Annotated in this window: 55 protein-coding genes (2 of these 55 cut by a window edge); 19 read left to right on the top strand and 36 right to left on the bottom strand. The window is 75.0% G+C overall.

Features of this window, described 5'->3' with window-relative positions:
• The 3 genes in view from cydC to BM158_RS12915 are tightly spaced (at most 11 nt apart) and all read right to left on the bottom strand, a layout consistent with a single transcriptional unit that may run on beyond the window.
• Nucleotides 1–1195 carry the start of a thiol reductant ABC exporter subunit CydC gene (gene cydC / locus BM158_RS12905; protein ID WP_091559400.1) on the bottom strand. The gene continues 2120 nt to the left of window position 1, outside the view, so 1195 of the gene's 3315 nt are visible here — the first part of the coding sequence; the start codon lies at nt 1193–1195; the stop codon falls past the left edge of the window.
• Between the two features lie 8 nt (nt 1196–1203).
• Nucleotides 1204–2220, bottom strand: coding sequence for a cytochrome d ubiquinol oxidase subunit II (gene cydB, locus BM158_RS12910; RefSeq protein WP_091559404.1), 1017 nt, complete (start codon nt 2218–2220; stop codon nt 1204–1206).
• A gap of 11 nt (nt 2221–2231) precedes the next feature.
• Complete coding sequence (locus BM158_RS12915) at nt 2232–3788, bottom strand: cytochrome ubiquinol oxidase subunit I (RefSeq protein ID WP_091559408.1); 1557 nt, start codon at nt 3786–3788, stop codon at nt 2232–2234.
• Between the two features lie 113 nt (nt 3789–3901).
• On the opposite strand from BM158_RS12915, the gene BM158_RS12920 reads away from it, so the two are divergent.
• Nucleotides 3902–4249 carry a BlaI/MecI/CopY family transcriptional regulator gene (locus BM158_RS12920; protein WP_091062682.1) on the top strand — a complete coding sequence of 116 codons (348 nt, stop codon included), beginning with the start codon at nt 3902–3904 and terminating at the stop codon, nt 4247–4249.
• 4 nt (nt 4250–4253) lie between these two features.
• Nucleotides 4254–5186, top strand: a complete 933-nt coding sequence (locus tag BM158_RS12925) for a M56 family metallopeptidase (protein ID WP_091559411.1) — start codon at nt 4254–4256, stop codon at nt 5184–5186.
• 92 nt (nt 5187–5278) lie between these two features.
• Here BM158_RS12925 and BM158_RS12930 read toward each other — a convergent pair whose 3' ends face one another.
• From BM158_RS12930 to BM158_RS13000, 15 genes are all read right to left on the bottom strand, one after another.
• Nucleotides 5279–6157 carry a hypothetical protein gene (locus tag BM158_RS12930; RefSeq protein ID WP_091559417.1) on the bottom strand — a complete coding sequence of 293 codons (879 nt, stop codon included), beginning with the start codon at nt 6155–6157 and terminating at the stop codon, nt 5279–5281.
• Nucleotides 6158–6382: 225 nt separating this feature from the next.
• Entirely contained in the window at nt 6383–7189 is an 807-nt protein-coding gene (locus BM158_RS12935) for a carbohydrate ABC transporter permease (protein WP_207506554.1), read from the bottom strand.
• Entirely contained in the window at nt 7186–8064 is an 879-nt protein-coding gene (locus tag BM158_RS12940; protein WP_091561128.1) for a carbohydrate ABC transporter permease, read from the bottom strand. The genes BM158_RS12935 and BM158_RS12940 overlap by 4 nt, the downstream gene beginning before the upstream one ends.
• 1 nt (nt 8065) lies before the next feature.
• Nucleotides 8066–9373 (bottom strand): ABC transporter substrate-binding protein, encoded by a 1308-nt coding sequence (locus BM158_RS12945; protein WP_091559421.1) that lies wholly within the window; start codon nt 9371–9373, stop codon nt 8066–8068.
• A gap of 100 nt (nt 9374–9473) precedes the next feature.
• On the bottom strand, nt 9474–9806 hold the full coding sequence (locus BM158_RS12950) for a helix-turn-helix domain-containing protein (protein WP_091559426.1): 333 nt from the start codon (nt 9804–9806) through the stop codon (nt 9474–9476).
• Between the two features lie 2 nt (nt 9807–9808).
• Nucleotides 9809–10288, bottom strand: a complete 480-nt coding sequence (locus BM158_RS12955; protein ID WP_091559429.1) for an Hsp20/alpha crystallin family protein — start codon at nt 10286–10288, stop codon at nt 9809–9811.
• Nucleotides 10289–10406: 118 nt separating this feature from the next.
• Entirely contained in the window at nt 10407–11819 is a 1413-nt protein-coding gene (locus BM158_RS12960; RefSeq protein ID WP_191328529.1) for a glutamine synthetase family protein, read from the bottom strand.
• A gap of 16 nt (nt 11820–11835) precedes the next feature.
• Nucleotides 11836–12522 carry an IclR family transcriptional regulator gene (locus BM158_RS12965; protein WP_091559432.1) on the bottom strand — a complete coding sequence of 229 codons (687 nt, stop codon included), beginning with the start codon at nt 12520–12522 and terminating at the stop codon, nt 11836–11838.
• Nucleotides 12522–13841 (bottom strand): MFS transporter, encoded by a 1320-nt coding sequence (locus BM158_RS12970; RefSeq protein WP_091559435.1) that lies wholly within the window; start codon nt 13839–13841, stop codon nt 12522–12524. Before BM158_RS12970 ends, BM158_RS12965 begins: the two co-directional genes overlap by 1 nt.
• Nucleotides 13842–13861: 20 nt before the next feature.
• A complete protein-coding gene (locus BM158_RS12975; protein WP_091559437.1) occupies nt 13862–14452 on the bottom strand; it encodes an MBL fold metallo-hydrolase in 591 nt (196 codons plus the stop codon).
• The gene (fahA, locus tag BM158_RS12980) at nt 14449–15582 is read right to left on the bottom strand and encodes a fumarylacetoacetase (protein WP_229827431.1); all 1134 of its coding nucleotides are present in this window, start codon (nt 15580–15582) and stop codon (nt 14449–14451) included. Before fahA ends, BM158_RS12975 begins: the two co-directional genes overlap by 4 nt.
• The gene (locus BM158_RS12985; protein WP_091559444.1) at nt 15579–16769 is read right to left on the bottom strand and encodes a homogentisate 1,2-dioxygenase; all 1191 of its coding nucleotides are present in this window, start codon (nt 16767–16769) and stop codon (nt 15579–15581) included. The genes fahA and BM158_RS12985 overlap by 4 nt, the downstream gene beginning before the upstream one ends.
• A gap of 1 nt (nt 16770) precedes the next feature.
• Nucleotides 16771–18336: an FAD-dependent monooxygenase gene (locus tag BM158_RS12990; RefSeq protein ID WP_091559447.1), complete on the bottom strand. Its 1566-nt coding sequence runs from the start codon at nt 18334–18336 to the stop codon at nt 16771–16773.
• Nucleotides 18333–19292 carry an MBL fold metallo-hydrolase gene (locus BM158_RS12995; RefSeq protein ID WP_091559449.1) on the bottom strand — a complete coding sequence of 320 codons (960 nt, stop codon included), beginning with the start codon at nt 19290–19292 and terminating at the stop codon, nt 18333–18335. The genes BM158_RS12990 and BM158_RS12995 overlap by 4 nt, the downstream gene beginning before the upstream one ends.
• A gap of 82 nt (nt 19293–19374) precedes the next feature.
• The gene (locus tag BM158_RS13000) at nt 19375–19845 is read right to left on the bottom strand and encodes an Lrp/AsnC family transcriptional regulator (RefSeq protein WP_091559453.1); all 471 of its coding nucleotides are present in this window, start codon (nt 19843–19845) and stop codon (nt 19375–19377) included.
• Nucleotides 19846–19947: 102 nt separating this feature from the next.
• Between BM158_RS13000 and BM158_RS13005 the strand changes: the two genes are divergently transcribed.
• The 3 genes from BM158_RS13005 to BM158_RS13015 all read left to right on the top strand — a co-directional run bounded on the left by BM158_RS13005 (nt 19948) and on the right by BM158_RS13015 (nt 24379).
• A complete protein-coding gene (locus BM158_RS13005) occupies nt 19948–21657 on the top strand; it encodes a thiamine pyrophosphate-binding protein (protein ID WP_131802041.1) in 1710 nt (569 codons plus the stop codon).
• Between the two features lie 95 nt (nt 21658–21752).
• Nucleotides 21753–23282 (top strand): APC family permease, encoded by a 1530-nt coding sequence (locus tag BM158_RS13010; protein ID WP_229827430.1) that lies wholly within the window; start codon nt 21753–21755, stop codon nt 23280–23282.
• The gene (locus BM158_RS13015) at nt 23279–24379 is read left to right on the top strand and encodes an epoxide hydrolase family protein (RefSeq protein ID WP_091559465.1); all 1101 of its coding nucleotides are present in this window, start codon (nt 23279–23281) and stop codon (nt 24377–24379) included. The genes BM158_RS13010 and BM158_RS13015 overlap by 4 nt, the downstream gene beginning before the upstream one ends.
• Before the next feature lie 112 nt (nt 24380–24491).
• On the opposite strand, the gene BM158_RS13020 is transcribed toward BM158_RS13015, so the two are convergent.
• The 3 genes from BM158_RS13020 to BM158_RS13030 form a co-directional block, all read right to left on the bottom strand.
• Nucleotides 24492–24872, bottom strand: a complete 381-nt coding sequence (locus BM158_RS13020) for a hypothetical protein (RefSeq protein WP_091559469.1) — start codon at nt 24870–24872, stop codon at nt 24492–24494.
• A gap of 181 nt (nt 24873–25053) precedes the next feature.
• Nucleotides 25054–25296, bottom strand: coding sequence for a hypothetical protein (locus BM158_RS13025; RefSeq protein WP_131802042.1), 243 nt, complete (start codon nt 25294–25296; stop codon nt 25054–25056).
• Between the two features lie 5 nt (nt 25297–25301).
• Nucleotides 25302–25868, bottom strand: coding sequence for a TetR/AcrR family transcriptional regulator (locus tag BM158_RS13030; RefSeq protein ID WP_229827429.1), 567 nt, complete (start codon nt 25866–25868; stop codon nt 25302–25304).
• 76 nt (nt 25869–25944) lie between these two features.
• On the opposite strand from BM158_RS13030, the gene BM158_RS13035 reads away from it, so the two are divergent.
• The 6 genes from BM158_RS13035 to BM158_RS13060 all read left to right on the top strand — a co-directional run bounded on the left by BM158_RS13035 (nt 25945) and on the right by BM158_RS13060 (nt 31828).
• Nucleotides 25945–27213, top strand: a complete 1269-nt coding sequence (locus tag BM158_RS13035) for an FAD-dependent oxidoreductase (RefSeq protein ID WP_207506556.1) — start codon at nt 25945–25947, stop codon at nt 27211–27213.
• A gap of 85 nt (nt 27214–27298) precedes the next feature.
• Nucleotides 27299–28399, top strand: coding sequence for an amidohydrolase family protein (locus tag BM158_RS13040; protein WP_229827428.1), 1101 nt, complete (start codon nt 27299–27301; stop codon nt 28397–28399).
• Nucleotides 28396–29583, top strand: coding sequence for a M20 metallopeptidase family protein (locus BM158_RS13045; RefSeq protein WP_091559479.1), 1188 nt, complete (start codon nt 28396–28398; stop codon nt 29581–29583). The genes BM158_RS13040 and BM158_RS13045 overlap by 4 nt, the downstream gene beginning before the upstream one ends.
• Nucleotides 29584–29592: 9 nt before the next feature.
• On the top strand, nt 29593–30846 hold the full coding sequence (locus BM158_RS13050; RefSeq protein ID WP_229827427.1) for a YibE/F family protein: 1254 nt from the start codon (nt 29593–29595) through the stop codon (nt 30844–30846).
• Complete coding sequence (locus tag BM158_RS13055) at nt 30843–31463, top strand: class I SAM-dependent methyltransferase (protein WP_229827426.1); 621 nt, start codon at nt 30843–30845, stop codon at nt 31461–31463. The genes BM158_RS13050 and BM158_RS13055 overlap by 4 nt, the downstream gene beginning before the upstream one ends.
• Nucleotides 31464–31495: 32 nt before the next feature.
• Nucleotides 31496–31828 carry a TraR/DksA family transcriptional regulator gene (locus BM158_RS13060; RefSeq protein ID WP_091559482.1) on the top strand — a complete coding sequence of 111 codons (333 nt, stop codon included), beginning with the start codon at nt 31496–31498 and terminating at the stop codon, nt 31826–31828.
• 3 nt (nt 31829–31831) lie between these two features.
• Here BM158_RS13060 and BM158_RS13065 read toward each other — a convergent pair whose 3' ends face one another.
• Genes BM158_RS13065 through BM158_RS13080 form a run of 4 tightly spaced genes read right to left on the bottom strand, consistent with a single transcriptional unit; the run spans nt 31832 to nt 35086 of the window.
• Nucleotides 31832–32113, bottom strand: coding sequence for a hypothetical protein (locus tag BM158_RS13065; RefSeq protein ID WP_091559486.1), 282 nt, complete (start codon nt 32111–32113; stop codon nt 31832–31834).
• A complete protein-coding gene (locus tag BM158_RS13070) occupies nt 32110–33138 on the bottom strand; it encodes a prenyltransferase (protein WP_229827425.1) in 1029 nt (342 codons plus the stop codon). The genes BM158_RS13065 and BM158_RS13070 overlap by 4 nt, the downstream gene beginning before the upstream one ends.
• The gene (locus BM158_RS13075) at nt 33135–33845 is read right to left on the bottom strand and encodes a class I SAM-dependent methyltransferase (RefSeq protein WP_091559489.1); all 711 of its coding nucleotides are present in this window, start codon (nt 33843–33845) and stop codon (nt 33135–33137) included. Before BM158_RS13075 ends, BM158_RS13070 begins: the two co-directional genes overlap by 4 nt.
• The gene (locus BM158_RS13080) at nt 33839–35086 is read right to left on the bottom strand and encodes a glycosyltransferase family 4 protein (protein WP_091559493.1); all 1248 of its coding nucleotides are present in this window, start codon (nt 35084–35086) and stop codon (nt 33839–33841) included. Before BM158_RS13080 ends, BM158_RS13075 begins: the two co-directional genes overlap by 7 nt.
• A gap of 57 nt (nt 35087–35143) precedes the next feature.
• Here BM158_RS13080 and BM158_RS13085 point away from each other — a divergent pair, with 57 nt between their 5' ends.
• The 3 genes from BM158_RS13085 to BM158_RS13095 all read left to right on the top strand — a co-directional run bounded on the left by BM158_RS13085 (nt 35144) and on the right by BM158_RS13095 (nt 37915).
• Nucleotides 35144–35878: a hypothetical protein gene (locus BM158_RS13085; protein ID WP_131802043.1), complete on the top strand. Its 735-nt coding sequence runs from the start codon at nt 35144–35146 to the stop codon at nt 35876–35878.
• A 34-nt stretch (nt 35879–35912) separates the two neighbouring features.
• A complete protein-coding gene (locus BM158_RS13090; protein ID WP_091559500.1) occupies nt 35913–36659 on the top strand; it encodes a hypothetical protein in 747 nt (248 codons plus the stop codon).
• Between the two features lie 113 nt (nt 36660–36772).
• Nucleotides 36773–37915, top strand: a complete 1143-nt coding sequence (locus BM158_RS13095) for a DUF4192 domain-containing protein (protein ID WP_091559503.1) — start codon at nt 36773–36775, stop codon at nt 37913–37915.
• Here the strand turns inward: BM158_RS13095 and BM158_RS13100 are convergent.
• Nucleotides 37895–39982, bottom strand: a complete 2088-nt coding sequence (locus BM158_RS13100) for a S9 family peptidase (protein ID WP_229827424.1) — start codon at nt 39980–39982, stop codon at nt 37895–37897. The two genes, BM158_RS13095 and BM158_RS13100, sit on opposite strands and share 21 nt — an antisense overlap.
• A 47-nt stretch (nt 39983–40029) precedes the next feature.
• Entirely contained in the window at nt 40030–40719 is a 690-nt protein-coding gene (locus BM158_RS13105) for an iron-dependent transcriptional repressor DtxR (RefSeq protein WP_091559509.1), read from the bottom strand.
• 136 nt (nt 40720–40855) lie between these two features.
• Between BM158_RS13105 and BM158_RS13110 the strand changes: the two genes are divergently transcribed.
• Nucleotides 40856–42040 (top strand): acetoin utilization protein AcuC, encoded by a 1185-nt coding sequence (locus BM158_RS13110; RefSeq protein WP_091559515.1) that lies wholly within the window; start codon nt 40856–40858, stop codon nt 42038–42040.
• Nucleotides 42033–44720, top strand: a complete 2688-nt coding sequence (locus tag BM158_RS13115) for a bifunctional acetate--CoA ligase family protein/GNAT family N-acetyltransferase (protein WP_091559518.1) — start codon at nt 42033–42035, stop codon at nt 44718–44720. Before BM158_RS13110 ends, BM158_RS13115 begins: the two co-directional genes overlap by 8 nt.
• Nucleotides 44721–44770: 50 nt before the next feature.
• On the opposite strand, the gene sigB is transcribed toward BM158_RS13115, so the two are convergent.
• From sigB to BM158_RS13140, 5 genes are all read right to left on the bottom strand, one after another.
• On the bottom strand, nt 44771–45754 hold the full coding sequence (sigB, locus tag BM158_RS13120) for an RNA polymerase sigma factor SigB (RefSeq protein ID WP_091559521.1): 984 nt from the start codon (nt 45752–45754) through the stop codon (nt 44771–44773).
• A gap of 250 nt (nt 45755–46004) precedes the next feature.
• On the bottom strand, nt 46005–46436 hold the full coding sequence (gene dtd / locus BM158_RS13125) for a D-aminoacyl-tRNA deacylase (RefSeq protein ID WP_091559523.1): 432 nt from the start codon (nt 46434–46436) through the stop codon (nt 46005–46007).
• A complete protein-coding gene (locus tag BM158_RS22725; protein WP_091559525.1) occupies nt 46421–49246 on the bottom strand; it encodes a putative bifunctional diguanylate cyclase/phosphodiesterase in 2826 nt (941 codons plus the stop codon). The genes dtd and BM158_RS22725 overlap by 16 nt, the downstream gene beginning before the upstream one ends.
• Nucleotides 49247–49366: 120 nt before the next feature.
• Nucleotides 49367–50023, bottom strand: a complete 657-nt coding sequence (locus BM158_RS13135; protein WP_091559530.1) for a class I SAM-dependent methyltransferase — start codon at nt 50021–50023, stop codon at nt 49367–49369.
• A 43-nt stretch (nt 50024–50066) separates the two neighbouring features.
• Nucleotides 50067–50741 carry a DUF899 family protein gene (locus BM158_RS13140; protein ID WP_091559536.1) on the bottom strand — a complete coding sequence of 225 codons (675 nt, stop codon included), beginning with the start codon at nt 50739–50741 and terminating at the stop codon, nt 50067–50069.
• 212 nt (nt 50742–50953) lie between these two features.
• On the opposite strand from BM158_RS13140, the gene BM158_RS13145 reads away from it, so the two are divergent.
• From BM158_RS13145 to BM158_RS13155, 3 genes are read left to right on the top strand one after another with little or no spacing between them, the layout of a single operon-like run.
• Entirely contained in the window at nt 50954–51538 is a 585-nt protein-coding gene (locus BM158_RS13145) for an HhH-GPD-type base excision DNA repair protein (RefSeq protein ID WP_091559540.1), read from the top strand.
• A gap of 58 nt (nt 51539–51596) precedes the next feature.
• The gene (locus BM158_RS13150; RefSeq protein WP_229827422.1) at nt 51597–51932 is read left to right on the top strand and encodes a DUF3099 domain-containing protein; all 336 of its coding nucleotides are present in this window, start codon (nt 51597–51599) and stop codon (nt 51930–51932) included.
• Nucleotides 51929–52153 (top strand): DUF3039 domain-containing protein, encoded by a 225-nt coding sequence (locus BM158_RS13155; RefSeq protein ID WP_091559550.1) that lies wholly within the window; start codon nt 51929–51931, stop codon nt 52151–52153. Before BM158_RS13150 ends, BM158_RS13155 begins: the two co-directional genes overlap by 4 nt.
• 1 nt (nt 52154) lies before the next feature.
• Here the strand turns inward: BM158_RS13155 and BM158_RS13160 are convergent, their stop codons facing one another.
• From BM158_RS13160 to BM158_RS13175, 4 genes are all read right to left on the bottom strand, one after another.
• Nucleotides 52155–53210, bottom strand: a complete 1056-nt coding sequence (locus tag BM158_RS13160) for a YihY/virulence factor BrkB family protein (RefSeq protein WP_091559553.1) — start codon at nt 53208–53210, stop codon at nt 52155–52157.
• A 56-nt stretch (nt 53211–53266) separates the two neighbouring features.
• Nucleotides 53267–55465: a VanW family protein gene (locus BM158_RS13165; RefSeq protein WP_229827421.1), complete on the bottom strand. Its 2199-nt coding sequence runs from the start codon at nt 55463–55465 to the stop codon at nt 53267–53269.
• A 353-nt stretch (nt 55466–55818) separates the two neighbouring features.
• Nucleotides 55819–56034, bottom strand: coding sequence for a DUF7455 domain-containing protein (locus tag BM158_RS13170; protein WP_091559561.1), 216 nt, complete (start codon nt 56032–56034; stop codon nt 55819–55821).
• Between the two features lie 320 nt (nt 56035–56354).
• Nucleotides 56355–57171: the 3' portion of an RNA polymerase sigma factor gene (locus tag BM158_RS13175; protein WP_091559565.1), read on the bottom strand. The gene runs 446 nt beyond the window's last position; the window shows 817 of its 1263 coding nt (coding positions 447–1263); its start codon lies off the right edge, out of view; the stop codon is at nt 56355–56357.

The following is a 57171-nucleotide window of genomic DNA, read 5'->3' on the forward strand; positions in this document are numbered from 1 at the left end:
CGGTGACCGGCCCGGTGACCTGCGCGGTGGTGGGCAGCGTGCCGGCCAGCGCCGCGAGCAGGGTGGACTTGCCCGACCCCGAGGGGCCGGTCAGCGCGACGACCTCGCCGGGCCGGACGTCGAGCGCGGCGGGCGCGAGCGCGGGCACGGCCCGGCCCGGGTGCTGCACCGACAGGTCCGACACCACGACGGCGGCGCCGCGGGGGTCGTCGGCCGGGGCGCCCGGCGCGGGGACGTGGTCGGGGGCGGCGAGCACCGCGCGGGCCTCGGCCGCGGCCTGCCCCGCGTCGGCGTTGGCGTGGTAGGCCGACCCCAGCGCGCGCAGCGGCGCGAACGCCTCGGGCGCCAGCAGCAGCGCGGTCAGCCCGGTGGCCAGGCCGAGGTGCCCCTCGACCAGCCGCAACCCGACGGTCACCGCGACCAGCGCCACGGACAGCGTCGCGATCAGCTCGAGGACCAGGGCCGACAGGAACGCCAGCCGGAGCGTCGCCGTCGTCGTCCGGCGGTGGCGGTCGCCGAGCGCGGCCAGCGCCGCGGCCTGCTCGGCCGCCCGGCCCAGCCCGGTGAGCACCGGCAGCCCGCGGACCAGCTCGGCCACGTGGGCGGCGATGCGGTCCAGCGCCCGCGCGGCGTCGGCGGTGCGGTCGGCGGTGTACTTGCCGACCAGCACCATGAACACCGGCACCAGCGGCAGGGTCAGCGCGACCAGGACGGCCGACAGCAGGTCGGTGCCGGCCAGCACGAGCAGCAGCACGGGCGGGACGACGAGGGTCTGCGCGAACGCGGGCAGGTAACCGGCCAGCGCGGGGGCCAGGTCGTGCAGCCGCGTGGTGACCAGCACCGCGGCCGGCCCGGTGCCGCCCGCGGCGTCCACGGCGGCGGGCCCGCGGGTCAGCCGGTCCAGCAGCTGCCCGCGCAGGGCGTCCTCGCTGCGCCGGGCGTCCCGGTTGGCCCACCGGGCACCGACCGCGCCGCCGCCGGCCCGGACCAGCGCGCCGGCACCGGCCAGCGCGAGGGCGGGCAGCGGCGACCGGCCGTCGACCGCGGCGGCCAGGCCGTGCGCCAGGCCCAGGGCGAGCCCGACCACGCCGAGGGTCTGCACTAGGGCGACCACCCCGGCCCGGACGACGGCCCCGGTGACGCCGGGGACGCCGTCCAGCGGGGCGAGCGGGCCCCGGTTCGGGCGTGGGCTCATGCGTGGGCTCATGCGTGCGCGTGCTCGGGCTCGGCGGTCAGCCGCTTCCGGAACACCCAGTAGGTCCACGCCTGGTAGCCCAGCACGACCGGCAGGCCGACGCCGGCGACCCAGGTCATCACGGTGAGCGTGTAGTCGCTGACCGACGCGGTGCCGATGACCACGTCGAACGCCGGGTCGACGGTGGAGGCGACGACGGTGGGGTAGCCGGCGCCGAACACCGCGGCGGCCGAGGCCAGCAGCACCAGCGCCCAGCCGAGGAAGGCCTGGCCCTCGCGGTCGACCTTCAGCCGGGTCCACGTGCCGACGACGGCGAGCGCGGCGACCAGCCACAGCACGGTGGAGACGACCCCGCCGGAGCGGAGCACCACCAGCCCGGCCCAGGCCAGCAGGGGCAGCGCGGCCAGCGGCGACCAGCGCAGCGCGAACGCCCGCGCGCGCTCGCGGACCGGGCCCTCGGTCTTGAGCGCGAGGAACACCGCGCCGTGCACGAGCGAGTAGGCGAGCACCGCGACCGCGCCGAGGGCGACCGGCCAGCCCACCCAGGAGAAGGCGCCACCCACCCGGGTGCCGTCCGCGCCGACCGGCAGGCCCAGCGTGGTCGCGCCGAGCGCCCCGCCGACGGCGAGCGCGGCGACCACCGAGCCGCCGGTGATGACCCGGGTCCAGGTGGCGTCCCACTCGGCGTCGTGCCGCTGGTGCCGCCACTCGAAGGCGACCGCCCGCACGATGAGCGCGAGCAGCAGCAGCACGAAGGGCAGGTACATCGCCGGCAGCCAGGTGGCGTACCAGCCGGGGAAGGCGGCGAACACCGCGCCGACCGCGGTTACCAGCCAGACCTCGTTGCCGTCCCAGACCGGGCCGATGGTGCGCAGCATCAGGTTCTTGTCCGCCCGCCGCTGCGCGGGGTCGCCCTTCGACAGCACCGGCAGCAGCGCGGCGACGCCGAAGTCGAAGCCCTCCAGCAGCAGGAAGCCGGTCCACAGCACCGTGACGGCGGCGAACCACAGGGTCTGCAGGTCCATGGCGGGGCTCCTCAGTACGCGAACTGCAGGACGTCGTCGCTGGCGTCGTCGTCCGGTCGGGTGGGTGCGTCGTCGTCCGTGCCCGGGCCGCCGCCGATGCCCGGTGTCGGGGTGGTGTCGCCCTCGGTGATCCCGGCCCGGACGAACCGGACGATCAACCCGAACTCGACCACCGCCAGCACGGCGTAGAGCACGCCCAGGCTGATCAGCGACGTCCAGACCTCGGCGGCGGTGACGCCGGGGGAGACGGCCTGGGCGGTGAAGAAGTAGACCTGCTCGGCCCGTGGTACGTCCGGGTTGGGGACGACGACGAAGGGCTGGCGGCCCATCTCGGTGAAGACCCACCCGGCGGCGTTGCCGACGAACGGCGCGCCGACCGCGAGCAGGGAGCCGTAGACACCGATCCGGGACGTCGGCACCCGCCCCTTCCTGGTCGACCAGAGGGCGTAGGCGGCGACCGCGGCCGACACCATGCCCATGCCGATCATCAGCCGGAAGCCCCAGTAGGTGACCGCCAGGACCGGCGTGTAGTCGATCGGCTCGCCGGCCTTGTCGCCGAAGCTCGGGTCGTCGGGGTAAGTGGCGCCGTAGGCGTCGGCGTACTGCTCCTGCAGCTGGTTCACCCCGGGGACGGGGGAGGAGAAGTCGCTGTGGGCCAGGAAGCTGAGGATGTAGGGGATGGTGATCGAGTGCACGTCGTCGCACTCGTTGCTGCCGAGCTTGGAGAAGGCGAACAGCGAGAAGGACGCCGGTGCCTCGGTGTCGCACAGCGCCTCGGCCGAGCTCATCTTCAGCGGCTGCTGCTGGTACATGAGCTTGCCCTGCCAGTCGCCGGTCAGCGCCACCAGCACGAACGCGGCCAGCGAGACGTAGCCGCCGAGCCGGACCGAGCGGCGCCACACCGCGTGGTCGACGTCCTCGGTGCTCCGCCCGGCCAGCTTCCGCTTGCGCAGGTGCCACAGCCCGATGCCCACGAGCAGGCCGCCGGCGACCATGAGCGAGGCCACGATCGCGTGGCTGAAGGCGGCCAGCGCGGTGTTGTTCGTCAGGACGGCGAGGAAGTCGACCTGCCGCGGCCGGCCGGTGGCCTCGTCCACGACGACGCCGACCGGGTGCTGCATCCAGGAGTTGGCCGCGATGATGAAGTACGCGCTGATCGTGGAGCCGACGACCGCCGCCCAGATCGTCGCCAGGTGCAGCTTCTTGGGGATCCGGCCCCAGCCGAAGATCCACAGGCCCAGGAACGTGGACTCCAGGAAGAAGGCCAGCAGGGCCTCCAGCGCCAGGATCGAGCCGAACACGTCGCCGACGAAGCGGGAGTACTCGCTCCAGGCCAGGCCGAACTGGAACTCCTGCACCAGCCCGGTGGCCACGCCGAGGACGAAGTTGATGAGGAAGATGCGGCCCCAGAACCGGGTCATCCGCAGCCACTCGGCCCGGCCGGTGCGCACCCAGAGGGTGTGCATGACGGCGACCAGCAGCCCCAGGCCGATGGTCAGCGGGACCATCAGGAAGTGGTAGACGGTCGTGATGCCGAACTGCCAACGAGCGATGTCGAGCACGTCCACCGCGGCCGCCTCCAGCCTGGTCTACGATCGGTCGACTTCTTTCTACGCCACGTAGAAGTCGATTTCTACAACCGGTAGAAGAAGCGCCGGTGATGTTCGAGACAGGAGGACCCGTGGAGTCGCTGGGGGAGCTGGAGCGCTCGGTGATGGACCAGCTGTGGTCCCGCGCCGTCCCGCTGTCGGCGGCGGAGCTGCGGGACGCGCTGGCCGACCGGGGCCTGGCGCTGACCACCGTGCACACGGTGCTCACCCGCCTGGAGGGCAAGGGCTTCGTGCGGCACGACGACGCCCGCCCGCGCCGGTTCGCCGCGGTCGCCAGCCGCGAGGACCACGCCGCCGAGCTGATGCACGAGGTGCTCGGCCAGGCCGCCGACCGGCAGGCCGTGCTAGCCCGCTTCATCGGGTCGGCGACGCCGGGCGAGACCGAGATGCTGCGCGCCCTGCTGGCCGACACGCCCTGACCCCGTGCTGCCGCTGAGCGCGCTGCTGCTCGGCCTGCTGGCGCTCGCGCTGGCCTGGCCGGTGCCCGCCGTGCTCTCGCGGGCGCGGTGGCCCCGGCGCGACCCGGTCGCGGCGCTGGTCTGCTGGCAGGCGATCGGGCTGGCCGGTGGCCTGTCGATCATCGGCGCGCTGCTGGTGCACGGGCTCTCGCCGTGGGGCGGGTCGCTGCCCGAGGCGTGGTGGGCGTGGGCGCAGCACTGGTTCACCGGGGAGCTGCCGGCGCAGCCGGTGCGCGGGGACCACTGGGTGGCCCAGACGCTGGCCGCCGTCCTGGCGCTGGAGCTGCTCGGCGTGCTGGCGTTGGCGCTGGTGCGCACCGCCCGCACCCGGGCCCGGCACCGCGCGCTGCTCGAGCTGCTGGTGCACCCGGTGCCCGGCGTCGAGGCCCGGGTGCTGGACTCCCCGGTGCCCGCGGCGTTCTGCATCCCGGGCGCCCGCCCGCTGCTCGTGCTCTCGTCGGGGATGGTCGAGGAGTTCGCCCCCGACGAGCTGGCCGCCGTCGTCGCGCACGAGCGGGCGCACCTCGGCGAGCGGCACCACCTGCTGCTGCTGCCCTTCGTCGCGTGGCGGGAGGCACTGCCCGTGCTGCCGGCCGCCGACCGCGCCCACGACGCCGTCCGGGACCTGGTGGAGATGCGGGCCGACGACGTCGCGCTGCGCTCGCTGCCCAGGTCCGCGGCGCGCCGCACGCTGGCCCGGGCGATCGTGGCCGCCGCGGAGGGCGGTGCGCCGACGGGTGCGCTGGCGGCGGGCGGGGGAGTGCTGACCGCGCGGGTGACCAGGCTGCTCGACCCGCCCGAGCCCCTGCCGAGGTGGGGCCGGCCGCTGGCGGTGGGTGCCGCGGTGACCCTCGTCCTGGCCCCCACCCTCCTCCTGCTCGCCCCCGCCCTCGTCTGAGCCCCCTCCCGCGCCCGCCTCCCGCCGTGATCATGGGGTTGTGGCCAGGCGACGTGCCGTGGACGGCGGGTCCGGTAGCGACAACCGCATGATCAACGAGGCGGGCGGTCTGGGCGCCAGCCGAGGCTCCTCAGGGCGGACTCCACCCTCGCCAGGAGCACCCGCGGTCGGGCCAGGTGGCGGCCGCTGAAGCGCTGCACGAGCCATCCGTCGGCCGCGGCGAGGGAGTGCCGGTCGACGTCGGTGTGCAGCTTCTCCAGCGTGGCGTGCCCGGCGCCTTCGTACTCGAGGATGAGCCGCCACGCCTCGAACCCCAGGTCCCCGTGGGTGACCGCGACGCCGTACCTGTTGACCACCGGCATCTGCGGGACGGGGTCCGGCAGGGGGCTGTCGAGGATCCAGCAGCGGACCAGGCTCTCGGGGCGGGACATCGCCAGTGGGGTCAACCTCGGTGCGCAGGCGCGGGCCCGCACGACACCGCGCAGCCCGTCGGCCCGGTCGAGCCGCGCCTGCACCCGGTCGGCGTCGAGGTGCTCGCCCCGGTACAGGGCGTCGCCGATCGCGACCAGCTCGTCGGGGCGCGTGCAGCGGGCAAGGTCGAGGTAGGTCTGCGCGCCCGAGGTGACCGGGAGGCCCCCGACGTCGACGACGTCCTCGGGGCGCAGGTCGCGGTGCAGCACGACTAGGCCGCGTCGATGGGGGACGAGACGGTCGGGCGGCACCACCGCGTGGACCACCGTGGGCGCGTCCACGTGGGCCCCGAGCAAGTGGGCGGCGGTGTCCAGTGCGAAGGCCGCGCCGTCGGGCAGCACCCCGGCCCAGGCGCGGCACCGGGTGCGCAGGTCGTCGTCCTCGGCGCGGGAGCGGTAGACGCCCCGGCCCAGCCGGACGCCGTCCGCCTCGATCTGGCGTCGGGTCAGACCGGCCGCGCGGGCGCCGGACCAGGTGTAGGTGCCGGCGAACTCCGTCATGCCGACGAGCGTCGGCCGGCGGACCTCGGCTGGCCGCGGCACGGGGCGATCTGTGGACGACCGGTCCGGATGTGGACACCCGCCCCCATCACCCGCCCGCTCGTGCTATCCACCCGCCCGCCGGCCAACCAGCCCGGGGTGATCATGGGCTTGTTGCCGTCCGCCGCGCAGTGGACGGCGGGTCGCGTGGCAACAACCCCATGATCACCGGCGATGAGGGGTCGTCTAGCGGATGCCGCTCCTGGTCAGGCCGGCGACGAAGTAGCGCTGGAAGACCAGGAAGACGACCACCATCGGCACCACGTTCACCAGCGCGAAGGCCATCGTGGCGCCGTAGTCGCTGCCGAACTGGCCCTGCAGGTACAGCAACCCGATCGGCAGCGTGTACAGGGCGTTGTCGCGCAGCGCGATGAGCGGCCAGGCGAAGTCGTTCCAGCTCTGCAGCAGGCTCATGAAGAACAGGACGGCGACCAGCGGCTTGGACAGCGGGAGCACCACCGAACGGAACACCCGCAGGTGGCCGGCGCCGTCCAGCCGGGCGGCCTCGACGAGCTCGCGCGGGATGCCGAGCAGGAACTGCCGGGCCAGGAACAGCCCGAACGCCGACGCCGCGGTGGGCAGGATGACCGCCCAGTAGGTGCCGTAGAGGCCCAGCCCCGTGACGATCCGGAACAGCGACACCATGATCACCTGGATGGGCAGCACCAGGGTGCCGAGGGCGACGAAGAACAGGGCGTTCGAGCCGCGGAAGCGCAGGTGCGCGAAGGCGTAGCCGGCCAGCAGGCTGGTGGTCACCGACAGCAGGGCGACCACCAGCGAGATGGCCAGCGAGTTGCCGAACCAGGCCACCACCGGGAACGAGGAGAACACCCGCTCGACGTTCTCCAGGGTGAACTGCCGCGGCCAGACCCGCAGGTCCCCGCCGAGCAGCTCGCGCCGGCTGGAGAAGGCGACGACGACCATCCAGTACAGCGGCGCCAGGATGACCAGCGCGGCCAGCAGCGCGGCCCCGAACCGCAGCGCCTTGCTCACTCGACCAGGTCCCTCGTCCGGCTGGCCCGCCACTGCACGACGGCGAACACCACGGCCAGCAGCAGCAGGACCATCCCGATCGCGGCGGCGTAGCCCTGGTCGCGGGTGACGAACCCGGTGTCGTAGGCGTAGGTGACCAGCACGTTCGTCGCCCCCTGCGGCCCGCCGCCGGTCAGCACGAACACGATGTCGAAGACCTGGAACGAGTAGATGACGTTGAGCACCACCAGGAAGTAGGACGACGGGCCCAGCAGCGGCAGCGTCACGTTCCGGAAGCGCTGCCAGCCGTTCGCGCCGTCCAGTCGGGCGGCCTCGTGCAGGTCGGGCCCGATGCCCTGCAGCCCGGCCAGGTAGATGAGCATGTTGAACCCGGTCCGCCACCAGATGGTGACCAGCACGATCGTGGCGAACGCCGGCACCGGCTCGGACTGCCAGTTGACCTCCGGCAGCCCCACCGCCCCGAGCAGCTTGTCCAGGATGCCGTTGTTCTGGTCGAACACCAGGACGCCGATCAGCGCGGTGGCCACCCCCGACACCGCCATCGGCAGGATCAACACCGACCGGAAGAGCCCGCGCGCCGGCAGCACCGAGTTCAGCAGCACCGCCATCGCCAGGCCCAGCGCCATCGACGCCGCGGTGACGACCACGGTGAACCCGGCGGTGGTGGCCAGCGCCCGCCAGAAGACGGGGTCGGTGACCAGCCGGCCGTAGTTCGCCAGCCCGACGAACTCGCCGTCGCCGAACCCATCGGTGCGCTGCAGGCTGACCACGAACGCACCGACCAGCGGCACGAGCACGAACAGCCCGAGCAGCGCGACGTTCGGTGCGATGAAGCCGTAGGCGGCCAGTGCCTCCCCCCGGGGGCGGCGCCGCACCTCACGCACCGGTGGCGTCCGCGATCCCCTGCGCCATGTTCGTGACCGTCGTGGCGGCGTCCTGGCTGCCCAGGAACGCGGCGTCCAGCTGCGTCTTGAGCACCGGGATGATCGCCGACATCGACGGCGAGGCGACCTGGGCGGCGTCCTGCGGCTGCACCTGGCCGGCCTGGCCGACGAAGACGTCGGTGGTCTCGGGCCGGACGTCGAAGGACAGCGACCCGTCGAGCAGGTCGGGCCGGGTGGGCAGCAGCGAGGCGGCCTGGCAGAAGGCCTGCATCTGCTCGCGGGCGGTGACGAACTCCAGGAAGGACGCCGCCAGCTCGGGCTGGCCGGTCGCCTGGGTGGCCACCAGCGCGTTGCCGCCGAAGTCGCCGCCGCCGCGCACGCCGACCGGTGCGTAGGTGACGCCCCACTCGAAGTCGGCGGTGGAGTCGGCGTCCGGGACCTGGAACGCCCCGGACCACACCATCGCGACCGTGCCGGAGAACCAGGTGTCGGCGGCGTAGGTCGACGAGGTGGTGGTGTCGGTGTCGGGCACCCAGCCGTTGCGGAAGAAGGAGCTGGAGAACTCCACCGCCGAGCGGCCGGCGTCGGAGTCGATGAGCGGGGTCCGCTGGTCGGAGTCCAGGAACGCGCCGTCGGCCTGGAAGAGCAGGCTCAGCCAGCGGGTGACGCCGTTGCCCTGCCAGTTGTAGGCGAAGGGGTAGGTGCCCGAGGGCAGGCCGGCCTTGAGCCGGTCGGCGACCTGGCCGAGCTCGTCCCAGGTCCACGCGTCCTCGACGGAGGTGGGGACGTCGGTGATCCCCGCGGCGTCGAGCAGCGTCCTGTTGTAGAGGATCGCCGAGGTGTCGGTGTGGTGCGGGAGACCGAACGGGGAGCCGTCGTTCTGCACGGCGGCCCAGGCGGTGTCGGTGAACTGGTCCTGCACGCCGTCGGAGAGGTGCGGGCTGAGGTCCAGCAGCTGGCCTGCCCCGGCGTAGGCGCCGAAGGTGTAGTAGGGCACCCGGAAGATGTCCGGCGGGTTCCCTGCCTGGAGCTGTGCGTCGATGTTGGTGAACATCTGCTCGTAGGGGACGGCGTTGAGCTCCACCGTCGCGCCGTCGTTGGCCTGCTGGAACGCCTCGATCGCGCTGCGGAAGCCGGCGAGCTCGGCGTCGGTGCCCCAGGTGGTGAAGGTCAGCGTGCCCTCGGCGCCGGTGCCCGAGCCGCTCCCGCCCGACCCGCCGACGAACCCGCAGCCGGGGAGCAGGAGAGGGGCGGCGACGGCGCCGGTGGCGGCGAGGAAGGCGCGACGGGACAGCTGCACGAGGTCTCCGGACGTCCAGGGCACGGGTTGCTCCCGTGCGCGGCCGGGTCACCCTATACAGCGCAAGCAGGGTTTACCGCGCGGAACGGATACGTGCAGGTCAGGAACGGTCGAGGCGGTCCTGCAGCGCGGCGACGTCGTCCTGCAGGCCGATGATGACCTCGGCCGAGCCCAGCGGGTGGCCGTCGTCCAGCAGCACCCGGACGCGCGCGGCGACCCGCAGCTGGGCGCGTGACCAGCGCCGGTGCCCGCCGGCCGAGCGGGCCGGCTCGACGACGCCGGAGCTGTCCAGGCTGCGCAGGAAGGCGACCTGCACGCCGAGCAGCTCCGCGGCCTGGCCGATCGTGTAGGTGGGGCGGTCGGGGTCGTCGAGCCGGTCCAGCGGGTCGGGGGCCGGAGGGGCGGGGCGACCCCGCCCCTCCGGCTGGGCCACGGTCAGCTCTCCACGGCCTGGTGCTGGGTGCCCTCGATGGTGGAGGGGGTGTCCGTGCGGCTGACGGTGATCTTGCGGGCCTTGGCCTTCTCGGCCACCGGGATGCTGACGGTCAGCACCCCGTCGTGGTAGCTGGCCTCCAGCCGGTCGGTGTCCAGGCTGCGGCCCAGGACGAGCTGGCGGGTGTAGCTGCCGAACGGCCGCTCGGCGACCGCCCACTCGGCGCCCTCGAGCTGGGGGACCGAGCGCTCGGCGCTGATGGTCAGCGTGGTGCCCTCGATGGACAGGTCGATCGAGCCGGGGTCGACGCCGGGCAGGTCGAAGTGGGCGACGAACTGGTCGCCGACCCGGTAGGCGTCCATCGGCATCCCGGCCAGGGCGCGGGCGGTGGTGGTGCCCCCGCGGCCGGCGAGCTGGTCGAGCGCGCGGAAGGCCGAGGAGAGGGGGCTGGCGGAGCCGAAGGGGTCGTATGCGGTGAGCATGGGGTGAACACCTCCGTGTGAGCTGTGGTCGTGGCCGCTGAACCTCCAGCGACGGCTACAGATTACCTCGCTCCGCCGGCTGCGTAAACAGGTCAACGGGGACGGAGGGCCGGGGCGCTCAGTGCTTCCAGCGCACCGCCCGGCAGACGGCCTCCGGCGACGTGCCCTCGAACAGCGCGATCTCGCCGTTGCGGACGTCGACGACGGTGGCGGCCAGCTCCTCGCCGAAGGCCTCGGCCAGCACCTCGTCGGACTCGAAGGCCTGCACCGCCTCGGCCAGCGTCGCCGGCAGCGCCCGGATGCCGGCCTCCCGCCGTCCCTCGTCGGAGAGCGAGGCCGGGTCGACGCCGACCGGGTCGGGCAGCCTGGAGCCCGCGCGCACCCCGGCGAGCCCGACGGCCAGGCAGCCGGCCATGAGCAGGTAGGGGTTGGCGGCCAGGTCGAAGCTCTTGACCTCCACGTTGGCCGACGACTGCCGGTTGCCGTCCGGGCCGGTGACGAAGCGCAGCGCGGCCTCGCGGTTCTCCAGCCCCCACGCGGCGTAGGCACCGGCCCAGTGCGAGGGCACCAGCCGCAGGTAGGAGGCGACCGAGGGTGCGCCGACGGCGAGCAGCCCGGGCAGGTGCTGCAGGAGGCCCGCGGTGAACGCCTCGCCGTCGGCGGTGAGGCCGAAGGCGCCGTCGCCCCCGCTCATCAGGTTCTCGTCGTCCCGCCACAGCGAGAGGTGCACGTGCCCGCCGTTGCCGACGCCGTCGGCGGTGACCTTGGGGGAGAAGGAGACCCGCAGCCCGTGCTGCGCCGACACCGCGGTGATGGTGTTCCGGACCAGCAGCGCGGTGTCGGCCGCACCGACCGGGTCCAGCGCGCCGACGGAGACCTCCAGCTGGCCCCCGGCGTACTCGGGGTGGAACTGGTCGACGACGACGCCCTGCTCGGCGAGGGCGTCCATGAGGTCGCGGGCGTAGTCGCTGACCTCGGCCAGCCGGGTCATGCCGTAGGCCGGCCCCGAGAGCGCGGGCACGAAGGCGTCGGGGTCGTCCGGCAGGCCGTCGGGCCGGGCCACCACCCACTCGACCTCGAACGCGGCCTTCACCGTGAACCCGGCCTCGGCCAGCGCCGCGACCTGGCGGCGCAGCAGCGAGCGGGAGCACTGCACGTGCGGCTGGCCGGCCTGGGTGAACCGGTCGACCGGCGCCCACGCCCAGCCGGGCTGCCCGGCCAGCACGACCAGCCGGGACAGGTCAGGGTGCAGCCGCAGGTCGCCGACCGCGGAGCCGGCGAACCGGCCGGCGACGATGGAGTCGTCGAGCAGGAAGCCGTCGAAGACCGGGCTCATGCCCACGCCCCAGGCCGCGGCCGAGGGCAGCTTGGCCAGCGGCACGGTCTTCACCCGCGTGATGCCCGAGGTGTCCACCCAGGGCAGGGCGACGGCGGTGACCCCGGCGTCCTCCAGCTCCGGCAGCAGCGCCTCGGCGGCGGCCCGGCGCTCCTCGCGGTTGGTCTGCTCCAGCTGCTCCGTCTGCGGGGTCATGGCCGGGATCATGCACTCAGGGGGCGTCCGCGGCGACGGCGGCCGCCGCGGCGACCAGGGCGGCCCCGACGTCGGCGACGTCGTGCGGGATGCCGGTGTGCACCACCGCGACCGCGGCGCGGGCGGCGCCGTCGGGGCCGAGCACCGGGGCCGACACCGACCGGACGCCGGGGATGACCTCGCCCTCGCTGACCGCCCAGCCGGTGGCCCGGGCGGTGACCAGCTCGGGGCGGTCGCCGTCCGACGGCGGGTCGGGCATGAGCAGCGCCAGCCCGGGCGCACCCCGGCCGACGGGGTGCCGGGTGCCGGGCCGGCGGGTGACGTGGCTGGGCACGTCCCGGGGCTCGACGCTGGTGAGCGTGACCGCGTCGTCCCCGGCCCGGACGACGAGGAACCCGGTGCAGCCGAACCGCTCCACCACCGGGGTGAGCCGGGCGGTGGCCGCAGCCTGCAGGCTGGTGCGCACGCCGCGGGCCAGCACCGACACGGTCAGCCCCAGCCCGAACCGGCCGGCGTCGTCGCGCTCGACGAACCCGCGGTCCTCCAGGGTGCGCAGCAGCCGGTAGGTGATGGACCGGTGCAGGCCGACCGCGGTGGCGATCTCCATGACCGGCCGGGGCGACCCGGTGGCGGCGAGGTGCTCGAGGATCCGCAGGCCCCGGTCCAGGGTCTGCGACTGCGGCGCCGTCACCGGGTCGGCCATCAGTGCCCGTCCACGCCCAGGTCGGCGCCGCGGGTCTCCTTGATCACCGAGACGGCGGCGAGGGAGATCGCGGCCAGCACCATCATGTAGACGCCCACGGAGATGCCGGTGCCGGTCTCCTGCACCAGCAGCTCGCTGATCGCCGGCGCGAACGCGCCGCCCAGGATGGCGCCCAGCGCGTAGCCGATGGACACCCCGGAGTACCGGACGGCGACCGGGAACATCTCGGCGTACATGGCCGACATCGGCCCGTACGACAGGCCCAGGCCGACGCAGAGCACGACGACGCCGAGGGCGAACGCCCAGATGTTGGCCGAGTCCACGAGCAGGAACATCGGGATCATCCAGACGAAGACCAGCGCGTAGCCGAGCTGGAAGGTGCGCACCCGGCCGATCCGGTCCGACAGCGCGCCGCCGTAGAGGGTGAACACCAGCCAGGAGACCGAGGCGGCGACGATCGCGGTGAGCACCGGGCCGCGGGCCAGGCCGAGGGTCTGGGTGCCGTAGCCGATGAAGTAGGCGATGACCAGGTAGCCGGCGGCGTTGTTGGCCAGGAAGACCAGCGCGGTGAGCACGACCTGCTTGGTGTTGGTGGCGAACAGGTCGCGCAGGGGAGCGGAGGACTCCCGCTTGCGCTCCTGCAGCTCGCGGAAGACCGGGCTCTCCTCGACCGAGCGCCGGATCAGGTAGCCGACGCCGATGAGCACGATCGAGAGCAGGAACGGCACCCGCCAGCCCCAGGCGAGGAACTGCTCGGGGGTGGTCACCGACGTCATGAGCAGCAGCACGCCGGTGGCCAGGATCAGCCCCAGCGGGACGCCGACACCGGGGTAGGCGCCGAACAGCCCGCGCCGGTTGCGCGGTGCGTGCTCGACGGCCATCAGCGCGGCGCCGCCCCACTCGCCGCCGGCGGAGAAGCCCTGCAGCACCCGCAGCACGACCAGGATGATCGGCGCGGCGACGCCGATGGAGGCGTAGGTGGGCAGCAGCCCGATCAGCGCGGTGGACCCGCCCATGAGCAGCAGGGTGAACACCAGCATCTTCTTGCGGCCCAGCCGGTCGCCGTAGCGGCCGGCGACGATGGCGCCCAGCGGCCGGAACAGGAAGCTGATGCCGATGGTGGCCAGCGAGACGACCGTGGCCAGGCCGGGGGAGTCCTCGCTGAGCGGGGCCAGGAACAGCGGCGCGAGCACCAGGGTGGCCGCCTGGGCGTAGATGAAGAAGTCGTACCACTCGATGGTCGTGCCGGCGAGGGTGCCGGCGAGGACCTTGCGTTCCTCGCGGGTGGTGGACCGGGCAGGGGCGGACGTCGTCGTCACGGGGTCTCCTGTCGTGCGGGTCAGCGGGGGGTGTCGGGACCGGGCCGGAAGGCCGGGCCGTGGCCGGGCACCACGAGGGTGGCCAGCGCCAGGACCCGCTCGCGCTGCTCGCGCAGCTGGTCCCGGTCGGGCGTGTACGGGTCGTCGGCCGGGCCCTCGGCGGTCCACCACAGGTGGGTGAGGGCGACGACGTCGTCGGCGGTGCCGACGAGGGTGGTGATGTCCTGCGGCGTGTGGCCGGGGGTGGCCAGCAGCCGGACCGATGGCGTGAGCTGCACCCCGTCGGCGGCACGGCGCTCGAAGTGGTCGCCGGTGATGACCGACGCGACGTCGTGCACCGGCACCTGCGGGAACAGCGCGATGTTGACCGTGTGGTCCAGGTGGTGGTGGCTGACCACCACGTCGGTGACGTCGCCGGGGGCGATCCCGAGGTCCTCCAGCGGCTGCAGGATCAGCTCCCGGTCGGCCACCATCCCGGGGTCGACCACGACCACCCGCCCGGCGTCGCGGATCACCGAGACGGTGCCGGCGACGCGGGGCACCCGGGCGTAGCCCTCGACCAGGACGTCGAGGCGGGCGGTGCGGGCGAGGGTGTCGAGGTCGTCGGTCACGGGGTGCTCCAGTCGGTGCGGGCGGGGCGGACGGTGCCGGTGACCTCGCCGAGCCCGATGCGGGTCCCGCCGGGGCCGGGCGCGGTGGCGCTGATGGTCACGGTGTCGCCGTCCTCGAGGTACGTGCGGGTCGTGCCGTCGGCGAGGGGGATCGGCTCGGTGCCGCCCCAGGAGAGCTCCAGAAGGGAGCCGCGCTGGTCGCGGTCGGGGCCGGAGACGGTGCCGGAGGCGAACAGGTCCCCGGTGCGCAGGGTGGCGCCGTTGACGGTGAGGTGGGCCAGCTGCTGGGGCGCCGTCCAGTGCATCGGCGCGAACGGCGGCCGGGACACGACCTGCCCGTTGAGCCGGACCTCCAGGGTGAGGTCCAGGCCCCAGCGCAGGCCGGCGTCGTCCAGGTAGGGCAGGACGGCGGTGGCCCGCGGCGGCGGGTCGACCCGGGCGTGCTCCAGCGCGGCGAGCGGCACCACCCACGGCGAGACCGACGTCAGGAAGCTCTTGCCGAGGAAGGGCCCCAGCGGCACGTACTCCCAGGCCTGCAGGTCGCGGGCGGACCAGTCGTTGACCAGGCAGACACCGAACACGTGGTCGGCGAACGCCCCGACAGCCACCGGGCCCGGTGCGGGGACGCCGACGACGAACCCGACCTCGGCCTCGATGTCCAGCCGGCGGCTCGGCCCGAACGTGGGCCCGTCGTCGTCCAGGCGCTGACCGCAGGGCCGGACGACGTCGGTGCCCGACACCGCCACCGTGCCCGCGCGGCCGTGGTACCCGATCGGCAGGTGCTCCCAGTTCGGGGTCAGCGGCGGCGAGCCGGGCCGGAAGATGCGCCCGACGTTCTCCGCGTGGTGCCGCGAGCTGTAGAAGTCGACGTAGTCGGCGACGGTGAACGGCAGGTGCAGCTCGACGTCGGCCAGCGGCACCCGGTGCGGCCCGTCGGCCCAGCGCGGCAGCTGCTCCCGCACCGCCGCCCACGCGGCCGGCCCCTGCGCGAGGAAGGCGTCCAGGCTGCCGGTGGCGTGCACCGGGTCGCCCGAGGCCGCGGCCAGGTCGAGCACCTCGTCGCCGACCAGCACCCCGGTCCGCGGCTGCGTGCCGGGGGTGGAGAAGACGCCGTGGGGGAACGCGGTCACGAGGCCGGGCCGCGCCCGGACCAGGTCCAGGCGTACTCCCCGTCGTCCGACACCGTCCCGGCCTCGCCGAGCGAGAGCGGCCGGAAGGTGTCGACCATGACGGCCAGCTCGTCGAAGGACTCGGCACCCAGCGAGCCCTCGATGGCCGAGGGCTGCGGGCCGTGGCTGTGCCCGCCCGGGTGCAGGGAGATCGAGCCCTTGCCGATGCCCGAGCCCTTGCGGGCCTCGTAGTCGCCGTCGACGTAGAACATGACCTCGTCGGAGTCGACGTTGGAGTGGTAGTAGGGCACCGGGATCGCCAGCGGGTGGTAGTCGACCTTCCGCGGCACGAAGTTGCAGACCACGAAGCCCCCGCCCTCGAAGACCTGGTGCACCGGCGGCGGCTGGTGCACCCGGCCGGTGATCGGCTCGAAGTCGCTGATGTGGAACGCGTAGGGGTAGAGGCAGCCGTCCCAGCCGACCACGTCGAAGGGGTGCTCCGGGACGACGTGCACGGTGCCGCTCAGTCCGCCGGGGCCGTCGCCGCGGTGCTTGACGTACACCTCGACGTCGGTGCCCTCGACCACCAGCGGCCCGGTCGGCCCGCGCAGGTCGCGCTCGCAGTAGGGCGCGTGCTCCAGCAGCTGGCCGTACTTCGACAGGTACCGCTTCGGGGGCGCGATGTGCGAGTTCGCCTCGATCGCGTAGGTCCGCAGCTCACCGTCGGGCACCCAGCGGTGCGTCGTCGCGCGCGGGATGACCACGTAGTCGCCGGTGCCGACGGTCAGCGCGCCGAACACCGTCTCCACGACGGCGCTGCCCCGCTCGACGAAGACGCACTCGTCGCCGGTGGCGTTGCGGTAGAGCGGGCTCGGCGCGGTGGCCACCGAGTAGTGGATGCGGACGTCAACGTTGCCCAGCACCAGCCGGCGGCCCAGCACCGGGTCGGCGTCGGCGGCGAAGCCCAGGTCGTGCAGCTTCAGGTGCCGGGGGAGCAGCGGTGCGTTGGGGGTGAGCGCCTGGTCGGGGAGCTGCCAGGGCCGGGCGTCGACCAGCGAGCTGGGGACGCCGGCGTGGTAGAGCAGCGAGGAGTCGGAGGAGAAGCCCTCCTCGCCCATCAGCTCCTCGCGGTACAGGCCGCCGGAGGGGGTGCGGTGCTGGGTGTGCCGCTTCGGCGGGACGTTCCCCACCTGCCGGTAGAAGGCCATGTCAGATCCGCTCCAGGGACGGGGTGGTGATGCGGGCGAGGGCGGACGGGAGGTCGGCCGGGTCGGTGAGGACGGCGGCCACGTGCGCGTCGGGCCGCAGCACCCAGATCTCGTCGGCGCAGGCCCCGAGCGCCCCGGCCAGCAGGCCGGAGGGGTCCAGGTCGTCGATCCGGTGCACCGCCACCGGGCCGGCGGCGTCCGGGGCGGGGACGTCGGGGGCCTCGGCGGCCAGCAGCACGGTCAGGCCCTCCCGGGCCAGGGACCGCAGCCGCGTCAGGTCCGGCCGAGCGGCCACGACCACGGGGACGTCGGGGGCCAGCACCCCGGGCGCGGGCTCGGGGACGTCGCCGCGGGCGGGTCGCCCGGCGGCCGGGCGCCGCGGGTCGGGGGTGGTCAGCGGCGAGCCGGAGTACCAGAACGGCTCGGCCAGCCGGCCGCTGTCGACCTGGGCGCGGGCGGCCGGGTCGGTGGCCGCGCGCTCGAGCACGTCGAGCCGGTGCGCGGCCTCCTCGGGGCTGCCCGGCACCAGGAACCGCATGGTGGCCCCGGTGACGTCGAGGTTCTCCACCGCCGCGGCGTGCCGCTCGGTGGAGTAGGTCTCCAGCAGGTCCTCGCCGGCCCAGCCGCGCCGGACGAAGGCGATCTTCCAGGCCGCGTTCTCGGCGTCCAGCACCCCGGAGTTCAGCCCGCGGGCACCGAAGGGGGAGACCAGGTGGGCGGCGTCGCCGGCGACGAGCACCCGACCGACCCGCATCCGGTCGACCACCCGGGAGTGGAACCGGTAGACCGACTTCCAGACCACCTCGTAGGGCCGGTCGCCGACGACCTGCCGGATCCGGGCGTCCAGGCCCCCCGACGCCTCCTCGGCGGCCAGGTCGAAGTCCGGCGGCACCTGCCAGTCGATGCGGAAGGTGGAGTCCGGGCAGGGGTGGATGAGCACCTGCCGGCCGGGGTTCCACTCGGGGTCGAAGTAGAAACGGCGCTCGGTCTCCCAGCCGGGCAGCTCGGTGCGGATGTCGCAGATGAGGAACTGGTCGCCGAACGTCCGGCCCTCGAAGGACAGGCCGAGCTCGCGGCGCAGCAGGTCGGCCCGCGCGCCCCCGCAGACGACGGCGTGGCTGCCGCGGTGCTCGCTGCCGTCGGCGCAGCGCAGGACCACGCCGTCCTCGTCCTGGTCGATGCCCTCCACCCGGGCGCCCCAGCGGACCTCGACCAGCGGCTGGCCGGCAATCGCCTCGTCCAGCAGCTCCTCGGTGCGGCACTGGCTGACGTTGACGAACGGCGGGAACGGCGAGCGACCCCGGTCGACGAAACCTGCGGAGAACAGCTCGCGGTCGCGGTGGAAGGTGCGGGCGGTGGTCCAGGTGACCCCGTGCGGGGCGACCTGGACGCCGACGGAGTCCCAGACGTCGAGGACGTCGCGCTGCTGGCAGATCGCCTTGGACCCGACCAGGTCGCGCTCGGGCCGGGCGTCGAGCACCACCACGGGCAGGCCCCAGCGGGCCAGCAGCAACGCGGTCGTCTGACCGACCGGGCCGCACCCGACGACGAGGACCGGTGCCGTCATGACTGCAGCTGGTCCCACACCTGGCGGTCGCGCTCGGCGGTCCAGATGACGGGGCGCTCGATGCCCGAGAACTCGTCCCACAGCCGGGAGACGTCGAAGGGCAGGCAGTGCTCGAAGATCGGCCAGTGCCCGAACTTCGGGGCCAGCGCGGCGTGCGTGGCGTCGAAGGCGTCCTTCAGCGTGCCGCCGGAGCGGTGCGCGGTGCCGACCGTGTCGTGCATCGTGGTGAGGAAGGCGCGGGTCTGCTCGACGGCGGCGTCGACCTCGTCGCGGCCGCGGGCGATGGCGCCGCGGCCGCCGATCAGCTGCTGGGCGCCGAAGGCCTTGACCCGGTCCAGGGTGCCGGCGGCCCAGTCGAAGTGGAACGCGTCGCCGGTGTACAGCGCTGCCTGGCTCTCGACCAGGTCGCCGGCGAACAGGATCCCGTGCTTCGGGATCCAGGCCACGACGTCGCCCTCGGTGTGGCCGCGGCCGACGTGCTCGAGCACCAGCTCGCCGCGGTCACCGCCCAGCTCGATGGTGAGCATGTCCCGGAAGGTCAGGGTGGGCCAGGTCAGGCCGGGGATGGACTCGGGCTCCTCGAACAGCCGGGGCATCCGGCCGTACTCGCTCTCCCAGTCCTGCTGGCCGCGCTCGGCGATGAGGCTCTTCGTCTGCTCGGAGCTGACGATGACCTCGGCGTCGAACGCGGAGGCCCCCAGCACCCGGACGGCGTGGTAGTGGCTGAGCACCAGGTAGCGGACCGGCTTGTCGGTGTGCTCGCGCAGCCGGGAGAGCCAGCGGCGGGCAGCGACCGGGGTGGCCAGCGCCTCGAAGCAGACCAGGAAGTCCTCTCCCTCGACGGCGCCCAGGTTGGGGTCGCCCTCGGCGGTCAGCGCGTAGACGCCGTCGGCGAGCACCTCCAGCGTCTGCTCCTTCGCCGCGAGGTCGGCCGACGATGCGAACGGCTTGGCCACGGTGCCTCCCTGTTCGTTATGCGAGCAACGTGCTCGCCTGCTGAGCAGGACCGTAGCGGGTGCGTGACCCGGGCCACAACCCTCAGCCGGCGCGCTCCCGCAGCAGCGGCGCGACCCGCAGCGGCACCACGTCGGCCAGCGCGATCGACGTGCTCGCCCGCTGCACGCCGGGCGCGGCCAGCACCAGCTCGGTGATCCGGTACAGGTCCGCGGTGTCCACGGCGACCACCCGGGCCAGCAGGTCGGCGTCGCCGGTGGTGGCCAGCACCTCCACCACCTCGGGGATCGCGGCCAGTGCCGCGGCCGTGTCGGCGGGGGACTCCCGCTGGCTCACCGACAGCGTCATGAAGGCCAGCAGGTTCCGGCCGAGCGCTCCTGCGTCGACCCGGCGGCTGTGCGCCTGCAGCGCGCCGTCGTCCTCCAGCCGGCGCAGCCGGGCGTGCACGGTGTTGCGGGCCAGGCCGAGCCGGGTGGCCAGCGCCATCGTCGAGGACTGCGGGTCCTCGTCGAGGGCGAGCAGGATGCGGGCGTCGGTCGCGTCGATGGTGGGCATGCTGCGCAGCGCTCCGGTCCAGTCGGCAGACCCGCTGGGCACATCGCTCAGCGTTGCGCGCAATGGTTGCGCACATGTGCGGTGCCGTCCACCGTGGACGGCATGACCGCCCTGGACGAGCGACCCACCACCGACGGCTCCGTCTACGCCGACCCGGCCACCACCACGGTGACCGTCGCCGCCTACCTCGGCACCCGGTTGCAGCAGCTGGGCGTCGGCCACCTGTTCGGCGTCCCGGGCGACTTCAACCTCGACCTGCTCGACGGCCTCGCGGTGGACGGCCCCACCTGGGTCGGTTCCCCCAACGAGCTGGGCGCGGGCTACGCCGCCGACGCCTACGCCCGCTCCCGCGGCCTGGGCGTCGTCGTCACCACCTACGGCGTCGGCGAGCTCTCGGTCATCAACGCCCTCGCCGGCGCCTACGCCGAGGACGTGCCGCTCGTGCAGGTCGTCGGTGCGCCCCGCCGGGCCGCCGTCGAGGCCGGCGCGCTGGTGCACCACACGCTGGCCGACGGCGACTTCGGGCACTTCTCCCGCGCCGCCGCCGAGGTCACCGTCGCCGCGGAGACGCTGACCGCCGAGCGCGCCGCCGAGCAGATCGACACCGTGCTGCTGGCCGCGGTCACCGCCCGCAAGCCCGGCTACCTCGCCGTCCCGCAGGACCTCGCGCTGGCCCGGGTCGACGCCGCCCCGCTGGCGCAGCGCCTGGTCGCCCGCTCCGACGACGCCGCCCTGGCCGCGTTCGAGGCCGGGCTCGCCGAGCAGCTGGCCGGCGCCGAGCGCCCGGTGCTGCTCGTCGGCCAGCTGGTGCCCCGGTTCGGCCTGGGCCGCGAGCTCGCCGACCTCGCCGCCCGGCACGGCGTCGCGGTGGTCACCCAGCTGTCCGCCCGCGGTGTGCTCGAGCCCGGCCACCCGTCGCTGGCCGGGTCCTACGCCGGTTCCATGCTCGACCCGGGCGCCCGCGCGGTCGTCGACGAGGCCGACGTCGTGGTGCACGTCGGCACCGTGCTGACCACTGAGCTGACCGGCTTCGGCTCGCACCGCCGCCCCGGCGTCGACACCCCGTTCCTGGCCGCCGACCGCGCCGGGTTCGGCGCCGAGGAGACCGGCCGGGTGCTGCTGCCCGACGCCCTCGCCGCGCTGGACCGTGCGCTCGCCGGCCGGGTCGGGCCCCGGTTCGCCGCCGCAGCGCAGGAGGCCCCCGCCGTCCCCGCCGCGGGCGGCCCGCTGACCCAGGCCCAGCTCTGGCACGTGCTGGGTGGTGCGCTGCCGTCGGGCACCGCGCTGCTGGCCGACACCGGCACCGCCTACTGGGGCGCGCTGGGCATGCCGCTGCCCGCCGACACCGTGTTCGGGGGCCAGCCGATCTGGAGCTCCATCGGCTACGCGCTGCCCGCCGTCCTCGGCCAGGGCCTGGCCGACCGCGACCGCCGGCCCGTGCTGGTCATCGGGGACGGCGCGGCGCAGATGACCGTGCAGGAGCTGTCCACGATCGCCGCCGCCGGGCTCACCCCCGTCGTCCTGCTGCTGGACAACGCCGGCTACACCATCGAGCGCGCGCTGCAGTCGCCGCGCGCGGCCTACAACGACGTCGCCGCCTGGGACTGGGGCATGCTCGTCGCCGGCTTCACCGGCGGCCGGGCCGCCTACGCCGAGGCGACCACCGACGCCGCGCTGGCCGGGGCGCTGGCCGACGCGTTCGCCGACACCGGGCGGGTGCACGTCGTCCGGGCGGTCCTGGACGCCGACGACACCCCGCCGCTGATCGACACGCTCGCCGCGCTGGCGACCGCCGCGAAGTCGGCCGTGTAACGACTGCGCGGCGGACGGCGCCCCCTCTTCCGCCGGGGCCGCTCCGGCCGCACACTCCCGTTGCCTGGTGCAACGTCCTGCGAGGAGTGTGGCGAGTGGCCGATCCGGTGGAGTCGAAGGGCGGCCTGCGCCGTTCGCTGTCGGTCTGGCAGGCGATCGGCCTGTCCGTGGCGCTCATGGCGCCGTCGATGGCGGCCAACATCAACCCGCAGGGGACGGCGGGGACCGTCGGCCGCGCCGTCCCGCTGGCGTTCCTGCTCGCCGCGGTGGGCGTGCTGCTCGTCGCCTACGGGTTCGTCCGGCTCTGCCAGCACTTCCAGCACGCCGGCTCGGTCTACGCCTTCGTCGGGGCCACCCTCGGCCCGCGCGCCGGCCTGTTCTCCGGCTTCGGGCTGCTGGGCACCTACTGCTTCTACGGCGTGGTCACCTCCTCGGCGACCGGCATCTTCGGGACGGCGTTCCTGCAGCAGGTCGGCATCTGGCCGAACCCGCCGACGTGGGGCCCGTTCGTGCTGGTCGCGGTCGCGCTGGTGGCCGCCTACCTGCTGACCGTGGTGCCGGCCAAGCGCGGCACCAGCGTGCTGCTCACCGTCGAGGGCGTCACCGTGGCGCTGATCCTGGTGATCGTCGCGGTCGTCCTGGTCCGGCTGCTCGGCGGTTCCACCCCTGACTCGGGCACGTTCGCGGGCGGGTCGTTCACCCTCGACGTCTTCACCGTCGCGCCGGGCACCGACGCCTCGGCGGTGTTCCTGGGCGTGGTGTTCGGCTTCCTGTCCTTCGCCGGGTTCGAGGCCGCCGCGACCCTGGGGGAGGAGGCCCGCAACCCGCGCCGGGACATCCCCCGCGCGATCCTGGGGACGGCGGTCTTCGGCGGCGTCTACTTCGTCGTCGTCACCGCGGTGGAGATGATGGCCTTCGGCACCGACGACGCCGGGGTGGCCGCGTTCACCTCGTCGTCCTCGTTGCTCGGTGACATCGGCACCGCCTACATCGGGTCCTGGATCGGCGAGGCGATCACCCTCGGGGCGGCGATCAGCGCCTTCGGCTGCTGCCTGGCCTGCGTGGTCGGGGCCTCGCGGCTGGTGTTCGCCTTCGCCCGGGACACCGCTCCCGCCGAGCGCTCGGCCGCGGGCCTGGCCGCGGTGAACCGCGAGGGCGTGCCGGCCCGGGCCGCGCTGGCCTCCACGGTCGTGATGGCCGCGATCGTGCTGGTGTGCGCGCTGTTCTTCGGGGCGCAGGCCGAGGACACGTTCCTGTGGTCGGGGACCATCGGCACGCTGATCCTGCTGGTCACCTACGTGCTCACCACGGTGGGCGCGATCCGGCTGGTGTTCGTGCAGAAGAGGCTGCCCGGGGTGCCGATGTGGCAGGTCGTCATCCCGGTCGCCGCCCTGGTGGTGCTGGGCTACACGATCGTCCGCAACGTCTTCCCCTACCCGGCCTACGCCGACGGGGCGCCGTTCTGGTTCCCGGTGGTGGCCGGCGTGTGGCTGCTGGCCGGGCTGGTTGCCGTGCTCGCCGCTCCGGCACTGGCCCGCCGGGCCGGGCAGGCGCTGATGGCGGCGGAGCTGGGCAGCCGTGAGCCCGAGCGCACCGGACCCGGCGCGGGCAAGGTGGGGGGATGACCGACAGCGCCGTCGTCCCGTACCGCGTCGAGGTGCCGCAGGCCGACGTCGACGACCTGCGCGACCGGCTGGCCCGCACCCGCTGGGCGCCCGAGCAGGACCTCGACGGCGAGCGGGGGATCGAGCCCGACCTGGTGCGCCGGCTGGCGCAGCGGTGGGGCGGGGAGTGGGACTGGCGCGTGCACGAGGCCGCGCTCAACCGCTTCGACCAGGTGACGACGACGATCGACGGCACCCGGGTGCACGCCCTGCACGTCCGCTCGACCCGGGACGACGCCCCGGTGCTGGTGCTGCTGCACGGCTGGCCCGGGTCGGTCGTGGAGTTCCAGCAGGTGGTGGAGCCGCTGGCCGAGACCATGCACGTCGTCGTGCCGTCGCTGCCCGGCTACGGCTTCTCCGGCCCCACCCCGGACGGCGGCTGGACGTCGCAGCGGATGGCCCGGGCGGTGGCCGAGCTGCTCGCCCGGCTCGGGTACGACCGCTACGTCGTGCACGGGGGCGACTGGGGCTCCCGGGTGGCGCGCGACCTCGCCGTCGCCGACCCCGACCACGTGGCCGGCATCCACGTGACGATGACGAACGGCCTGGATCCCGCCGACGGCGCCGACGAGCGGGCCGCGGTGCGGGCGAAGCGGTACGCCGAGGAGCTGGGCGGCTACTTCAAGACCCAGGCCACCAAGCCGATGTCGCTGGCGTACGGGCTCACCGACTCACCCGTGGGCCAGCTGGCCTGGATCGCCGAGCGGTTCCGCGACTGGACCGACCCGGCGTCGGACGTCCTCGGCCCGGCGACGATGGACCTGGTGCTGGCCAACACCGCCGTGTACTGGTTCACCCGCACGGCCGGGTCGTCGTCCCAGCTGTACTGGGAGCGGCGCGCGCACCCGGACGACGAGTGGTCGCGCACGGTGCCGACCGGGGTGTGCGTGCTGCCGCACGACCTGCGGCTGCCCGTGCGCTCGGCCGTCGAGCCGGCGGTGGACCTGGTGTCCTGGACCGAGCTGCCCCGCGGCGGCCACTTCCCGGGCATCGAGGTGCCCGACCTGCTGGTCGACGAGCTCCGCCGCTTCGTCCACGAGGACCTCCGGGCGCGCTGACCCGCCGCCGAGTGGCACCGCAGCGGGCGTCGCGGGCACCAGCACGCCCGCTCCCGTGCCACTCCGCATCGAGTGACAGCTCAGCGCGGGTGCAGCGCTCCACGACCAACCCTCAGCTGTCACTCGACGCAATGACCTCCGCATGGCCGCGGCGCAGGCTGCCCACGTCCGCGACGTCGTGCGCGGCGCGGGAATCGCAGACCCACCGACCCGCGCAGACGGTGAGCGGGGCAGCGTGTGCCCGGCAGCGGAGCGCCATCCCGTGGTCCGCCAACGCATCCACCACCCGGTCGCCCACGTGCTGGAGGGCCTCGTCGACGAACTCCTGCTGCACCTCCTCGGCACCGATCCCCGGAGGTAGGGCTTCCTCGTCGACTGCGGGGTCCAGCTGCAGCGCGCCGGACCCGTAGGGAGAGGTGAGAAGCCAGCCGTCGGGTCGGGCCCGCTCCAGGGACCACCGGCGGCTGGTGACCCGGCGCAGGTCGTCCCGCACCGCCCGGACCGCGGCCTCCGTCAGTGCCCAGCTGCGGGCCAGGGGCGGGAGGGGGTGCGGATCGGCACGGGGGTCGAGCCGGGCCAGCAGCCAGACGATGCGGTCCGCCTCGGAGCGCCGGTTCTCCGGCCGTCGGCACCACCGGTCGTGCTCTCGACGGACGACCCGGGGGAGGGTGACGTCAGGGCAGGGCCAGCACGGCGTGGGCGAGGCGGAGGTCGGCGGCGCTGGTGGAGGGCAACCCGAAGTGCTCCTCCGCGTGCGACCCCACCCAGGCCGCGATCTCGCCCGCACCCGCGCCCCGCGCTCGCAGCGCCAGCAGGGGACCGATCATGCAGTCGTACTCGTCCAGCGGGGAGTCGTCGTCCCGGAGGCCGATGAGGTCCCACTCCCACAGCAGGTCCCGCACAGCACGCTGGTCCACGGGGGTCAGTCCAGCAGGTAGTGGCGCAGCGCGGGGCCCAGCCAGGCCTGGGCCTGGTCGCGGGTCATGTCGACCAGGGGCGGCAGCCGCAGCACGTAGCGGCCCAGCGCGAAGCCCAGCACCGTCGCGCCCACCAGGGCGGCGCGCTCGGGGGCGCGGTCGTCGGTGACCGCGGCCAGGGCGGGCGCGACCTGGGCGGCGAAGACCGTGCGCATCGCCTCGGCCGCCACCTCGCTGGTGGCGGCCGCGCGCAGCAGGGCGAGGAACGTGCCGTCGTCCTCCCACACCGCGAAGAACCGGTCCACCAGCACCCGGGACAGGTCACCGGCCCGGACACCGGTCAGGTCGGGGAGCCGCAGGTCGAGGTCGGCCGCCCGGGTGAACAACCCCTCCTTGCTGCCGAAGTACCGGATGACCAGCGCGGCGTCGACGCCGACGTCGCCGGCCACCGCCCGGATCGTCGTCCGCTCGTAGCCGTCGGCGGCGAACCGGCGACGCGCGGCGGCGAGCAGGTCGTCGCGGGTCGCGTCGGCGTCCCGCGCCCGAGCAGGTATGTCATCGCTCGTGGACACGACCAGCAGGGTATGTCATCTGGTGTTGACAGCAGAGCTACGGTGCATGTCATCGAGCGATGACAGGAGGCGGTCCGTGGACGACGTCCTGGTGGTGGGAGCCGGGCCGACCGGCTGCACGGTCGCCGCGGAGGTCGCCCGCGCCGGCGGCCGGGTCACCGTGCTCGACCGGCACGAGGCCCCCAGCCCGCTGTCCCGCGCCTTCGGCGTGCACGCCCGCACCCTCGAGCAGCTCGACAGCCGCGGGCTGGCCGACGAGCTGGTCGCCACCGGCACCCCGGTCGACCACCTGCGGCTGGTCGGCCGGGCCGGCATCGACCTCTCGCGCCTGCCGACCCGCTTCCCGTTCGTGCTCATGACCCCGCAGGTGCACGTCGACCGGCTGCTGGAGCGGCACGCCCGCGACTGCGGCGCCCGGGTCGAGCGCGCCGTCCGGGTCACCGGTCTGACCCAGGACGACGACGGCGTCACCGTCACCGCCGGCGACCGCCGCTGGCGGGCCCGGTACGTGGTCGGCGCGGACGGCGTGCACAGCACCGTGCGGCAGCTGGCCGGGGTCCGGTTCCCCGGCCGGGCGGTGCTCAGCTCGGTGGTGCTGGCCGACGTCCGGCTGGATCTGGCACCGGACGACCTGCGGGTGGACGTCGACGAGCACGGCTTCGGGTTCCTGGCCCCGTTCGGCGACGGCTGGTTCCGCCTCATCGGCTGGGACCGGCGCCGCCAGGTCGGCACCGACGTCCCGGTGGAGGACGGCGAGGTGGCCGGCCTGCTGGACCGGGTGTTCGGGCTGGCGCCCGGGCCGACCCGGTGGACCTCGCGGTTCTCCTGCGACGAGCGGCAGGCCCCGGCCTACCGCGCCGGCCGGGTGCTCCTGGCCGGGGACGCCGCGCACGTGCACTCCCCGGCCGGCGGGCAGGGCATGAACACCGGCATCCAGGACGCGTTCAACCTGGGCTGGCGGCTGGCCACCGGCGACCTGGACGGCTACGAGCGCGAGCGGCACCCGGTCGGCCGCACCGTGCTGCGGTCCAGCGGCGCCACCATCCGGCTGATGACCCTCGGCGGCACCCGCGGGCGGCTGGCCCGGGCGGTCGCGCTGCGCGGCCTGCTCCGGCTCCCGCCGGTCGCGCACGGCGGCGCCGGGACGTTCTCCGGCATCGCGATCCGCTACCCGGGCCCCGGCCCGGTCGGCACCCGCGCGGCCGCCGTCCCGCTGCACGGCCCGCGCCTGGCCGAGCGGCAGCGGTCGGCCGGGTTCGTCCGGGTCCCGGCCGCCGACCGGGTGGACGGCGGCCTCGGCCTGCTGGTCCGGCCCGACGGCTACGTGGCCGAGGTCAGCCCGTGACGACGGCGGTGCGGCCGCGTTGCGGGGTGATGTCGGCGGCGGTCCGCGGTGTGCGCACCGGCCCGGGCTGGGCAGACTGGCCGCCGTGGACCTCTCCGAGCTCGACCTCGTCGACCACCACTGCCACGGGCTGATCACCCGCGACCTCGACCGGCCCGAGTTCGAGTCGATGCTCACCGAGGCCGCGGCGCCCAGCGCGCTGGGCGGGTCGCTGTTCGACTCGCAGATCGGTTTCGCCCTCCGCCGGTTCTGCGCCCCGGTGCTGGACCTGGAGCCGCACGCCGACCCCGACGCCTACCTGGCCCGCCGCGCCGAGCTGGGCGCCGCGGAGGTCAACCGGCGGATGCTGGCCGCCACCGGCACCCAGACCTTCCTCGTCGACACCGGCTACCTGCCCGAGCCGATCACCACCCCCGACGAGCTGGCCGCGCTCACCGGCGGACGGGGACACGAGGTCGTGCGCCTGGAACTGGTCGCGTCGCAGGTGCTCGAGCGGTCGGGCGCCGGCGCGTTCCCCGAGGCGTTCCGCACCGAGCTGGCCCGCCGCTGCGCCACCGCCGTCGGGGTCAAGTCGATCGCCGCCTACCGCGCCGGGCTGGCCCTGGGCGGGCAGCGCCCGACCGACCTGGCCGTCACCGCCGCCGCCGACCGGCTGCTGCACACCGGCAGCACCCGGGTCGCCGACCCCGTGCTGCACGAGTTCCTGGTCTGGTCGGGCATCGACCTGGGCATGCCGGTGCAGTTCCACGTCGGCTACGGCGACGCCGACACCGACCTGCACCGCGGCGACCCGCTGCTGATGACCGACCTGCTGCGGGCCACGGAACCGCACGGCGTGCCGATCATGCTGCTGCACACCTACCCGTTCCACCGCAACGCCGGCTTCCTCGCCCAGGTCTTCGGGCACGTGTTCGCCGACGTCGGGCTGGCCACGCACAACCTCGGCGCCCGCTCGGCGGCGCTGGTCGCCGAGCTGCTGGAGCTGGCCCCCTTCGGCAAGGTGCTGTTCTCCTCCGACGCCTTCGGCCTGGCCGAGCTGTACCTGCTGGGCACCGTGCTGTTCCGCCGCGGGCTGGGGTCCTTCCTCGACGGCGGCGTCGCCGACGGCGCCTGGACGGCGGCCGACGCGCAGCGGGTCGCCGCGATGATCGGCGCGGACAACGCGCGGCGGGCGTACCGGCTGTGAACGTCGACGACTGGTACGACCGGCTGCACGCCGCCGTCCTCGAGGAGCTGCCGGCCGCCGTCGAGCTGCGGCACGCGCTGCACGCCGACCCCCGCCGCTCCGGCGACGAGACCGACACCGCGGCCGCCGTCGTGGCCGCCCTGGGGCAGGGGGAGGGCCGGGAGGTCGCCGGCACCGGCCGCCTGGTCCGGGTGGGGACGGCGACCGGGCCCACCGTCGCGCTGCGCGCCGAGCTCGACGGGCTGGCCGTGCTCGAGCAGACCGGTGTCGACTGGGCGTCGACGAGCGGGGTCATGCACGCCTGCGGCCACGACGCGCACCTGGCCGGGCTGGTCGCGGTCTGCCGCGCCGTCGCCCGGGTCGGCGGGCCGGCCCCGCTGCTGGCGCTGCTGCAGCCGCGGGAGGAGTCCGCACCCTCCGGCGCGCGGGACATCGCGCAGTCGGGCCTGCTGGCCGACGAGCAGGTGGTCGCCGTCGTCGCCGCGCACGTGCAGCCGCAGCTGGCCGCCGGGGTCGTCAACGCCACCCCCGGGCCGGTCAACGCGGCCACCGACGAGTTCACCATCACCGTCACCGGGCACGGCGGCCACGGCGGCTACCCGCACACCACGCACGACCCGGTGCTGGCGCTGGCCGCGGTGGTGGTCAACCTGCAGCAGCTGGTCAGCCGCCGGGTCGACCCGACCGTGGGCGCCGTCCTCGCGGTCACCCAGCTCGACGCCGGCACCAGCTTCAACGTCGTCCCCGACACCGCCCGGGCCCGCGGCGGCCTGCGGGTCATGCGGGAGAGCGACCGGACCGCCTTGCTCACCGCGCTCACCGAGGTCGCCGAGCACACCGCCGCCGCCCACGGCTGCACCGCCGAGGTGCACAGCGAGAGCAACGAGCCGGTGCTGGCCAACGACCCCGAGCTCGCCCGGGCCGCGCTGCCGTGGCTCGAGCGCGCCGGGGTGCAGGTGGACGACAGCTGGCGGTCCTTCGGCGCCGACGACTTCAGCCACTACTGCGCCGACGCGCGCGGGCTCATGCTCTTCCTCGGCGTCGACGGCGGGACGGCCGACGACCGCGGCCGGCGTCCGGGCCTGCACGCACCCCGGTTCCTGCCCGAGGACGAGGTGGTCGGGCAGGTCGCCGCGGCGCTGCTGGCCGGGTACCTGGCCGGTGCGCAGCTGCTGGCCGCCTAGCCTTCCCCCGTGCCGGCCCACTCCCACTCGCACGCCCACGCCGACGAGCCACCGCCGACCCCGGAGGCGGCCACCCGCCGCACGCGGGCGACCTGGCTGATGCTGCTCGTGCTGGTCCCCGTCGGGCTGGCCACGGTCATCGGGCTGGTCGCGCTGTGGCCCTCCGGCGACGCCTCCCGCGCCCAGCAGGCGGCGGAGTCCTTTCAACCGCCGGGCACCACCTTCCCCGACGCGACGGTGCAGTCGCTGCAGACGGTGGACTGCTCCGACGGGTCGGCGTCCGGGCAGCAGCTGACCTGCGGCACCGCCGTGGTCGAGGTGACCGACGGGGAGGGCGCCGGGGACTTCGTCTCGATCGACCTGCCGCCGGAGGTCGTCGGCGTCGGGATCGAGGTCGGCGACGGGTTCGTGCTGACCCGCTCCGTCGACCCGGCGACCGGGGACCCCAGCTACGCGTTCTCCGACTTCCAGCGCAGCACCCCGATCATCACGCTCGCCCTGGCGTTCGTGCTGGTGGTGGCCGCGGTCGCCCGGCTGCGGGGGATCGCCGCGCTGGTGGGGCTGGGGTTCGCCTTCGTCGTCCTGCTGCAGTTCATCCTGCCGGGGATCCTCACCGAGTCCTCGCCGACGCTGGTCACGCTGGTCGGCAGCGCGGCGATCATGTTCGTCGTCCTGTACCTGGCGCACGGGTTCAGCGCCCGGACGACGACGGCGCTCATCGGCACGCTGTTCGGCCTGGTGCTGGTCGCCGTCATGGGGGCGCTGGCGGTGTCGGCGGCGCGGCTGACCGGGTTCTCCAGCGAGGAGACCATCCAGCTGCAGACCTACGACCCCACGCTGGACTTCTCCGGCCTGGTGCTGGCCGGCATCACCGTCGCCGGGCTGGGCGTGCTCAACGACGTGACCATCACCCAGGCCTCGGCGATCTGGCAGCTGCACGAGGTCGACCCCACGATGGGCGCCCGGCAGCTGTTCGCCCGCGGGATGACGGTGGGGCGCGACCACATCGCCTCGACCATCTACACGATCGTCTTCGCCTACGCGGGTGCCTCGCTGCCGGTGCTGCTGCTGGTCGAGATCTACGACCGGCCGCTGTGGACCGTGCTCACGGGGACCCAGGTCGGCGAGGAGGTCATCCGCACGCTGGTCGGTGCCATCGCGCTGGTCCTCGCCGTCCCCGTGACGACGGCGGCCGGCGCCTTCTTCGCCACCGCCGCGGGCGACAAGCCGGCGCCGAAGCTGCTGGCCCGGTTCGGCCGGTGACCCGCACCGAGGAGCTGCTGGCCGCGGCCGCGGCGGCGCCGGGGTTCATGCCCGCCGACGAGGGCCGGGCGCTGTACGAGGCCGCCCGGGCCGTGGCCGTCGACGGCCCGCTGCTGGAGATCGGCAGCTGGATGGGCAAGTCAGCGCTCTACCTGGCCGCGGCCGCCGCGGAGGCCGGCCGGGTGGTCGTGACCGTCGACCACCACCGTGGCTCCGAGGAGCACCAGCCCGGGTGGGAGTACCACCAGCCCGAGCTCGTCGACCCGGCCACCGGCCTGCTGGACACGCTGCCCTCGTTCCGGCGCACCGTGCACCCGGCCGAGGACCTGGTGGTCGCCGTCGTCGGCCGGTCGGAGGTGCTCGCACCGCTGTGGTCCAGCCCGCCGGCGCTGCTGTTCCTGGACGGCTCGCACACCGAGGAGTCCGCGCGGCGGGACCAGGACGCCTGGGTCGGGAAGCTCGCCGTGGGCGGCACGCTGGCGGTGCACGACGTCTTCCCCGACCCCGCCGACGGCGGACAGGCCCCGTTCGGCGTCTACACCCGGGTGCTGGCGTCCGGGGACTTCACCGAGCTGCCCGGCACCGGGTCGCTGCGGGTGCTGCGCCGCGACCGCTGAGACCTGTCGGTGGTCCGGGGCACGATGGGCCGGTGACCGCACCCGAGGAGCAGCTGTGCCGGGCCCGCACCGAGACGCGGGCGCAGATCGCCGCGCTGACCGCCGACTACGCCGCGGTGGTCGAGGCGTCGAAGGGGTCCAACGCCGACGACGAGCACGACCCGGAGGGCCAGACGATCGGGTTCGAGCGGGCCCAGCTCGGCTCGGTGCTCGAGCAGGCCCGCGCCCGGCTGGCCGAGCTCGACGCCGCGGTCGCCCGGGTGGCCGACGGCAGCTACGGCCGCTGCGAGGTCTGCGGCGCACCCATCGGCGACGCCCGGCTGGAGGCCCGCCCCGCGGCCCGCACCTGCATCCAGCACGCCTGACCGTCAGCCGGCCAGCAGCCCGACCCCGGTGACCAGCAGGACCACCGCGCCGAGCAGCCGGCGGAACGGGTTCACCCCGCGCAGCAGCTCGTCCCCGGCCCACCACACCAGCGCCACCCGGGTGCCGACGAACACCGCCGTGCCCCACGGGCCCTGGTCGACCACCTGCCGGACGAGGGTCAGCACGAGGAAGGCCCAGGCCGCCGCGTTGGGCCACTGCGCGACGGTCCAGCGCCGGTCGGCCCGGGTGCGGTCGGCCAGCAGCCGGTCCAGCGCCCGCCTCATCGCGGCTCGGCGGCCAGGAACGCGGGGTCGGTGAACAGCGCCGCGCCGGGGGTCGCCCCCGACAGGGCGTCGGCGGCCAGCACCACCGCGGCCGCCGTCCAGGTGGTGCGCTCGACCGGCCACACCGCGTCGTCGGCGAACACGTAGCCGGTCCAGTAGCCGCCGTCCTCGTGCCGCAGGTGCTGCATCGCGGCCAGCTGCTCGGTCGCCGCGTCGGCCTGGCCGGCCGCGGCCAGGGCCATCGCCAGCTCGCAGGTCTCCGCCCCGGTCACCCAGGGTCGGTCGGCCACGCACCGCACCCCCAGCCCCGGGACGACGAAGGCGTCCCACGACGCCGCGAGCCGGTCCTCGGCCGCCGCGCCGGTCAGCGCGCCGCCGAGCACCGGGTAGTACCAGTCCATCGAGAACCGCGACCGGTCGGCGAAGGCACCCGGGTCGTCGGTCAGCGCCGCCTGGAGCCGGGTGGCCGCGGCGGTCCAGAGCGGCCGGGCCTCGCCGACCCGGTCGGCCAGGGCGAGCCCGCAGCGCAGTGCCTGCAGCAGCGAGGAGCAGCCGGTGAGCAGCGCGGTGGTGTCCGGCGTCCCGTCCGGGCGCAGCGCCCACCCGACCGCGCCCGAGGTCAGCTGCATCCGGCAGACCAGGTCCAGCGCCCGGGTCACCGCGCCCCACCAGCGGGTGCCGGACGAGCCGGTGACCAGCGCATGGTGCAGCGCGCCGACGGCCAGGTAGCCGGCGTGGTTGGCCTCGACGCCGGGCGCGGTCACCGCGCCGTCCCGCCACTCCGCCGGGAAGCCGCCCGAGGGGAGCTGTCGCCGGGCGAGCCAGTCCAGCGCCGCGGCGGCCTCGTCGACCCGCCCGCCGGCGGTCAGCGCCATCGCCGCCTCGACGGAGTCCCAGGCGTCCAGCGCGCCGCCGCGCCACCACGGGAGCATCCCGTCGGCGGCCTGCTCGGCGGCGATCGCGGCCACCGTCGCCGCGACGTCGTCGGCCCCGAGGACGCCCGGGACCTCCGGCAGCAGGGTCACCAGGGCTTGGTCGCGTAGACGACCAGGCTCTTGCCGATCACCGGGTCGAGCAGCTTCTCCGCCGCCCGGGTCAGCCACGGCCGCTCGGTCAGGTCCCACACCAGCAGCCGGTGGTAGGCCCGCACCGGGGCGGGGGAGCGGTCCACGCCGACGGCGCACTTGAGCCACCAGTAGGGCGCGTGCAGGGCGTGCGCGTGGTGGCTGGACCCCGGCAGCAGACCGACCTCGGCCAGCCGCGACCGGACCTCGGCCTCGCGGTAGATGCGGATGTGCCCGCCCTCGTTGGCGTGGTAGGCGTCCGACAGCGCCCAGCAGACCCGCTCCGGGCCGTACCGCGGCACGGTGACCGCCACCCGACCGCCCGGCTTGAGCACCCGGGCGATCTCGGTGAACGCGGTCAGGTCGTCGGGGACGTGCTCGAGCACCTCGGAGGCGATGACCCGGTCCACCGACGCGTCGGGCACCGGCAGGTGCAGCAGGTCCCCGCGCACCGCGGTGGCCGACGCCCCGACCGGCGCCTCGCCGGCCGCGGCGATGGCACCCAGCCACTGCTGGGTGGTCGCCACCTCGTCGCGGCCCCAGTCGAGGGCGACGACGGCGGCACCCCGCCGGTAGGCCTCGAAGGCGTGCCGGCCCTCGCCGCAGCCCAGGTCCAGCACGGTCTGCCCGGCGCGGACGTCGAGCCGGTCGTAGTCGACGGTCAGCACGGGGCCGGCACCTCCGCGAGCACCCGCTCGTACCAGGCGGCGGTGCGCTCGGCGGTCGAGCGCCAGGTGAAGTTCTGCAGCACCCGCGCCCGCCCGGCCCGGCCGAGCTGCTCCTGCAGCCCGTGGTGGTCGAGCACCTGGGCCAGCGCGCCGGCCAGCCGGTCGACGTCCCCGGCCGGTACCTGCACCGCGGCGTGCGGGCCGACCACCTCGGGGAGCGCGCCGGCATCCGTGGTCACCAGCGGCGTCGCGCAGGCCATCGCCTCGACCGCCGGCAGGGAGAACCCCTCGTAGAGCGAGGGGACGACGGCGACCGTCGCCCGCTGCAGCAACCCGACCAGGTCGGCCTGGGGGAGCGGACCGGTGAACCGGACCGTGCCGGCCAGCGACAACCGCTCCACCGCCGCCGCCGCGGGCCCGCCGGGGCGCGCCGTGCCGACGACGGTCAGCCGCACCTCGCGCTCGGTGCGCAGCTTCGCCACCGCCTCCAGCAGCGGCACCAGCCCCTTGAGCGGGACGTCGGCGGAGGTGGTGACGACGACGTGGTCGGCGTCCCGGGGGCCGTCGGCCGGGGTGAAGACGGCCGGGTCGATGCCCACCGGCACCACCTCGACCCGCTCCGCCGGGACGCCCATCAGCCGCTCGACGTCGCGCCGGGAGCTCTCCGAGACCGTGGTGATCGCCGGCAGCCGGCGGGCCACCCGGGCCTGCATGCCGGTGAAGGCGTACCAGCGGCGCAGCGTCAGCGAGCGCCGGAACGAGGCCTGGGCCAGCTCCAGGTCGCGGTCGACGGCGACCGGGTGGTGGATCGTCGCCACGGTGGGCAGCCCGGTGCGCAGCAGGCCCCAGCCCAGGCACTGGTTGTCGTGGACGATGTCCGGACCGCTGTCGGACCCGCCCTGCCTGGCGCGCAGCAGCCGGGCGGCGCGCAGGGAGAAGGTGAGCGGCTCGGGGAAGGCAGCCGTGCACATCTGGCCGTACTCCAGGACGTCGACCCAGTCGCGGAACTCGCGCAGGTGCGGCCGGCGGAACGGGTCGGGCTCGCGGTAGAGGTCCAGGCTCGGCAGCCGGGTGAGCGGGACGCCGTCGTCCAGCTCGGGGTAGGGCTGCCCGCTGACCACCTCGACCCGGTGGCCCAGCTCGCGCAGCTCCCGGGACAGCGCGCGGACGTAGACGCCCTGCCCGCCGCTGTGCGGCTTGGACCGGTAGGACAGCAGTGCGATGCGCAGCGACCGTCCCATGCCGCGGACTGTAGCCAGCGGGTGTGACGCGCCCGTGCGAGCGCCTACCGTGGGGTGATGCGCCGCACCCCGCTCCTGCTCGCCGCCGCGTCCTCCGCCTCGCTGCTCCTCGCCGGGTGCGGTGCGTCCACCCCCGCCGCCTCCGGCGACGCGCCGGAGGTCGCCCCCGCCGCGGCCACCGAGGAGGCCCCCGCGCTGGCCGACGGGCTGCTCCCCGCCGACCGGTTCGCCCCCGGCGGCACGGTCACCCAGGTCACCGGCGACGAGTTCGCCGCGCTGCTCGGCGGCGACCACGCCGACCACGGGTCGCCGGCCGACGTCACGGTCACCCCGCAGGCCTGCGTCGACGCGCTCACCGCCGCCCGCACCGCGCTGGGCGACCCGTCCGCCGTCGAGGACGCAGCCGGCCAGTACACCCGCACCGGGTTCACCGGCACCGGCGAGGTGCTGGCCACCGGCGGGCCCGCGGCCACCGTCGTCGGCACGCTCACCGACGCGGTCGCCGCCTGCCCGACCGCCACCGTCGCGACCCCGATGGGCCAGGCCGTGGTCACCTTCGGCACCGTCACCACCCCCGACCTCGGCGACGCCGCCGCCGTCGTGCCGGTGACCGTGACGGTCACCCGCGACCAGGGCCCGGGCATGACCGGCTCCGCGCTGGTGGGCGTGGTCTCCGACGGCGACCGGGTGCTCGGCCTGGCCACCGGGGGCCTGGGCGCCGCGCCGGACGCGGCGGCCTTCGACGCGCTGCTCGCCGACGCCGCGCAGCACGCCGCCGACACCCTGGGGTGAGGCGGGCACCGGGCATCCGTGGTCGGATGGGCGGGTGATGCAGCCCCGCCGTCCCCTGCTCGCCCTGGCCGCCGCCCTCGCCGTCGCCGGCTGCAGCAGCACCGTCGAGGGGACGGCGTCGCCGTCGCCGACCGAGCCCTCCGGCGGCTCGTCGAGCTCCTCGGCGCCCTCGTCCAGCGCGGAGCCGACCGGTGGCGGTGACGACCTGACCGCCGGGCTGCTGCCGCAGGACGCGTTCGGCGCCGGCGCGGTCGTGACGCCGATCAGCCAGAGCGACCTCGAGGCGGGCGCGGCGGTCGGCACCGACCTCGACGGCGCGACCATCACCCCGGAGAGCTGCGCCCAGGCCGTCGCGGAGAGCCAGCCGTCGGTCACCGACCTCACCGGCGTCGCCGCGCAGGCCGCCACCTCGGGCACCACCGTCACCGCACAGCTGCTCACCACGGGCACGCCGGGCGACCCGGTCGCCGAGCTCGCCGCGGCCGCCACGGCCTGCCCGCAGGCCACCATCACCTCCCCCGACATCGGCACCGCGACCATCACGCTGGCCGCCCTGCAGGTGCCCGCGCTCGGCGACGGCTCGGCCGGGCTGGCGTACACGACCACGGTCTCCGCGCCCGACGGGTCGCAGATCGCCGTCCCCGCGCTCTACGCCGTGGTCGCCGACGGCGACCGGCTGCTGTCGATGATCAGCACCAGCATCGGCGGCACCGTCGACCAGGCCGCGTTCACCGCCCTGGTGCAGCAGGCCTTCGAGTACCAGGCCCAGCAGCTCGACTGAGCCCCTAGCAGGGCGGCGGCGCACGTGCCGGCCGCCGTCCACATCCGGGGTCCCCGTCCACAGACGGGGCGGCGGCGGCCGCGGGCCGGGCGCCGGCCACGAGGGTTGCGGGCATGAGCCCCGACGACCCCGTCCACCTCGGCACCGGCGCCGAGCTCGCCGCCGCGCTGCCGCACCTGCTCGGCTTCCACCCGCAGGAGTCCCTCGTCCTGGTCGCGCTCACCGGCGACCGCGCCCACCGCGTGGGGGTGACCCTGCGGGTGGACCTGCCGGGCCCGGCACCGGTCGAGGACCTCGCGGAGGAGGCGGTGCGCCGGCTGGGCCACGAGCCACCGGCCGCCGTCGTCGCGGTGGTGGTCACCGAGGGCCCCGACGACGTCGCCCGGCTCGACCCGGCCGAGCTGCTCGACGTCCCCGTCGGCGACCTGGACCCGGTCGGCGTGCGGCTGCTGCGCACCCGGGACGCTGCCGGGGACGTGCTCGACCTGCCCCGCCGGGACGTCGTGCACGCCGTCGGCAGGGCGCTCGCCGAGCGGGGTGTCCCGCTGCTGGAGGCGCTGCTGGTCCGCGACGGCCGGTGCTTCGACTACGGCTGCACCGCCCCCTGCTGCGACCCCGGGGCCGGCCACCCCCTGCCCGGGGGCACCTCGTCGCTGGCGGCCGCCGCGGTGCTCGACGGTCGGGTCCTGGCCGCCGACCGCGCCGAGGTGGTCGGGCGGCTCGCCCCCGTCACCGGCCCCGCGGCGCTGGCGGTGCACCGCGCCTGCGCGGTGGTCGGCGCGGAGCAGGCCGTGGCGCTGCGGGAGCTGGGCTGGGCCCGGGTGGTCGAGCGGGCCTGGGCCCGGGTGCTCGACGGCGTGGCCGCGCACCGCCCCGGCCGCACCGCCGCGCTGGGCGACCAGCAGGTGGCCGCGCTGGGCTGGGCGCTCACCGACGTCGAGGTGCGCGACCGGGCGGCCGTGCTCGCCGTCGGCCCCGACGCCTGCGCCGCGGCCGCGCTGTGGCTCGACCTCACCCGCCGGCTGCCCGACCCGCTCACCGCTGCGCCGGCGACCCTGCTGGCCGCCGCGGCCTGGGCGCGGGGTGACGGCACCACCGCCCGGGCGGCGCTGGACCGGGCACTGGCCGCCCAGCCGTCCTGCTCGCTGGCCCTGCTGCTGGCCGACGGCCTGGACGCCGGGCTGCCGCCGTCGGTGGTCCGCGAGTGGCTCACCGCGGCGGCGACCCGGCCGGTGTCAGAGGAGCTCGGGGCGTGACCAGTCCTCGCCCAGCACGTGCTCGGCCAGGAACGCCAGCACCGTCTCGTACCAGACCGTGTGGTTCCCCGGGGTCAGCACCCAGTGGTTCTCGTCCGGGAAGTACAGGAACTTCGACGGCACCCCGCGCTTCTGCAGGTCGTACCAGAGCCGCAGGCCCTCGCCGATCGGCACCCGGTAGTCCTTGTCGCCGTGGATGACCAGCACCGGGGAGGTGATGGCGTCCGCGTAGCGGTGCGGCGAGTTCTGCTCGTAGCGCGCCGGCTCGGTGAGCGGGTCGCCGAACTCCTTCTCCCAGTAGAACGCCGCGTCGGTGGCACCGATGAAGCCGTCCAGGTGCCACAGGCTGGCGTGGGTCACGACCGCGTCGAACCGGTCCGTCTGCGTGGCGATCCAGTTGGCCATGTAGCCGCCGAACGAGCCGCCCATCGCCGCGGTGCGGGTGCCGTCGATCTCCGGCAGTTCGACCGCGGCGTCGGTGGCGGCCATCAGGTCGGTGTAGGGCGCCCCGCCCCAGCTGCCCCAGCCGCGCCGGACGAAGTCCTGACCGAAGCCCTGCGACAGCGCCGGGTTGGGCAGCAGCACCGCGTAGCCCTGCGCGGCCATCACCCAGGGCAGCCAGCGCCACGACCACCCGTTCCAGCTCATCAGCGGGCCGCCGTGGATCCACAGCAGCAGCGGCGCCGGCTTCTCCGCCGAGGCGCCCTCGGGCAGCACCAGCCACGACTGCACCTCGACCCCGTCGGAGGCGGTGGCCCGCAGCTCGCGCAGGGTGCCCGGCAGGGCGTCCAGCGTGCCGGGGTTGGGCAGCGGGTCGGGCTGCTGGTCGGTGGCGACCGGGTCCAGCCGCACCGGGGCCGCCGGGTGGTCGAAGGCCGAGCGCAGCGCGTAGAGCGCCGACCCGTCACGGGCCACCTGCAGGTCGGAGTAGGCGCCGTCCCGGGTCAGCCGCACCGGCGCCTCGCCGGGCACCACCCGGAACACCGCGTGCCGTCCGTCGTCGTCGGCCAGGAAGTACACGGCCTCCCCGGCGGCGTCGAACTGCGGCGCCGAGGGCCAGCGGTCGAAGCCGGCGGTGAGGTCGGTGGTCGTGCCGGTGGCGACGTCCACCACCAGCAGGGTGTGGTCCGGCGGCTCGGCCTGGGTGGTCTCGGACTCCCGGTTGCACACCAGCCGGGTCGAGTCCGGCGACCAGGCCGGGGAGCTGATGTCGGCGTGCTCGTCGTCGACCAGCACCCGGGTCTGCCCGGTGGCGGTGTCGGTGAGCACCAACCGGTTGCGCCACGAGGCGCGCGCCTCGGGGACCTCCTCGGCGCGGGCCAGCCAGCGGCCGTCGGGGGAGAGCGCCAGGTCGGTGCCCGAGCCGTTGGGCGGCACGGCGCCGGGGGTGAGGTCGCGCCAGGCCGGCTGCGCGCCGTCGGCGGTGACCTGCCCGACGAAGAACGCCCGCGCGACGGCGGGGCCCAGGTCGTGGTCCCAGAACCGCACGGGGTAGCTCTCGTGCAGGATCGCGGTCACCCCGGCGTCCTTGCGGGCCTTGCGGCGGGCGTCGTCGGCCTCGTCGTCGGTGGCGCCGGGCGTGGCGGAGGCGACCACGACGACGTCGCCGCTGTCCGCGGCGACCGAGACGCCGCTGATGCCGTTCCGGCGGCCCAGCACCCGGCGGGCCTCGCCACCGGCGGCGTCCAGCGCCCACAGCGCGGGCTTGGCGTCCCCGGCGTCCTTGTCCGCGTCGGGGTCGGGCCGGGCGGAGGTGAACAGCAGCGTGCCGTCGGGGGCGAACACCGGCGAGGACTCACCCGGGGAGCTGCGGGTCAGCCGGCGGGCGTCCCGGGCCCCGGTGGGGTCGACCTCCCACAGCGCGGTCCGCCAGCTGGTGCGGTCCGGCGACAGGGTGGCCACCGAGGTGACCAGCCGGGTGCCGTCGGGCGACAGCGCCAGCCCCGACAGCCGGGGCAGGGCCATCACGTCGGCGAGCCGGGAGAACGGGGTCGTGCCGGCGTCCAGCGGCTGGGCGGCGATCTCGTCGGTCATCCCGACCGGTGCGTCGTGCGCAGGCTTCGTCACCCCGCCACCCTAGTGCCGAGGTCGTTCGCCGGGCGAACGACTTGACGTCAGTGCGCGGGGACCGGCTCCTCGGCGGGGGAGACGAACACGTGGTGGGCCACGCCCGCCGGCAGGACGGTGCCGCCGATGCTCACCGACCCGTTCGAGAGCACCGCCTGCACCGTCGAGCCCGGCCGCACGCCCTGGTCGGCCAGCGAGCGCAGCAGGTCCTGGTCCTCCTGCAGCTGCTCGCTGATCCGGCGGACGACGACCGTGGCGCCCTCGGGCGTGGCCGAGGTGGACAGCAGCGTGAGCGACTCCTGCTGGGCGACCGGGTCGGCGCCGAGCGCGGCCAGGCCGGGGATGGGGTTGCCGAAGGGGGAGACCTGCGGGTTGCCCAGCAGCGTGAGCAGCTTGCGCTCCACCGCCTCGCTCATCACGTGCTCCCAGCGGCAGGCCTCCTCGTGCACGTCGGCGTAGTCCAGGCCGATGACGTCGACGAGCAGGCACTCGGCCAGCCGGTGCTTGCGCATCACCGCGGTGGCCAGCGCCCGGCCCTCCTCGGACAGCGCCAGGTGCCGGTCGCCCTCGACGGACAGCAGCCCGTCGCGCTCCATCCGGGCCACCGTCTGGCTGACCGTGGGCCCGCTCTGGTGCAGCCGCTCGGCGATCCGGGCGCGCAGCGGCGTGATGCCCTCCTCCTCGAGCTCGAAGATGGTCCGCAGGTACATCTCGGTGGTGTCGATGAGGTCGTTCACGCCAGGCTCCTCCGTGCAGGGGTCTGGCACCCAGCCTACGGGGGCGGCGCCACCACGAGCGGGCGCGACGAGGGGTGCCGGGCGGTAGCGTCGCCGCCGTGAACCGGTCGACGAGGACCACGGCGAGGACCCGACGGTGAGCGACGCGGTCAGCGTCGTCTGGGACGACGCGTACCTGGGCTACACCTGGGGCGGGGACCACCCGATGCACCCGGTGCGGCTGGACCTCACCATGCGGCTGGCCGACACCCTCGGCGTGCTGGCCGGCGACCGGGTCGACGTCGTCCGGCCCGTGACCGCCGGGGAGGACCTGCTCACCCTGGTGCACGACGCGGAGTACCTCGACGCCGTCCGCCGCGCCCCGGCCGACCCCGCCGGCGTCGGCCACGGCCTCGGCGGGTCGGACAACCCGGTCTTCGACGGCATCTACGAGTCCGCGGCGCTCATCGCCGGCGGCTCGGTCACCGCGGCCCGGCTGATCCACGAGGGCAGGGCGCAGCACGCGGTCAACATCGCCGGCGGCATGCACCACGCGATGCGCGACCACGCCAGCGGCTTCTGCGTGTTCAACGACGCCGCGATCGCCATCGCCTGGCTGCTCGGCCAGGGCTACGAGCGGATCGCCTACGTCGACCTCGACGTGCACCACGGCGACGGCGTGCAGGCCGCGTTCTGGAGCGACCCGCGGGTGCTCACGGTGAGCATCCACCAGACCCCGCTCACCCTCTTCCCGGGCACCGGCTACCCCGAGGAGACCGGCGACCCGGACAGGGCCCCCGGCACGGCGGTCAACCTCGCGCTCCCCAACGGCACCGACGACTCCGGCTGGCTGCGCGCCTTCCACGCCGTCGTCCCGGGGGTGGTGAAGGCGTTCGCGCCGCAGATCCTGGTCACCCAGTGCGGCTGCGACACCCACCACGAGGACCCCCTCGCCGACCTCGGCCTCACCGTCGACGGCCAGCGCGCCTCCTACGCCGCGGTGCACCAGCTCGCCCACGAGGTGTGCGACGGCAGGTGGCTGGCCCTGGGCGGCGGCGGCTACGGCCTGGTGCGCTGCGTGCCCCGCGCCTGGACCCACCTCATCGCCGAGGCCTCGGGCCACCCGCTGGCCCCCGGCACCGCCATCCCCGACTCCTGGGCCCAGGACGTGCTGTCCAAGGGCCTGCGGATCGAGCCACCGGGCTCCATGACCGAGGGCGGCTGGACCGGCTTCGCCCGCTGGGACCCCTTCACCGAGAACCGGGTCGACCGCGCCGTCACCCGCGCCCGCACGGCGGCCTACCCGCTGTTCGGCCTGGACCCGGACGACCCCCGTGACTGAGCCGGGCACCGACCCGACACCCCCGCCCGGGTGGGAGGCCGACGTGGTGGCCGCCGACGGCGGCACCGTGCACCTGCGCCCGATCACCCCCGAGGACGCCGACGGCATCCAGGGCCTCATGGAGCGCAGCTCCGACCAGACGCGCTACTACCGGTTCTTCGGCCCGATGAAGCGGTTGTCGGACAAGGACCTGCACCGGTTCACCCACGTCGACCACGACAACCGGGTCGCCTTCGTCGTGCTGCTCGGCGACGAGCTCATCGGCGTCGGCCGCTACGACCGCTACCCCGGCACCGACGACGCCGAGGTCGCGTTCCTGGTCGAGGACGCCCACCAGCGGCGCGGGCTGGGCTCGGTGCTGCTGGAGCACCTGGCCGCCGCCGCCCGCGAGCGCGGCATCACCCGGTTCGTCGCCGAGGTGCTCAGCCAGAACACCGGCATGGTCCGGGTCTTCCTCGACGCCGGCTACGAGGCCCGCCGCTCCTACGAGGACGGCGTGGTCCACCTGACCTTCCCGATCGCGCCCACCGAGCAGGCCCTCGCGGTCACCTACGAGCGCGAGCAGCGCAGCGAGTCCCGCTCCATCGGCCGGCTGCTCAACCCGCAGTCGGTGGCCGTCGTCGGCGCCAGCAACGACACCGCCAAGATCGGCCACGCGGTGCTGCGCAACCTGCTCGACGCCGGGTTCGCCGGGCCGATCTACCCGGTCAACCCCGCCGTCCGGCACGTGGCCGGGGTGCCCGCGCACGCCTCGATCGAGGACATCCCCGACGACGTCGACCTCGCCGTCCTCGCCGTGCCCGCCACCGAGGTGCCCGGCGTGGTCGAGGCCTGCCGGCGCAAGCGGGTCAAGGGCCTGGTCGTCATCTCCGGCGGCTTCGGCGAGACCGGGCCCGAGGGCCGGGCCGCCGAGCGCGAGTTCGTCGCCGCCGCCCGCGCGTCCGGCATGCGGGTCGTGGGCCCCAACTGCCTGGGCCTGGTCAACACCGACCCCGCGGTGAGCCTGAACGCCAGCCTCGCGCCGCGGGTGCCCGGCCGGGGCCGGATGGGGTTCTTCGCCCAGTCCGGCGCGCTCGGCGTGATGCTGCTGGAGCGGGCCAGCAACCGCGGCATCGGGCTGTCCAGCTTCGTCTCGGCGGGCAACCGGGCCGACGTCAGCGGCAACGACATGCTGCAGTACTGGGCCACCGACCCCGGCACCGAGGTGGTGCTGCTGCACCTGGAGAGCTTCGGCAACCCCCGCAAGTTCGCCCGGCTGGCCCGCCGGGTCGGCCGGGACAAGCCGGTGGTGGCGGTGAAGAGCGGCCGGCACGTCGGCATGACCGCGGGCCTGGCCGGCACCAGCGTCAGCGTGCCCGAGCAGTCGGTGGCCGCGCTGTTCGCCTCCGCCGGGGTGATCCGGGTGCAGACGCTGGCCGAGCTGTTCGACGTCGGCACGCTGCTGGCCCACCAGCCGCTGCCCGCCGGCGACCGGGTGGCCATCGTGGGCAACTCCACCGCGGTCGGCGTGCTGGTCGCCGACGCCGTCCTCGAGCTGGGCCTGCAGCTGGCCCACGAGCGGCCGGTCGACATCGGCACCGGCGCGCCGCCCGAGGAGTTCCGCGCCGCCCTGCAGGCAGCGCTCGACGACGACCGGGTGGACGCCGTCGTGGCGGTGTACCTGCCCGCGCTCGCGCACGAGGCCGAGCCCTTCGGCCGGGTGCTGCGCGAGATCTCGGCCGGCGCCACGAAGCCGCTGGTGGCCAACTTCCTGTCCGCCGACGGCATCCCCGACGTCCTGGTGGTCCGCGGCGAGGACGGCATGCCCGCCCGCGGCTCGGTGCCCTCGTTCTCCACGCCCGAGCGGGCCGTCATCGCCCTGGCCCGGGTCGCCGAGCACGCCGCCTGGCGGCGCCGGCCGGTCGGCGAGGTGCCCGAGCTCGACGTGGACGAGGCCGCCGCCCGCGCCGTGGTGGACGGCGCCCTGGCCGACGGCGAGGGCCGCGAGCTCACCGACGACGAGGTGATCGCGCTGCTGGCCGCCTACGGCGTGCCGCTGCTGCGCACCCGCCGGGCCGACGACGCCGAGGCCGCGGTCGCCGCCGCCGAGGAGGTCGGCTACCCGGTGGTGCTGAAGTCGACCGCGCCGTGGCTGCGGCACCGCGCTGACCTCGGCGGCACCCGGCTGGACCTGCGGGACGCCGACGACGTGCGTGCCGGGTTCGAGGCCATCCCGTCCGGCGACCCGGTGATCGTGCAGGAGATGGCCGCCCCCGGCGTCCCCACCGTCGTCGAGGTGGTCGACGACCCCTCGTTCGGCGCGCTGGTCAGCTTCGGCGTGGGCGGCGTGGCCACGGACCTGCTCGGCGACCGTGCCTTCCGCACGCTGCCGCTCACCGACACCGACGCGCACGAGATGGTCCGCGAACCGCGGGCGTGGCCGCTGCTGGACGGCTACCGGGGCAGCGAGCCGGTCGACGTCGCGGCGCTGGAGGACCTGCTGCTGCGGGTCGCCCGGCTGGCCGACGACCTGCCCGAGGTGCTGGCGCTGTCGCTGGAGCCGGTGATCGTGGGCCCGGCGTCGCCGTGGCACGGCGGCCGGTCGCTGGTGGTGGCCGGCGCGGCGGTGCGGGTGGGACCTGCGACGGCCCGGGTGGACCCCGGCCCGCGGCGGATGTTCAGCGCGGCCGACGTGCACTGACGCCGGCGCCGGCCACCGCGGGGGTGGCCGGCGCCGGCGTCGGGACTGCCTCAGGCCAGGTAGTCGCGGAGTGCGTCGGCCCGCTCGGGGGAGCGCAGCTTGCTCATCGTCTCGCGCTCGATCTGGCGCACCCGCTCGCGGGAGAGCCCGAAGCGCTTGCCGATCTGCTCCAGGGTGCGGGGCTGCTCGCCGTCCAGGCCGAACCGCATGACGACGACGTCGCGCTCGCGGTCCTCCAGGGTGCCCAGGACGTTGCGGACGTCGCCCTTCATCATCTGGAAGGCGACGGCGTCCTCGGCGACCGCGGCGTCGGTGTCCTCGATGAAGTCACCGAGCCGGGACTCCTCGTCGGCGCCGACGGTCTGGTCCAGGGAGACCAGGTCGCGGCTGTACTCCAGCAGCTCGGTGATCCGCTCGGGGGTCATGTCGAGCTCCAGACCGAGCTCCTCGGCGGTGGGCTCGCGCTCGAGCTCCTGGTGGATGCGCCGGCGGGTGCGGACCACCTTGTTGACCTGCTCGGCCAGGTGGACGGGCAGCCGGATGGTGCGGCCGCTGTCGGCCATCGCGCGGGTGATGGCCTGCCGGATCCACCAGGTCGCGTAGGTCGAGAACTTGAAGCCCTTGGTGTAGTCGAACTTCTCCACGGCGCGGATGAGGCCGACGTTGCCCTCCTGGATCAGGTCCAGGAACGTCATGCCGTGGCCGGTGTACCGCTTGGCCACCGACACGACCAGGCGGAGGTTGGCCTCCAGCAGGTGGGCCTTGGCGGCCTTGCCGTCGGCGGCGAGCAGCGTGTAGTCGCGCTTGACCGCGGGGGTCAGCTTCTTCTCGCCCAGCAGGCGGTCGGCGTACAGGCCGGCCTCGATGCGCTTGGCGAGCTCGACCTCCTGCTCGGCGGTGAGCAGCGCGGTCTTCCCGATCGTGTTCAGGTAGACACGGACCAGGTCGGTCGAGACCAGGCCGGTGGTGTCGGGGGTGCGTCGCGGGGTGCGCACGCTGAGGGTGTCGGTGGGGGAGGACTGCAACAGCGTCACGATGGGTCTTCGTCCTTGCCTCTCGGGTCGGATGGCCGCCGGTCGTGCTGGCCGTCACCCGGGCGTCTTCGGTGCGGGACGAGCGGTGCCGGGATCGCCGGCGGGCCCGTCCTCGGGGTGGTGGCCCCGATGTGGTACGCCCATGACAACGGCGGAGACCACCCCTGGTGTTCCTGACCGGTCCGTCTCACAGTTGCCGTGCAGGCAGGCCGGTACCCGGGACGTGCGCGCCGAACCACACGACTGTGGTTCAGGTCTCCAGCAGCAGCGTGAACGGGCCGTCGTTCACGCTGCTGACCTGCATGGACGCACCGAACACGCCGGTGGCGACCCGCGCGCCGCGCTCCCGCAGGGCCGTGACCACGGCCTCGACCAGGGGCTCGGCGACCGGCCCGGGGGCGGCCGCCGACCAGGACGGACGGCGCCCCTTGCGCGTGTCGCCCTGCAACGTGAACTGGCTCACCACCAGCACGGGGAGCCCGAGGTCGGCGGCGGACACCTCGCCGTCCGCGCCGTCGAAGATCCGCAGCTCGTGGATCTTGCGGGCCATCTCCCGGGCGGCGTCCTCGCCGTCGGTGCGGGCGACCCCGACCAGGGCCAGCAGCCCGCGGCCGACCTCCCCGACGACGGCGCCCTCGACCACGACGGAGGCACTGCTGACCCGGCTCACCACGGCGCGCACCCGGCCGATGGTGCCGCACGGCGCCCGGGCGGTGGACCACCGACCAGGGACGCCGAGACCGGCGGGGTGGCGTCGGTGGACCCGGGCCGGGCGGTCACGCCGTCCGGGGCCGGGGGCCAGCTGTCGCCGGCCCCGGCCACGCGGGCATCCGCGGCGTCGCGCTCGAGGGCGGGGGAGAACAGCCACCCCTGGGCCGACCGGCAGCCCTGGTCGCGCAGGTGTGCCCGCTGGTCCTCGGACTCCACGCCCTCGGCCACCACGTCCAGACCCATCACCCGGGCGAGCTCGAGCAGGCCCAGCACCACGGGCGGCGCGGCCACGTCCGGACCGACCCCGCTGACGAAGGAACGGTCGATCTTGAGCACGTCGACCGGGAACTGCCGCAGGTGGGTCAAGGACGAGAAGCCGGTCCCGAAGTCGTCGACGGCGAGCCGGACCCCCAGCCCGCGCAGCTCGTGCAGGGTGCGGGCGGCCTGCTCGGCGTCGTGGACCAGGGCGGTCTCGGTCAGCTCCAGGCACAGCGCGTGCGGGGTCAGCCCCGTGCGGTCCAGCGCCGCGGCGACGTCGCCGACCAGCCGGGGGGACCGCAGCTGCCGGCCCGACAGGTTCACCGCGATGGTCAGGTCCGCGCCCGGCGTCCCGGCACGCCAGGCCGCGGCGGCCGCGCACGCCTCGCCGAGCACCCAGCGGCCGATCTCCTCGATGAGCCCGTTCTCCTCGGCCAGCGGGACGAAGGTGGCCGGCGAGACGGCGCCCAGCGTCGGGTGCTGCCAGCGCAGCAGCGCCTCGAACCCCTCGAGGTCGCCGGACCCGAGGTCGACCACGGGCTGGTAGGCCACCCGCAGCTGCCCCCCGGCGAGTGCGCCGGGGAGGTCCGCGACCAGCTGCGTGTGCAGCAGCAGCTCGGCGCGCATGTCGGGGGCGAAGACCACCACCTGGCCCTTGCCCCGGCTCTTGGCGCGGTAGAGCGCGGTGTCGGCGTCGCGCAGGAGCGAGGCAGCCGTCGGTCCGGCATCGGGGTCGGCGACGACGAGGCCCACGCTCGCGCCGACGTGCACGGTCCGCCCGGCCAGGTCGTAGGCCGCGCCGACCGCCGCGACCAGCCGGTCGGCGAGGGCGCGGTGGCTCTCCCCGGTGTCGGCCGGCCCCGGTTCGACCAGGACGGCGAACTCGTCCCCGCCGAGGCGGGCGACGGTGTCGGCGGGCCGGACCTGGGCCGACAGGCGGGCGGCGACCTGGCGGAGCAGCTCGTCGCCGGCGGGGTGCCCCAGCGTGTCGTTCACGGTCTTGAACCCGTCGAGGTCCAGCGACAGCACGGCGGGGTCGGTCCCGGTGCGCCCGCTGCGGGCCAGGGTGTGGCCGACGCGGTCGTCGAACAGGGCCCGGTTGGCCAGGCCGGTGAGCCCGTCGTGGAAGGCCTGGTGCGCCAGCTCGTCCTGGACCCGGCGGCGCGCGGTCACGTCCTGCAGGGTCACCACGAGGCCGCCGACGTCGGCGTCGTCGGAGCGGTCCACCACCCGGACCTCGACCCATGCCCCCGGGGCGGTGCACAGCTCGGCGGAGACCGTCCGCCCGGGGGCGGTGCGGGCCCGGTCGAGCAGCTCGGCCCGCCCGGACGGGTCGTCCTCGCCGAGCGCGGTCCAGACCGCCGACCCCGCCGGGCGCCCGGGGCCGGTGAGGGCCCTGCCCGTGGGGTCGACGACGACGAGGGCGTCGGCGGAGTCGACGGCCAGGGCGGCCGCCCGCCGGGCACGCAGCTCCAGCGCCTCGCTCAGGTCGGCCTGCTGGCGGGAGAGCCGGTAGGCCCGGGCGTAGGCGAGCGCGAGGACCGCGGCGGTCACCAGCAGCCCGGGCAGCGGGTCGACGTCGGTGCCGCGGGCCCACGCGACGACCTCCACCACGCCGGGGACGGCCAGGGGGAGCAGCGCCAGCGTCAACTGCGCGCGCGAGACCGGCAGGCGCCGCCGTCGGCGGGCCGACCGGCGCGGGCCGGCACCGGTGAGCCACACCGACGCGGCCAGCGCCAGGGACCCCAGGGTCCAGCCCACGTCGAGCACCGCGGAGGTGTCGGCGTCCACCAGGTAGCCCAGGTCGGCGAGGAACCAGGCGGCCGCTCCGGCGCCGACCCAGACCGCCCCGGCCCCCAGCGACGAGCGCAGGACGCACAGCCGGACCACCAGCGCGAGCAACCAGGCGTCGAGCACGGGGTAGGCCGCCAGCACCGTCCGCACCAGGACCGGCAGGGAGTCGTCCTCGACGGTGCGGTGCAGCACGAGGACCCACTCCAGGTACACGACCAGGAGGAACGCCGCGGCGGTGTCCACGAAGCGGTCGAACCGCGACCCCTGGGCGACCTGGGCCAGGGCGCGGCGCAGCCCCAGCGCGACCGCGACGTAGGAGCCCAGGTAGGCGGCGTCGGCGACCGAGACGGAGGCCTCGGGCGCGCCGGACCAGGCCCCGACCTGCCACAGCCAGTCCCCGGCGCAGGACAGGGTGATCCCCGCCGCGGTCCAGAACCCGGCGCGGCCGCTGTGCGCGACCGCCCACCAGGCCGAGACCGATGCACCGGTCACGACGACGAGGTAGCTCACCTCGGCGGCGGTGCCGGCGGGCAGGAGGGACCGGCCCAGGGCCAGGGCACCCAGGACGGCGAGGAGGACGAGGCCGGGGGCGGAGAGGGCTCCGCCGCGGGCACCAGGGGTGTTCAGCTCAGGCTCCGGAGGGTCGTCGTACCAGGCCCCTGTACTCGACGCCGACGAGATCATCGGCCGCGCCCGGCGGTGCTCGACCCCGGTCCGCGCGGCCCTCACCCCTCCGGGTCAGGGCCGCGCGCCGACCGGGCCGACGCTCCCGCCCCGGCGAGCACGCCCGTGCTCCTGCGCAGTCGGTGCTGCCGTCGCCGGCGGCAGGTGGTCGATGTCGGCGACGTGTCAGCCGCCGCCCGGCGTCCCGGGTGCCCGCGCGTGGACCAGCGCTCCCGGCACGGCCTCGTCCGGCCTGAGGGCGGTCGTGGCCTCGATCGAGAACCCGGCGTCCCGCAGCCAGCCCACCATCGTCCGCAGCGGGCGCCGGTGGGTGTCGATGGCGACCGGTCGGCCGGTGTAGCCCCGGGACGTGTGGTCCACCTCGTCCCCGACCGGGAAGCCGACCAGCAGGGGACCTCCCGGCCGCAGCACCCGGCGGAACCCGGTGAGGACCCCGGGCACGGCGTCGTCGGGGACGTGGATCACCGACCAGAAGGCCAGCAGACCGGCCACCGAGCCGTCCGCCAGGTCCAGGTCGGTCATGGTGCCCACCTCGAACCGGACGTCGGGGTGGTCCCGCCGCGCGAGGGCGACCATCCCCGGGGAGAGGTCGATGCCGAACGCGTCGACCCCGAGGTCCCGGAGGTGACGGGTCACGTACCCCGGTCCGCAGCCGACGTCGGCGACCGGGCCGCCCCCTGCCCGCTGCACGAGGTCGGCGAACAGGGCCAGCCCCGCACGCAGGTGCGGCTGCGCGTCGAGCAGCCCCTGGACCACCTCGGCGTACCCGGGGGCATCGGCGTCGTAGGACGCACGGGTGTCGGACAGCCAGTCACCGCTCATCCCGGGACCGTCCCGACGGCAGCAGGTCGTGCACCGAGGTGGTTCATCCGTAGGTCGGCTCCTGCGGCCAGCCCCGGGGGCTGTCCTCCCAGTCCTGCTGCCGGCCGTACACGGTGCGGTCCATGATGTGCGCCGTCGCCAGGACGGCCTCGGTGCCGCGGGCCCTGGTCGTGTAGGTCAGGTAGGGCTTCCCGCCGCTGAGCAGGTAGTAGGAGTAGCCGGGGTGCAGGACCTGGGAGCCGTCGTCGGCGAGCTGGGTCCACCCCCAGTCCCAGTGGTAGGTCGTGTCGTGGGAGGACACCCAGCGGTGCTGCCACCCGCGGCGGGCGCGCCACTCCTCCAGCTCGGCGACGGGCGCGTGCGAGACCATGGCGAAGGCGATGCCCTCGTCGGCCACGCGCGCCATGTTCGCGGGGAGGTTGTCGACGGCCCAGGTGCAGCTCGGGCAGCCCTCGTCCCAGTCGGGGCCGAACATGACGTTCTGGACCAGCAGCAGGTACCCGTCGCCGAACAGCTCGGACAGCCGGACCGGCCCCTCGGGTGCGGCGAAGGCGTAGTCCTCCACCTCGACCATGGGGAGCCGCCGCCGGCTCGCGGAGACCCGGTCGTTGTGCCGGGTGACCTCCTTCTCGGCTGCGACCTGGTCGGCGAGGGCCTCCTCGAACCGGGCGCGGTCGACCACCGGCGGGGTCGCGGTGGGCTGGTCCAGCTTGCTCATGGTGGGTCCCCTGTCGCGGGTCGGTGGTGCTCGGGCGACCGCCGGACCGGGCCGGCGGCGCGGGTCCGGAGGAGCGGTGCCACCAGGAGGACCCGGCGGGCGGCCAGGACTCATCGGTCCGCGTGCGGCGCACGGGCAGGGGCGCCCGAGCCGGCAGCGGGCCGGGCGACCTCCCGCCCGGGGGGATCCCGACCGTGGTGCAGACTTCGGCCGTGCCGACCATCCGCATCGCCCAGGACCCCGAGGCCGACGCGTTGCTCGGTCGCGACCCGCTCGCGCTGCTGCTGGGCATGCTGCTGGACCAGCAGTTCCCCATGGAGCGCGCCTTCGCCGGGCCGGCGCTGCTGGCCCAGCGGCTGGGGACCGACACCCTGTCCGCGGCTGCCATCGCCGACACCGACCCGGAGACGCTGAAGGCGGCCTTCGCCGGGCCGCCGGCGGTGCACCGCTACCCGGGCTCGATGGCCGAGCGCACGCAGGCGGTGTGCCGGCTGCTGGTGGAACGCCACGACGGCCGCGCCGAGCAGCTGTGGGCCGACGTCCCGGACGGCGCGACCCTGCTGCGGCGCATCGGCGAGCTGCCCGGGTTCGGCGCGCAGAAGGCGAAGATCCTGGTCGCCCTGCTCGGCAAGCAGTACGGCGTCACCCCGCCCGGCTGGCGGGAGGCGGCCGGTGACTACGGCGCCGACGGCGCCCGGCGTTCGGTCGCCGACGTGGTCGACCCCACCAGCCTGGCCGAGGTGCGCGCCTTCAAGCAGGAGGCGAAGGCCGCCGCGAAGGCGAAGAAGACCAGCTGAAACGAGATTTCCCGGCACGCCGGGCGGGGGTGCCCGATCCGGTGGCACGATGGGTCGTGTGACCACGAACCGCGAGACCCGCAACGAGCCGGTCCTCATCACGGAGGCGCAGCCGAGCCTGGGTGACCAGCACGCGGCGCGCAAGAAGCGGTACGTGATCACGATGCTCATCCGCATCGTGAGCGTCATGCTCGCCGCGATCTTCTACCAGACGCTGTGGCTGATGGCGATCTTCGCCGTCCTCGGCACCGTGCTGCCGTGGATCGCCGTGGTGATGGCCAACGACCGGCCGCCGAAGAAGAAGGTCGACGTGAACCGGTACGAGGTCCCCGCCCCGGACCGGATCCTCGAGGCCCGGCCCAGCGCCGGGCGGGTCATAGACTCGGAGCCGTGAGCACCGAGATCCTGGACCGCCCGGACGTCCGCGAGAACACCACCTCGCAGCCGCCGGAGGTCTTCCACTACGTGAAGAAGAACCAGATCGCCGAGAGCGCCGTCATGGGCACCCTGGTCGAGGCGCTGTGCGGCGAGGTCTTCCCGGTGACCAAGAGCCCCAAGCCCGGCAGCCCGGTGTGCGAGCCGTGCAAGGAGGTCTACGCCCAGCTCAAGAAGTGAGCTAGCGCAGACCCAGCTTCTTCGCCTCGAGCTCGATCTTCGCGGCCCGGCGACGGCGGCGCCGGCGGTCGTGCCGGCGCTGCCCGGTGGGCCAGCGGGCCTCCACCGTGGCGTTGAGCTCGGCGCCCAGCAGGACCGCCATGCCGAGGAAGAAGCAGAACAGCAGCGCCGCGATCGGGGCCGCCAGCGCGCCGTAGGGCAGCGCGGTGGTGAGCACGTCGGCGACGTAGGTGCGCAGCACCAGGGCGGCGCCGATGAAGAACCCGGCCGCGAAGACCGCGCCCAGCAGGTGCCGCACCCACGGCAGCCGCCGGGGCAGCGTGACGTGGTAGAAGCTCGTCAGCGCCAGGATGAGCACGATGGCCACCAGCGGCCAGTACACCGCGTTCACCAGCACCGTCGCCGTGCCCTGCACGTTCTCCGGCAGCAGCGCGACCAGGGCTCCGCGGCCCAGCACCAGCAGCGGCAGGGACAGCACCGCGATGACCAGGGCGACCACGAACAGGCCCAGCGCCATCAGCCGGGTGCGGATCGGCCCGCGGATGTCGCGCTGGTCGTAGGCGATGACGCTGGTGTTCATGAACGTCGCCACGCCCGAGGACCCGGCCCACAGCGACAGCAGGAAGCCGATGCTCACCACGTCGAGCCGCCCGGAGTTCAGGATGTCGGTCAGCGTGGGCTGCACCAGGCTGTCGACGACGCCGGGGGTCAGCGCCTCGGACGCCAGCTCCACCAGGCGCGCCTCGATCTCGGCCACCGCGGAGTCGCCGATGAACGTGCTCAGGTAGCCCAGCGAGCCGAGCAGCCCGATGAGCAGCGGCGGCACCGACAGGATCTGCCAGAACGACGCCTCCGCCGACAATCCCAGGATGCGGTCCTGCCAGGCCTTGGCCACCGTGCGGCCCAGCACCTGCAGCGGCACCCGCAGGGGCGCGGGCATCCGGGACACCAGCCCGCGGCGTCTGTCCGGCTCCTCGGCGTCCGGGGACCCGGCCGGACCGCCGGCCCCGAGGTCACCGGCGGAGGCCGGGGAGCCCGAGGGCAGGACGGTCGCCACCGGCCCAGTGTGCCGGAGCGGTGGCGTGCCCGTGCGGACACGCCCACCCGGAGGGGTCAGTACCGGCGCGGACGGCGGCCGGTCGGCTGGGCCGGTGCGCCCGGCGCGGTGGACTCCGGCGCGGGCGGCGCCACCGGCACGCAGCGGATCACCGGCTCGGCGGCGTAGCGGGTGTCGAACTCCTCGGTGCGCACCTGCTGGCCCGTCGCCGGGTCCTTGAAGATCCGGGTGACGGTGATGTCGAAGCCGTTCGCACCGCCCTGCGGGCTGCAGTTGCCGTCGTCGGGCTTCTCCTGCACCACCGGCGTCCGCACGTTGTACCGGTCGCTGCTGACCGACTCGACGTCGTAGCGCTTGGTGCCCCAGAAGGTCACCGTCAGCGCGCCGGGCACCCACTCGGTCTGCACGTACACCCCGGTCGGGCTGTCGTTGCGCCACTGCAGGTCGATGGAGTCGTAGTAGACGGTGGCCTCGCGGCCGGCCGGGTAGCGGCTGATGTAGTAGCTGTGCGGCTTGTGGTAGACGTCCTCGAGCCCGGCGAAGAACACCGCGTTGAACATCGTGGTGGCGAACTGGCTGATGCCGCCGCCCACGGCCTGGGTGAACTCGCCGTTGTTGATGACGCCGGCCGGCACGTAGCCCTGCGCCTCGCCGCGGGGGCCGGTGTAGCCGTTCAGGCTGAACGTCTCGCCCGGCAGGACCACCGCGCCGTCGACGAACTCGGCGACCACCCGGATGTTGGTGCCGCTGGCCGAGTTGGTGAAGTTCGTGGTGAACGTGCTGATCGGCTCCACGATGCCCAGCGCGTTCGCCTCGTCGGTGGTGAACTCGGCGGGCACCGTGCCCAGGCTGGCGGTGACCGCCCGCGGGGCCGGCTCGGTCAGCACCGGGAGCAGGGAGGACGCCAGCGCGGCCGGGTCGATGCCGGTGCCGTCGACCGAGGGGACGACGGAGATGGTGTCGCCGGAGATCTCGAAGCGGGCGTCCTCGGCCGGCGTCCCGAACTCCCCGAGCTGGTCGCCGAGCGCGGTCTGCAGCGCGGCCGGGTCCAGCGTGGTGTCCAGCGCACCGCCCTCGCCGGGCGCGAAGCGCAGCGCCGAGGCGATGCCGTCGGCGGACAGCTCCGCGGTGGTGCCGTCGTCGCCGTCGACGGTCACCGGTGCGGCCAGGGCGGGGGTGACGACGTCGTCCAGGGCCTGCTGCGCGGCGTCGTCCTGGACCTGGACGTCGACGGTGTCGACCGGCAGCTCGATGGGCGTGGCCGGGTCGCCGCCGGAGGACAGCGCCTCGGTGACGGCGTCGCCGGCCGCCTCGCGGTCCAGCTGCCGGCCGGTGACGGCGGGCACGACCGAGGCCGCGGTGCCCTCGAGGGCGATGGTGGCGTCGACCGGGGCGCGGTCCACCGTCTCGGCGAACGCGTCGACCTGGGCCATGAGCGCGGTCTCGTCGCCGGTGATGACGGGGGTGACGTCGCGCTCGGTGAACACCGACACCAGCCGGGTCCAGGGGTTGAGCGGCTGCCCGGAGGCGGCCTGCACCGTCTGGTCGACGTCGAGGGTGATGCCGGCGGTGGCGGGGGAGAGCACGCCCTGCACGTCGTCGGCGACCAGCACGTGGTCGGCGGTGACCCGGGGGGCGAGCTGCTCGGTGAGGGCCTGGGACGCCGCGCTCGGGGACAGGCCGCCGATCGGCACGCCGGCGACCACGGTGTTGCGGGGGACGTCGTCGCCGGCCACGGCCAGGTCGACGCCGTAGGCCACGCCGAGGGCGAGCAGCAGCGCGGCGGGCACCAGGACCGCGGGACGCCGCCAGCGGGGGCGGTGGGTGCCGTCGTCGGCGGTGGGGCCCGCGGGCGGGGGCTCCTCGGCGTCGGCGGCGCGGGTGGGTGCGGGGTCGTCGTCGGGCACGTCGCGGGGGGCGACGGCCGCGGGGACCTCGGCGGTCTGCTCCACGTCGGCGGGCCCGGGGTCGTCAGCGCTGGCCGGGTCGTCCCGGACGGGGTCCACCTCGGCCGTGTCGTCGGCCGCGTCGTCGGCGGCGGGCTCGGCGGGCTGCTCGTCGACCGGGTCCGGCTCGTCGACCGCGCGGGGGGCGTCGTCCTCGGCGGGGACGTCGGCCGGGGGGACGGCGCCGATGACCTGGGTCGAGTCGGCCTCGTCCTGGGGCGCGCCGGCCCGCAGCTCGCCGGTGGGCGTCTGGTCGACCGGCAGCGGGGGCGGCACGTCGGCGTCGGCGGCGCGCCGGCGGGGGGTCACCGGGAGGGGCTGGCCGGGTGGGGCGACCGGGGTCTGCCCACCCCAGCCGGGTGCGGCGGGGCGGGGGCGCTCGACGGCCGGGGGAGCGGACGGGCGGCCCGAGCCGACGGTGCCGTCGGGCTGGAGCCGGGCGGTCCGGTCGTCGCCACCACCCGGGGACTCACCCTCGGGTCGAGGGTCAGGGTCGCGGCGGGGGGTCTCGTCGCTCATCGCAGGTCACGCTCGCTGTCGGTCGGCCGGTCCAGGAGCCCCGGACGCGGCGACGCCGCCGGAACCGCGCCCCGCGAGGGGGTGGGCGCCGGCGGCGTCGTCGGGTGAGAGCTCCATCGCTGTGCGCGACGATAGCGCCTCGGTCAGGCGGTGACGGGCTGCTCGCTGTCCGCGTCGATGATCTCGATGGCGATGTCGCGCAGCTTCGCGTCGTACTCGCGGGCGTGGTGCCCGCAGAAGACGAGGTCGCTGCCGCTCGCGAGCACGACCCGCACCTTGGCCAGTGCACCGCACCGGTCGCAGTGGAAGGGAACGACCAGGTCATCGGTGGAACGGTTCGTCGTCAGGGTCTGGGTCATCTGGTCATCACTCGCTCTCTACCGCACGGACCCGCGTTCGCGGATCGGCCTCCTGCACAGCGCCAGGATGACCCCCGGTGTTCCCGATCCGGCCCTCCGACCCTCCGACGCGCCGCAGGCGGTGTGCCGGGTGGTGCAGGACCTGGTGTGTGGAGCGGGTGAGCAGGGATCGCACTGGTTGGTCTGTGTTGCGTGGTTCCGCTGCTCTCGTTGACGGCTCCACGCTACAACTGATGCCCGCCGGCTGCCGCCGCCAATCCCGCCGCCCCCCGCCGGAGTGGGAAACGTGATGCCTCCGTGACCGGGCGCACAGCGCGGGCTCAGTCCAGGTAGTCGCGCAGGACCTGGCTGCGGCTGGGGTGGCGCAGCTTGGACATGGTCTTGGACTCGATCTGGCGGATCCGCTCGCGGGTGACGCCGTAGACCTGGCCGATCTCGTCCAGGGTGCGCGGCTGGCCGTCGGTGAGCCCGAAGCGCAGCCGGACGACGCCGGCCTCGCGCTCGGACAGCGTCTGCAGCACCGAGCTCAGCTGGTCCTGCATGAGGGTGAAGCTGACCGCGTCGACGGCGACCACGGCCTCGGAGTCCTCGATGAAGTCACCGAGCTGGCTGTCGCCCTCGTCGCCGATGGTCTGGTCGAGGCTGATGGGCTCCCGGGCGTACTGCTGGATCTCCAGCACCTTCTCGGGGGTGATGTCCATCTCCTTGGCCAGCTCCTCCGGGGTGGGCTCGCGCCCGAGGTCCTGGAGCAGCTCGCGCTGGATGCGGCCGAGCTTGTTGATGACCTCCACCATGTGCACCGGGATGCGGATGGTGCGGGCCTGGTCGGCCATCGCGCGGGTGATGGCCTGGCGGATCCACCAGGTGGCGTAGGTCGAGAACTTGTAGCCCTTGGTGTAGTCGAACTTCTCGACCGCGCGGATCAGCCCGAGGTTGCCCTCCTGGATCAGGTCGAGGAAGGCCATGCCGCGGCCGGTGTAGCGCTTGGCGAGGGAGACCACGAGCCGCAGGTTGGCCTCGAGCAGGTGGTTCTTGGCGCGCTCGCCGTCGCGGATGATCCAGTTCAGGTCCCGGCGCATCTGCGGGGTGAGCTTGGTGCCGGTCTCCTCGACCTGGCGCAGCCGCTCGGAGCCGTAG

It is taken from the genome of Klenkia taihuensis, assembly GCF_900112525.1.
GTDB classification, from domain to species: Bacteria; Actinomycetota; Actinomycetes; order Mycobacteriales; family Geodermatophilaceae; genus Klenkia; species Klenkia taihuensis.

Bases quoted from the DNA above. Each gene is read 5' to 3' on its own strand.
- cydB (WP_091559404.1), bottom strand. From the start codon at position 2,220: ATGGACCTGCAGACCCTGTGGTTCGCCGCCGTCACGGTGCTGTGGACC.
- BM158_RS12930 (WP_091559417.1), bottom strand. From the start codon at position 6,157: ATGACGGAGTTCGCCGGCACCTACACCTGGTCCGGCGCCCGCGCGGCC.
- BM158_RS12955 (WP_091559429.1), bottom strand. From the start codon at position 10,288: ATGCTCACCGCATACGACCCCTTCGGCTCCGCCAGCCCCCTCTCCTCG.
- BM158_RS12960 (WP_191328529.1), bottom strand. From the start codon at position 11,819: ATGACCCCGCAGACGGAGCAGCTGGAGCAGACCAACCGCGAGGAGCGC.
- BM158_RS12965 (WP_091559432.1), bottom strand. From the start codon at position 12,522: ATGGCCGACCCGGTGACGGCGCCGCAGTCGCAGACCCTGGACCGGGGC.
- BM158_RS12985 (WP_091559444.1), bottom strand. From the start codon at position 16,769: ATGGCCTTCTACCGGCAGGTGGGGAACGTCCCGCCGAAGCGGCACACC.
- BM158_RS12990 (WP_091559447.1), bottom strand. From the start codon at position 18,336: ATGACGGCACCGGTCCTCGTCGTCGGGTGCGGCCCGGTCGGTCAGACG.
- BM158_RS13000 (WP_091559453.1), bottom strand. From the start codon at position 19,845: ATGCCCACCATCGACGCGACCGACGCCCGCATCCTGCTCGCCCTCGAC.
- BM158_RS13005 (WP_131802041.1), top strand. From the start codon at position 19,948: ATGACCGCCCTGGACGAGCGACCCACCACCGACGGCTCCGTCTACGCC.
- BM158_RS13015 (WP_091559465.1), top strand. From the start codon at position 23,279: ATGACCGACAGCGCCGTCGTCCCGTACCGCGTCGAGGTGCCGCAGGCC.
- BM158_RS13065 (WP_091559486.1), bottom strand. From the start codon at position 32,113: ATGAGGCGGGCGCTGGACCGGCTGCTGGCCGACCGCACCCGGGCCGAC.
- BM158_RS13080 (WP_091559493.1), bottom strand. From the start codon at position 35,086: ATGGGACGGTCGCTGCGCATCGCACTGCTGTCCTACCGGTCCAAGCCG.
- BM158_RS13085 (WP_131802043.1), top strand. From the start codon at position 35,144: ATGCGCCGCACCCCGCTCCTGCTCGCCGCCGCGTCCTCCGCCTCGCTG.
- BM158_RS13095 (WP_091559503.1), top strand. From the start codon at position 36,773: ATGAGCCCCGACGACCCCGTCCACCTCGGCACCGGCGCCGAGCTCGCC.
- BM158_RS13135 (WP_091559530.1), bottom strand. From the start codon at position 50,023: ATGAGCGGTGACTGGCTGTCCGACACCCGTGCGTCCTACGACGCCGAT.
- BM158_RS13140 (WP_091559536.1), bottom strand. From the start codon at position 50,741: ATGAGCAAGCTGGACCAGCCCACCGCGACCCCGCCGGTGGTCGACCGC.
- BM158_RS13170 (WP_091559561.1), bottom strand. From the start codon at position 56,034: ATGACCCAGACCCTGACGACGAACCGTTCCACCGATGACCTGGTCGTT.